This is a genomic window from Pseudanabaena biceps PCC 7429, assembly GCF_000332215.1.
Classification (GTDB): domain Bacteria; phylum Cyanobacteriota; class Cyanobacteriia; order Pseudanabaenales; family Pseudanabaenaceae; genus Pseudanabaena; species Pseudanabaena biceps.
The window spans coordinates 1-45,376 of sequence record NZ_ALWB01000010.1 but is presented as its reverse complement, the minus strand read 5'-3'; the positions used below and the strand labels follow the sequence as shown (position 1 = coordinate 45,376).

Annotated in this window: 42 protein-coding genes; 18 read left to right on the top strand and 24 right to left on the bottom strand. The window is 42.9% G+C overall.

The features are described 5' to 3' along the window. Nucleotides 1-193: 193 nt before the first annotated feature. From lpxA to PSE7429_RS02295, 12 genes are all read right to left on the bottom strand, one after another. Entirely contained in the window at nucleotides 194-1,012 is an 819-nt protein-coding gene (gene lpxA, locus PSE7429_RS02350) for an acyl-ACP--UDP-N-acetylglucosamine O-acyltransferase (RefSeq protein ID WP_009625442.1), read from the bottom strand. Nucleotides 1,013-1,141: 129 nt separating this feature from the next. Continuing rightward, nucleotides 1,142-1,648, bottom strand: coding sequence for a 3-hydroxyacyl-ACP dehydratase FabZ (gene fabZ, locus PSE7429_RS02345; RefSeq protein WP_009625441.1), 507 nt, complete (start codon nucleotides 1,646-1,648; stop codon nucleotides 1,142-1,144). Nucleotides 1,649-1,709: 61 nt separating this feature from the next. Continuing rightward, the gene (lpxC, locus tag PSE7429_RS02340; protein WP_009625440.1) at nucleotides 1,710-2,549 is read right to left on the bottom strand and encodes a UDP-3-O-acyl-N-acetylglucosamine deacetylase; all 840 of its coding nucleotides are present in this window, start codon (nucleotides 2,547-2,549) and stop codon (nucleotides 1,710-1,712) included. Nucleotides 2,550-2,551: 2 nt separating this feature from the next. Then, a complete protein-coding gene (locus PSE7429_RS02335) occupies nucleotides 2,552-4,633 on the bottom strand; it encodes a BamA/TamA family outer membrane protein (RefSeq protein ID WP_009625439.1) in 2,082 nt (693 codons plus the stop codon). Nucleotides 4,634-5,201: 568 nt separating this feature from the next. Further along, a complete protein-coding gene (locus PSE7429_RS02330) occupies nucleotides 5,202-5,711 on the bottom strand; it encodes a hypothetical protein (RefSeq protein ID WP_407681152.1) in 510 nt (169 codons plus the stop codon). Nucleotides 5,712-6,121: 410 nt separating this feature from the next. After that, nucleotides 6,122-7,381: a competence/damage-inducible protein A gene (locus tag PSE7429_RS02325; RefSeq protein WP_009625437.1), complete on the bottom strand. Its 1,260-nt coding sequence runs from the start codon at nucleotides 7,379-7,381 to the stop codon at nucleotides 6,122-6,124. Nucleotides 7,382-7,446: 65 nt separating this feature from the next. After that, entirely contained in the window at nucleotides 7,447-7,824 is a 378-nt protein-coding gene (locus PSE7429_RS02320) for a KH domain-containing protein (RefSeq protein WP_009625436.1), read from the bottom strand. A gap of 26 nt (nucleotides 7,825-7,850) precedes the next feature. Further along, nucleotides 7,851-8,099 carry a 30S ribosomal protein S16 gene (rpsP, locus tag PSE7429_RS02315; RefSeq protein ID WP_009625435.1) on the bottom strand — a complete coding sequence of 83 codons (249 nt, stop codon included), beginning with the start codon at nucleotides 8,097-8,099 and terminating at the stop codon, nucleotides 7,851-7,853. 165 nt (nucleotides 8,100-8,264) lie between these two features. Continuing rightward, a complete protein-coding gene (locus tag PSE7429_RS23245) occupies nucleotides 8,265-8,948 on the bottom strand; it encodes a hypothetical protein (protein WP_009625433.1) in 684 nt (227 codons plus the stop codon). 405 nt (nucleotides 8,949-9,353) lie between these two features. Beyond that, nucleotides 9,354-9,704 carry a DUF1257 domain-containing protein gene (locus tag PSE7429_RS02305; RefSeq protein ID WP_009625432.1) on the bottom strand — a complete coding sequence of 117 codons (351 nt, stop codon included), beginning with the start codon at nucleotides 9,702-9,704 and terminating at the stop codon, nucleotides 9,354-9,356. Nucleotides 9,705-9,878: 174 nt separating this feature from the next. Continuing rightward, complete coding sequence (gene ycf46, locus PSE7429_RS02300) at nucleotides 9,879-11,402, bottom strand: stress-responsive protein Ycf46 (RefSeq protein ID WP_009625431.1); 1,524 nt, start codon at nucleotides 11,400-11,402, stop codon at nucleotides 9,879-9,881. 122 nt (nucleotides 11,403-11,524) lie between these two features. Continuing rightward, nucleotides 11,525-11,854, bottom strand: coding sequence for a hypothetical protein (locus PSE7429_RS02295; protein WP_009625430.1), 330 nt, complete (start codon nucleotides 11,852-11,854; stop codon nucleotides 11,525-11,527). Nucleotides 11,855-12,226: 372 nt separating this feature from the next. Between PSE7429_RS02295 and PSE7429_RS02290 the strand changes: the two genes are divergently transcribed. Beyond that, on the top strand, nucleotides 12,227-12,721 hold the full coding sequence (locus PSE7429_RS02290; RefSeq protein ID WP_009625428.1) for a hypothetical protein: 495 nt from the start codon (nucleotides 12,227-12,229) through the stop codon (nucleotides 12,719-12,721). Continuing rightward, the gene (locus tag PSE7429_RS02285) at nucleotides 12,718-13,170 is read left to right on the top strand and encodes a hypothetical protein (protein ID WP_009625427.1); all 453 of its coding nucleotides are present in this window, start codon (nucleotides 12,718-12,720) and stop codon (nucleotides 13,168-13,170) included. Before PSE7429_RS02290 ends, PSE7429_RS02285 begins: the two co-directional genes overlap by 4 nt. Before the next feature lie 217 nt (nucleotides 13,171-13,387). Here the strand turns inward: PSE7429_RS02285 and PSE7429_RS02280 are convergent, their stop codons facing one another. The 3 genes from PSE7429_RS02280 to PSE7429_RS02270 form a co-directional block, all read right to left on the bottom strand. Continuing rightward, nucleotides 13,388-15,043: an ABC transporter substrate-binding protein gene (locus PSE7429_RS02280; protein ID WP_009625426.1), complete on the bottom strand. Its 1,656-nt coding sequence runs from the start codon at nucleotides 15,041-15,043 to the stop codon at nucleotides 13,388-13,390. A 425-nt stretch (nucleotides 15,044-15,468) separates the two neighbouring features. Next, entirely contained in the window at nucleotides 15,469-20,310 is a 4,842-nt protein-coding gene (locus tag PSE7429_RS02275; RefSeq protein ID WP_009625425.1) for a pentapeptide repeat-containing protein, read from the bottom strand. 335 nt (nucleotides 20,311-20,645) lie between these two features. Beyond that, entirely contained in the window at nucleotides 20,646-21,821 is a 1,176-nt protein-coding gene (locus tag PSE7429_RS02270) for an LL-diaminopimelate aminotransferase (protein ID WP_009625424.1), read from the bottom strand. Between the two features lie 300 nt (nucleotides 21,822-22,121). On the opposite strand from PSE7429_RS02270, the gene PSE7429_RS02265 reads away from it, so the two are divergent. Together PSE7429_RS02265 and PSE7429_RS02260 are read left to right on the top strand one after the other, a co-directional pair. Then, nucleotides 22,122-22,334, top strand: coding sequence for a hypothetical protein (locus PSE7429_RS02265; protein ID WP_009625423.1), 213 nt, complete (start codon nucleotides 22,122-22,124; stop codon nucleotides 22,332-22,334). A gap of 39 nt (nucleotides 22,335-22,373) precedes the next feature. Further along, the gene (locus PSE7429_RS02260) at nucleotides 22,374-22,727 is read left to right on the top strand and encodes a HesB/IscA family protein (RefSeq protein WP_009625422.1); all 354 of its coding nucleotides are present in this window, start codon (nucleotides 22,374-22,376) and stop codon (nucleotides 22,725-22,727) included. A gap of 53 nt (nucleotides 22,728-22,780) precedes the next feature. On the opposite strand, the gene PSE7429_RS02255 is transcribed toward PSE7429_RS02260, so the two are convergent. Then, entirely contained in the window at nucleotides 22,781-23,167 is a 387-nt protein-coding gene (locus PSE7429_RS02255; protein WP_009625421.1) for a GFA family protein, read from the bottom strand. Between the two features lie 8 nt (nucleotides 23,168-23,175). Here PSE7429_RS02255 and PSE7429_RS02250 point away from each other — a divergent pair, with 8 nt between their 5' ends. The 5 genes from PSE7429_RS02250 to PSE7429_RS02230 all read left to right on the top strand — a co-directional run bounded on the left by PSE7429_RS02250 (nucleotide 23,176) and on the right by PSE7429_RS02230 (nucleotide 27,192). Beyond that, the gene (locus PSE7429_RS02250) at nucleotides 23,176-23,598 is read left to right on the top strand and encodes a thiol-disulfide oxidoreductase DCC family protein (RefSeq protein WP_009625420.1); all 423 of its coding nucleotides are present in this window, start codon (nucleotides 23,176-23,178) and stop codon (nucleotides 23,596-23,598) included. A 48-nt stretch (nucleotides 23,599-23,646) separates the two neighbouring features. Further along, nucleotides 23,647-24,516, top strand: a complete 870-nt coding sequence (locus PSE7429_RS02245; protein ID WP_009625419.1) for an aldose epimerase family protein — start codon at nucleotides 23,647-23,649, stop codon at nucleotides 24,514-24,516. A gap of 307 nt (nucleotides 24,517-24,823) precedes the next feature. Continuing rightward, nucleotides 24,824-25,576 carry a DUF561 domain-containing protein gene (locus PSE7429_RS02240; RefSeq protein WP_009625418.1) on the top strand — a complete coding sequence of 251 codons (753 nt, stop codon included), beginning with the start codon at nucleotides 24,824-24,826 and terminating at the stop codon, nucleotides 25,574-25,576. A 176-nt stretch (nucleotides 25,577-25,752) separates the two neighbouring features. Beyond that, nucleotides 25,753-26,772: an OST-HTH/LOTUS domain-containing protein gene (locus tag PSE7429_RS25880; protein ID WP_009625417.1), complete on the top strand. Its 1,020-nt coding sequence runs from the start codon at nucleotides 25,753-25,755 to the stop codon at nucleotides 26,770-26,772. A gap of 162 nt (nucleotides 26,773-26,934) precedes the next feature. Then, nucleotides 26,935-27,192 carry a hypothetical protein gene (locus PSE7429_RS02230; protein WP_009625416.1) on the top strand — a complete coding sequence of 86 codons (258 nt, stop codon included), beginning with the start codon at nucleotides 26,935-26,937 and terminating at the stop codon, nucleotides 27,190-27,192. A 61-nt stretch (nucleotides 27,193-27,253) separates the two neighbouring features. On the opposite strand, the gene PSE7429_RS02225 is transcribed toward PSE7429_RS02230, so the two are convergent. Beyond that, entirely contained in the window at nucleotides 27,254-27,838 is a 585-nt protein-coding gene (locus tag PSE7429_RS02225) for a Uma2 family endonuclease (protein WP_009625415.1), read from the bottom strand. A 132-nt stretch (nucleotides 27,839-27,970) separates the two neighbouring features. On the opposite strand from PSE7429_RS02225, the gene nagA reads away from it, so the two are divergent. After that, nucleotides 27,971-29,044, top strand: coding sequence for an N-acetylglucosamine-6-phosphate deacetylase (nagA, locus tag PSE7429_RS02220; protein ID WP_009625414.1), 1,074 nt, complete (start codon nucleotides 27,971-27,973; stop codon nucleotides 29,042-29,044). 5 nt (nucleotides 29,045-29,049) lie between these two features. Here nagA and accD read toward each other — a convergent pair whose 3' ends face one another. The 4 genes from accD to PSE7429_RS26165 form a co-directional block, all read right to left on the bottom strand. Beyond that, on the bottom strand, nucleotides 29,050-30,024 hold the full coding sequence (gene accD, locus PSE7429_RS02215; protein WP_009625413.1) for an acetyl-CoA carboxylase, carboxyltransferase subunit beta: 975 nt from the start codon (nucleotides 30,022-30,024) through the stop codon (nucleotides 29,050-29,052). A 143-nt stretch (nucleotides 30,025-30,167) separates the two neighbouring features. Continuing rightward, entirely contained in the window at nucleotides 30,168-32,033 is a 1,866-nt protein-coding gene (gene dnaK, locus PSE7429_RS02210) for a molecular chaperone DnaK (protein WP_009625412.1), read from the bottom strand. 116 nt (nucleotides 32,034-32,149) lie between these two features. After that, entirely contained in the window at nucleotides 32,150-32,908 is a 759-nt protein-coding gene (gene grpE / locus PSE7429_RS02205) for a nucleotide exchange factor GrpE (RefSeq protein ID WP_009625411.1), read from the bottom strand. Between the two features lie 231 nt (nucleotides 32,909-33,139). Further along, the gene (locus PSE7429_RS26165; RefSeq protein WP_158467603.1) at nucleotides 33,140-33,364 is read right to left on the bottom strand and encodes a hypothetical protein; all 225 of its coding nucleotides are present in this window, start codon (nucleotides 33,362-33,364) and stop codon (nucleotides 33,140-33,142) included. 313 nt (nucleotides 33,365-33,677) lie between these two features. Here PSE7429_RS26165 and PSE7429_RS02200 point away from each other — a divergent pair, with 313 nt between their 5' ends. The 3 genes from PSE7429_RS02200 to PSE7429_RS02190 all read left to right on the top strand — a co-directional run bounded on the left by PSE7429_RS02200 (nucleotide 33,678) and on the right by PSE7429_RS02190 (nucleotide 37,614). Next, nucleotides 33,678-34,901, top strand: coding sequence for a peptidoglycan-binding domain-containing protein (locus PSE7429_RS02200; RefSeq protein ID WP_009625409.1), 1,224 nt, complete (start codon nucleotides 33,678-33,680; stop codon nucleotides 34,899-34,901). A gap of 95 nt (nucleotides 34,902-34,996) precedes the next feature. Then, nucleotides 34,997-36,817, top strand: a complete 1,821-nt coding sequence (locus tag PSE7429_RS27020) for a peptidoglycan-binding protein (RefSeq protein WP_009625408.1) — start codon at nucleotides 34,997-34,999, stop codon at nucleotides 36,815-36,817. Between the two features lie 5 nt (nucleotides 36,818-36,822). Beyond that, nucleotides 36,823-37,614 carry a hypothetical protein gene (locus PSE7429_RS02190; RefSeq protein ID WP_009625407.1) on the top strand — a complete coding sequence of 264 codons (792 nt, stop codon included), beginning with the start codon at nucleotides 36,823-36,825 and terminating at the stop codon, nucleotides 37,612-37,614. A gap of 375 nt (nucleotides 37,615-37,989) precedes the next feature. Here the strand turns inward: PSE7429_RS02190 and PSE7429_RS02185 are convergent, their stop codons facing one another. The 3 genes from PSE7429_RS02185 to PSE7429_RS02175 form a co-directional block, all read right to left on the bottom strand. Beyond that, a complete protein-coding gene (locus PSE7429_RS02185; RefSeq protein ID WP_009625406.1) occupies nucleotides 37,990-38,397 on the bottom strand; it encodes a DUF2996 domain-containing protein in 408 nt (135 codons plus the stop codon). Between the two features lie 63 nt (nucleotides 38,398-38,460). Further along, nucleotides 38,461-38,811: an NAD(P)H-quinone oxidoreductase subunit M gene (locus tag PSE7429_RS02180; protein ID WP_009625405.1), complete on the bottom strand. Its 351-nt coding sequence runs from the start codon at nucleotides 38,809-38,811 to the stop codon at nucleotides 38,461-38,463. A 135-nt stretch (nucleotides 38,812-38,946) separates the two neighbouring features. Continuing rightward, nucleotides 38,947-39,957 carry an RNA polymerase sigma factor, RpoD/SigA family gene (locus tag PSE7429_RS02175; protein ID WP_009625404.1) on the bottom strand — a complete coding sequence of 337 codons (1,011 nt, stop codon included), beginning with the start codon at nucleotides 39,955-39,957 and terminating at the stop codon, nucleotides 38,947-38,949. A gap of 1,652 nt (nucleotides 39,958-41,609) precedes the next feature. Between PSE7429_RS02175 and PSE7429_RS02170 the strand changes: the two genes are divergently transcribed. The 5 genes from PSE7429_RS02170 to PSE7429_RS02150 all read left to right on the top strand — a co-directional run bounded on the left by PSE7429_RS02170 (nucleotide 41,610) and on the right by PSE7429_RS02150 (nucleotide 45,160). Continuing rightward, a complete protein-coding gene (locus PSE7429_RS02170; RefSeq protein WP_009625403.1) occupies nucleotides 41,610-42,419 on the top strand; it encodes a DUF928 domain-containing protein in 810 nt (269 codons plus the stop codon). A gap of 434 nt (nucleotides 42,420-42,853) precedes the next feature. Further along, entirely contained in the window at nucleotides 42,854-43,171 is a 318-nt protein-coding gene (locus PSE7429_RS02165; RefSeq protein WP_009625402.1) for a hypothetical protein, read from the top strand. A 114-nt stretch (nucleotides 43,172-43,285) separates the two neighbouring features. Continuing rightward, on the top strand, nucleotides 43,286-43,561 hold the full coding sequence (locus PSE7429_RS02160; protein ID WP_009625401.1) for a YggT family protein: 276 nt from the start codon (nucleotides 43,286-43,288) through the stop codon (nucleotides 43,559-43,561). 61 nt (nucleotides 43,562-43,622) lie between these two features. After that, nucleotides 43,623-44,399: an enoyl-ACP reductase FabI gene (gene fabI, locus PSE7429_RS02155; protein ID WP_040687041.1), complete on the top strand. Its 777-nt coding sequence runs from the start codon at nucleotides 43,623-43,625 to the stop codon at nucleotides 44,397-44,399. A 77-nt stretch (nucleotides 44,400-44,476) separates the two neighbouring features. After that, nucleotides 44,477-45,160, top strand: coding sequence for a Crp/Fnr family transcriptional regulator (locus tag PSE7429_RS02150; protein WP_009625399.1), 684 nt, complete (start codon nucleotides 44,477-44,479; stop codon nucleotides 45,158-45,160). The last annotated feature ends 216 nt before the right edge of the window (nucleotides 45,161-45,376 follow it).

The window sequence follows — 45,376 nt, the reverse complement described above, 5'->3', positions numbered from 1 at the left end:
GGCGCTTCGCGCCGCCACTTGTATTTTGGGCTTTATATTTTGTTGCTATAGAAAAAACAAATAAATCTTTGAAAAGCTTGATTTAATAGCCTTTCAAAGATTTTGAAGCTGGATGAGATAGACGACTATCACCCCAAAAGAATCGCCCCAAAAGAATTGCCCCAAAAGATAAGAGGTATTTCTTGTTAGCGGATTAGGCGCGGCTGGGAATTGGTCCACGCCGATGAGAAACAGTGATCGAATCTTGTAAAAATTGGCGCAAATGCTGAACATGAGCATTATCAGCGAAGGTAACTAGTTTTTCGAGGGCTTCCACTAGAGTGAGATCTTGATGGTAAAGCAAACGAAATGCCGACTTCAGGGCTTGTTGAGTTTCCCCATCAAGTCCCGCGCGATCGATGCCGACTCGATTTAGAGTACGTACGCGGGAGGGATTGCCTTCAACTAAGGTATAGGGAGGGACATCCCGCTCAATCCGACTCATGCCACCTACCATGGATAGACGACCAATACGCACAAACTGGTGCACCCCCAGAACGCCACTGATTCTGGCATGGGACTCGATGTAGACATGACCCGCCAAGGCGACTCCGTTGGCTATAATCACTCGATCTTCAATTTCACAGTTATGCCCTACATGAACATAGGCCATCAGCAAATTTCCGTTGCCAATATAGGTAACTTCATCGGCTTCATTGGCTCGATTAATCGTCACATATTCACGAATGCGGTTATCATTACCGATTCGGACAAGACTATTAGCACCCGCATATTTCAAATCTTGTGAATCTAACCCGATCGCCGCTCCTGGATAAATTTGGTTGCGATCGCCAATTTCGGTTCGTCCTTCGACAATAGCATGATGTCCAATGACAGTATGAGCGCCAATTTTCACCTGCTCACCGATGACAGCATAAGCTCCAACTTTGACAGTCGGATGTAGTTGGGCATCAGGATGCACTATGGCTGTCGGGTGAATAAATTCAGACACAGGCGCATGAGACACAGGCATAAAAAGTTTGGCTCGCTTGATACTAAGATAGATCGCTTTGTTTGCGATCGCTTGGATCGCCAGATGACGAATAAAGTAATGCTTTACAAGATTTTTTCTAGAGTTAAGAAGGACTCTAAAAAATATTTTCTAAAGATTAACTAAGGAAAACATCAATTCACCTTCGCAGACTAATTGACCATCAACTTCTGCGCGCCCATGCATCTTACCAAAGCGCTTGCGCGATACAAGCAATTTGGTGGTGATCGTTAAGCGATCTCCAGGGACGACAGGGCGACGAAATCGAACTTTATCGATTCCCGCAAATAGTGAAAGTTGATCTTCCATGCCAGGTAAATGTCTTAGTACAATACCGCCTACTTGCGCCATCGCTTCAACAATTAATACCCCTGGCATGATCGGACGCTCAGGAAAATGCCCCTGAAAAAATGGCTCATTAAAGGTTACATTCTTAATCCCTGTCGCAGATTTGTTTGGCACAAAATCAATGATGCGATCTACCAACAAAAATGGATAGCGGTGAGGTAAAAGTTTCTGAATATCTTCGATCATTAAGACTGGACTAGGAGGGGTGTTTTCCAGTTCAGTCTTAATTTCGGTACTATTTATGGTGTTTTCTTCGGTCAAAGTTGACATATTAAGTATTAAGTTTGCGGTGTTTTAGAGCTAGGTCGGACGATGCAACGCATTGACCTTGCTAACTTCTAGAGACTTGCTTGGTCGCTAAGGCGATCGCAAATTCGGCATGAAGGTTATGACTAGCTTTGTAGGCAAGAATATGCGCTCTCGGTAAAAATCCTAGCAAGCTTAGGTCACCAATGAGATCTAAAAGTTTATGACGACATGGCTCATTCTCAAAACGCAGGGGTGGATTGATCCAACGGTCGGCATCGCAGACGATCGCATTTTCTAAACTGCCACCTTTGATCAGCCCTGCGGCTCTCGCTTGGTCGATATAGGCGGCGAGGGTAAAAGTTCGCGCAGGGGCGATTTCGGTGGCAAATTTTTGGGGGAATTCGGCAATTGGGGGCGACCAACTAAACCACTGCTCGCCGATCGCCTTCGTGGGAAAAGCAATGCCATAGGTAAACCGTAAGGTATCGGCAGGAATTGCCGTGACAAATCCATCTCCTTTAAAAACTGTGACAGGTTCGGCTAGGGATACCAAGCAGTCGCCTTCAACCTGCGTTTCGACCCCGACTTGGGCGATCGCCTCTACCCAAGGCATCGCCGAACCATCAAGGATTGGTAGTTCGGGGCGATCAAGCTCAATACAGGCATTATGTATGCCCATTCCAAACAATGCCGATAACAGGTGCTCAACCGTACGCACACCAGTGCCATTGTGCCGTAATTCCGTGGATAGCTGCGAGGCAGAAACTACATTAGTATCCGCAGATATTTTTGTACCGTTATAAATAAAGTAGCGACCTGAGTCGATAGGGGCAGGACTGACGGTCACAGAAACTTGCTCGCCACTATGCAATCCAATCCCCGATAAAGAAAAAGGAGAGGCGATCGTCTGTTGGTAGAGCATGACTAGAATTTCTCTCCTAGACCAAAGCTAAACTGGTTACCACCATTGGAGGATAGACCGTAATCCACTCTGATCGAACCGAGCGGTGATTGTACCCGTACCCCAATGCCATAACCAGCGCCATTGCCTGGTTTGTTTCTCACACCCGCAGGGTTGCCTGGTACGGCTGAGGCCGAACCTAAATCGGTACCATAATCGAAGAACAAGACCCCACCAACAATGTTAAATACGGGGAAACGATATTCTGCGGAGAAGATGCCAAAGCTGCGACCGCTACCAATTTTACCTTCATCCCAACCGCGTACTGAGTTGCTGCCGCCGAGTTGGAATGCTTCATAGGGTGGTAATGTGCCGATGACAGTTCCTGCCTGAATGTTAAAGGCGAGGGCTTGTGTTCCTTCTGAAAAATTCAGGAAATTAACTGGCATATAAAAACTATAACTGGCGCGAACCCGATTTAAGAAAATCGAACCTAATCCAATGGGGATAGACTGTTCGGTAGCAATCCGAAATACAGAGCCTGAAGAGGGTTTAATCGGATTATCTCTCTGATCGCTAGCATAGGCAAGTTGCAGTAATAGTAAATCATCCTGTCCAGTGCCACTAGTACTGAGCTGATTGCCTAACGAGTCAGTGGCGGCGATCGCATTGTTTGTATTGTTCAGAACACTAACGCGCTGATAGCGGAAACCAAGGGATGCTGTATCACGAGAACTCAATGGGCGCGAAAAACTAAACCCAAGTCCCAGACGATTTATAACTGGCTGATCGTTATTGCTCCCGATGCCCACACTGCCATCGAAGATATAGCTATAGGCCCGTTGATTGAAAATATTTGCCGAAAATGAAGTGTGATAGGGGTCGCCAGCCAACCAAGGATCGGTAAAGTTGAGGTCAAATAACAACGAAGTTGTACCAACCTGAACATCTAATCCGAGCTTTTGGTTGTTGCCTCCAAGGTTTTGCTGTTGGAAACTGACAGTACCGAATAAACCTGTAGAGGAGCTTATCCCAGCACCTGCGGAGATGGAGCCTGTATTTCTTTCTTTGACATTAACTGTCACGACTACTTTACGGGGATCGGTACCTGGGGCAAGCCCAATATTGAGATCGTCAAATAGCCCTAAACCATAGACCTTTTGGAGATCGCTTTGAACAGTATTTTTATTAAAGATCTCCCCTTCTTTAATTGTCAATTCGCGGGTGATGATGAAATCACGGGTAGTACCAGTCACAGGCTTGCCGTCTTTATCGACAGTTTTACCATCTTCGTTAATAAAAGCAACTTTGATCGCCTCGATCGCCCCCTCGGAAACCACCAGATTAATATTTCCTTCAGGCGTAGCCTTGATATCGACTACTTGGGCTAAAACATAGCCCTTATCTTGATAATACTTCTCAAGTTCCTTTACCCCAGCTTGGATGTCTTTGAGGTTAGTAACTTTACCGATCTGCGAACCAAAAATTCGATTAATTACGCCATCTTCGAGAACTTTAGTACCATCGGCATTAACTGATTTGAGGACGGGATTGGGGAGTACAAAGAATGTTACACGTACGCCAATATCGGTGTCTTCTGGCTCAGCTTGGACATTGGAGAAGAAGCCCGTCGCAAATACTGCGTTGATGTCGGATTGGAGCTGCGTGCGCGTTACCGTGCGTCCAGGCTTGGTTGAGATTGCGTCATAAATTCTTTGTTCTAGCTCAGGAGGTAGGGGAGGCTGACCTTCTGGAGTCTTGATCGCGACTTCTCCTACTAATACTTGAATTTCATTGGTAGTTGCTGGTGCAGGAGCAGTGGAAGGGAGGTTAAAAGTGGGGTTGGTATTTTGTGGTGTAGGAGTATTGGGGGGGACGGAGGGACTAGACTGAGGGGGCTGAGTGGGAGTTGTAGTAGGTTGAGGGGTTTGAGCGATCGTACTCGACTGGGGAGCAGTTTGGGCTGAGGCAGGAGGGGTTGTTGACTGTGGGGTCGGGGCTTGAGCAATCTCTTGCTTTGCAGGACTCGCCTTTGCCAGCAAAGGATTTGTCAGTAACGTGCTGGATGCGGCAATGGCTGTGAATACGAGCAAGTTTATACGCATAAAGTCTTCCAAACACCTACAGAATATTTAAACAGAATACTTAACAGGAAACTATTGACGAACAGAGATAAACAGAAAGTTTCTGAGAATAGTAATAAATTACTATAACTTTCAACACCGACATATAGCTAGCAGTAATTTGCTAAAAGTGAATTTTATTGTTTTTTTATTGTTTTATGTTGTCTAAGATTGCCAGAAACAAAAAATTCATGCAGGGCTCCTGCATAAATCCTGCATAAATCCTGCATGAATCCTGTAGAGCCGAACGTGGATGGATCTTCATGATTCATGGTTATTCATGGTCTTAGGCGATCGTTGCTAAGTAACGTCAGTTCAGGTTAAGTTGGCAAATTTTTAAAAGCCCAAATTAAAAGCCCAAAAGTAAAAGCCTTGCTACGCAAGGCTTTTACTTTTGGGCTTTGAGAAAGAGTTTGCTACGCAAACCCTTTCTCAAAGCCAGTTTCAAATTATCTCGAACTCACGTTTTCTTAACTTGGTATAAAACCCAAGAAGTGATTGGCGGTGCTCAGCGCCGCCAATCACTTCTTGGGTTTTAGCTATAAATGGACTACCAAAATACGCGGATGGGTAATTCAGGACAAAAGTCTAATTGGTTACCTTGTAACTCTCCATCAAAACCAATCTCCATACAATAATCTTTGCCTTCTCTTATGGTGAGAATATTGCTATTAATCACCGCTTGAAATTCTGGTGAAATATTATTTGCCGTAGGACTAACCATTTCTAACCGAGTTATTTCACGCAAACCATTGCGGTGCTCTAGGGGTTGGGCTTTTTCGAGAGGATATTGATCTGGGCGTTTCCCAAATGGAGTCTGGAAAAGCAAGGGCTCATTTAATAAGTTACTGTTTGTGCCTACAGCAATACTCATAGTCTCAGGCAAATAGGGTGGACGATATGCCCAATGAGAAAATGGTACGGTTCTATTGTTTGCTGTTACTGACCGCAAGCAAATTCCAAAAGGACAGGCAGAGTGACGATTTGCCCATCTTTCTCCAAGCCCAGTGCGTCGAATTGATTCAGATTCAGCCTCCTTTAAATTATGCACCCACAGCATTTCTATCATCGCATTGCGAAAAAAAAACGACGGTTGGCTGTGCCTTGTCCTGAATGTATGCTAGCCGACCCTTCTGTGAATCCAAAGGATACTAAACGATCTGCTTCCCAAGCATTTATATCAGTACAGATAAAAAAATGGTCAAGTTCAAACGCCATATGACTAAATGCAACGAGCGATCTCTACATATTCCCCCAGCAAAATATAAGACCCGCATTGCGAGTCTTATGACCTTAACGGCGATGGTTGCGTCTTGAGTTACTTCTTACGGGTATAGGAATCAACTCTGGTTGGGGTTGATTTTGACCCAATAGGGCTTCCAGAACGCGATTTAGAATTTCGCCGATCTCTTTCAGTGCTTTCTTGATCGCTTTCACTATACTTGGCTCCCTATCATCGTCTAGGTTTATTTACCCAATCATAACAAATCTTTTCCTAAACAAATCTAAAGCTGACATTACAGTTGCTTTTCTAATCCAATTTCTACCTCTAGAGGGACTAAAACGCAACTCGATCGCCTCGACTTTGCCATCGGGGTGGGCGATCCCCACATAAACTAAGCCTACAGGTTTAGCGTCTGTCCCCCCACTTGGTCCCGCGATCCCCGTGATACTAATTCCCCAATCAGAATGCAGTTTGGTTTTAACACCGATCGCCATTTGCTGGGCAACGATCTCACTTACCGCCCCATATTGATCGAGTGCTTGACGCTCGACATTGAGTAAATCAACTTTGACATCATTGCTATAACTGATTACACCGCCAAGGAAGTAACTTGAACTGCCTGAGACTTCGGTTAAAGTTTCCCCAAGCCATCCACCCGTGCAGGACTCAGCTACCGCTAAAGTCTGACCAGATGTTTGCAAAAGTCTACCAGCAACCGTCGCTAGCGTATCTTCATCAGCACCATAGCAAAACTCACCTGTCAGTCTGAGAATTTCAGCTTCAACGGGAGCAATTAAAGCGATCGCTTCCTCCTGAGAATTTGCCCTTGCCGTAATTCTTAGTCTTGCCTGTCCGTAATTGGCATAGGGAGCAACGGTAGGATTTTGAAGCGCGAATAAGTGATTAACTTTCGTAGCAAGCGCTGACTCAGCAATTCCCCAATACAACAACACTTTGGAATGAAACGTGCCATTTCCGTAGTTACGTGCTTTTAACAGTGGAGAAGCGGTTTGCTGCCACATGGGATAAAGCTCGCTGGGAACCCCTGGAAAAGTCAAAATCAACAAATTTGGTCGAGCTTCCCAGACCATGCCGGGAGCTGTGCCCACAGGATTCGGTAAAATATCTGCTCCCTTAGGTAGCAAGGCTTGTTTGCGATTGTTGGCGGTAAGCGTTCGACCCGTTTGGGCTGCCATTTCTTGAATACGTTCCCAGATCTCAGGACGTTCTTCTAGGGGAGCATCAAAAAAATTCGCGATCGCTTCCGTAGTGAGATCGTCAGGCGTAGGTCCCAGCCCACCCGTAGTAATAATTAAATTAGAGCGACTAGCGGCGATCGCTAAAGCCTGATGAATGCGATCGGGATTATCCCCGACCACTGTTTGATAAAAATGAGGGACTCCCAGTAAAGCTAGTTGCTGTGCTAAGTACTGAGCATTACTATTGAGTATTTCTCCGAGCAGTAGCTCGGTACCAATACAAAGAACTTCTGCACCGACATTCATAGGTTCGCTCCCAATCATAAATTGCACAAATTAAAATAAAGGGGGCGCTTAGCGCCCCCTTTATTTTAATTATTTATCTCGCGCCGCTTTGGCTTTTCCACGTCGATCCGAGGACGCTCAACCTTTTCCTTGGGTTCGCTTTGCCCATCACGATCAGTTTGGCGATCTTGATAGCCGTCAGAATTTACATTGGGGGTAGGATCGAAAACTTCAAATCTGGCATTATGCCCAGCTTCTTCGGCAGCAGTCATAACCACCGTCCGAATTGCTTGGATCGTTCGTCCCCCTTTACCAAAAATTCGCCCCCGATCTTCTGGATCGAAAGCAACTCTAATCCAGACGCGATCGCTTTTGCTATTTGACTCAAAATCTACCCGCAAGGCATCTGGACGAGCTAGTAATGGCTTCAGCAAAAAACTAATTAAGGCATTGTAGTCTGGCACAAGTTTAAATTGGCAGATATTTAGAATTAGGCAGTAACGAGATCGAATACCTTAGCTTTTTCAAGGATGCGACGTACTGTATCCGTAGGCTGAGCGCCTTGCTTAATGCGAGTAACGATCTCAGGTACATCGAGTTGGGTTTCTTTGGTGCGTGGGTTATAGAAACCAAGCTCAGCAAGGGGGCGACCATCACGGCGGCTGGTGCTGTTTACGGCGACGATACGATAGCTGGCTTCAAATTTTTTGCCAAATCGCTTTAGTCTCAACTTCATCATGGGTTTATGGCTCTAGTTTTAGGGGTGATCCAGTTCAATATTTTAGCAGGCTTATTAATATAACATTATTTAGATAACCTTGTCTCGTTTGGTTAAGAGCTTTTTACGAAGAACTTTTTTCAAGGTTCTTTTTTCAAGGTTCTAAACAAGGTACTAAACAAGGTACTAATTTTCAATCGGGACTTTTACTTCATTACTATCGGGAAGGTTTTCAGCAATGTTTAGAAATGTGCGATCGCCACACATAGATCGCAATTTATCAACAAACAGTGAAGTCTCAGCTAGCAAAGTCATATTTTCGTAAGCTGATCGATAAACCTCAGAATACTCAGATTCCGCAATTACAGGATAGACCTTGGCGGGTTCAGAAGTCCCTGAAGGAGAGCTTAAACGACTAGGGTATCTTAGAGGATTAGGTTCTGCGATCGGGGCAGATTGAGTTGTGGGTTGGATTTTAACTGCTCCCAGCATTGACCGACGTGGAAAGGGCATAGGCTCGGCAGATGCTTCGGTTGTTTTAAATGGGGGGATTTCTGAAATTGCAGCTTCACGATTTGCCGTTCTTGGAGGCGTATAAAAAATCCGATCTTCGTAAATTACAGCTACATCACCACAAACCAAGCGCTCGAACTCGCGATTGTAGCGACAATTTGGTTCCCCTTTACGCTCCCAAAGATGCAGAATTTGATTAACAGAGACAGCCTTATATCTTCCTTGGAATAGAGATTCAATTACCGCCTGACGAACCCATTCAGGTCGAAAATTCCCCCAAGCACGAGTCAAATCATTGATGGTATACCCACCCAAATCGAAACTATAATGCTGCAAAAGGGCGATCGCTATTTCCATTAGGGCGACAATATTTCAAGTTATGTATCATTATCCTACATTTAAAAGCAAGAAATGTGAAGATCCGCAATCCCAGCCCAGTGATGATTTACTGTATACCCGCCGCCAACTGTATCAGGACATAAAGCCCAAAAGAGGGTTGCCGCGCGGATCGCGGCAACCCTCTTTTGGGTTTTAAGAAAGGGTTTTCTACACAAACCCTTTCTTAAAACCCGTTTCAAATTATCTCCAACTCACGTTAAATTATGCAGGGCAAAATCAAAACCCAATAAGAGAATGGTGGCGCTTTGCGTCACCATTCTCTTATTGGGTTTTGAAGCGTAGATATTATAGCTAATGAAAAAACGGACTAGTCTATGTGACTAGCCCGTTAATTTGCATAATTAAATAGCAAGATTATGCCTCTTACTGCAAGACGAGTTTAACGTTGGCATTGCTTAGCCCAGGACGCTTTACTTCAGTCAAAGCCTTGTTCACAGCATACTTTTGATTGATCGAATTGATCAACTCGGTCTGGTTGTGCTTTTTGGCAACGCCCCAGAGATCGGCGATCAGATCGAAAGAGCCATCAGTATTACGAGACCAGCCCAAATCATAGTCACCTTCTAAAGTAGCCACAATGTCGGCACGGATGCGTTGGCTGTTATAACCACGAACATCAGCTTCAGTCTTGACAGTGATACCCAGATCGCGCAAAGACGACTTGAGGACTTCGGCATCAGTAATTTTTGTGCGAAGAGTGCTGAAATGAGACATAATAGTTTTGCTCCTGTAAATAAATGTGAACTCAACTGTTAACTCAGGCGAGAGACATAAGAGTTTTGGTGGTTCTTACTCCTATGTTAGCTGCTAGATCGATTGCCTTTCAATAAGACATTCTTTAGAATCTAGCCTTAACCCTGCTGCCGACAAAACAGCAGGATAAGCTTTTTAAAACTCCATACGCTGATATTCAGCGACTGAAGTAGCTGCGGGTCTTGCCCGCATTCTTGCCCAGTCACGCAGAGCAGCAACCTGCTCAGTCATCGTGCGTGAGAGAGGAGTTGTCGATTTTACAGCCGAAATGATATCTAGCTGTGTAAACTCCCGATCTTGGGCAAAAGCTTCATACATAGCGGCAATTACCGCCTGTTCAATTTCCGCCCCCGAAAAACCATCGCTTACCTTTGATAGCTGTTCAAAATCAAACCTTTCTAACTTTTCAACATCAGGACGACGCTTACAAAGGTGAATTTTAAAGATATCTCTGCGTTCCTCACCATTGGGTAAGTCCACAAAGAACAGCTCGTCAAAACGACCTTTGCGTAAGAATTCTCCTGGCAGCTTTTCGATCCGATTTGCCGTAGCCATAACGAATACAGGCGATTTTTTCTCTTGCATCCATGTAAGGAAAGTGCCAAATATTCGTGATGATGTGCCACCATCTGAATCCGCCGAACCCGCCCCACCAGCAAAAGCTTTGTCAAGTTCGTCAATAAATAGGATCATTGGCGAGATTGATTCTGCAACCTTTAAAGCATTGCGCAGATTTGCTTCTGACTTGCCAACGGTGGAACCATCATAAACCCGTCCCATATCGAGACGAATCAAGGGTAATGACCAAAGTCTGGCTGTCGTCTTCGCAATTAGTGACTTTCCACATCCAGGGACACCGAGAATCAACATCCCTTTAGGTTGGGGTAGTCCATAGTTGCGCGCTCTCTGACTAAAAGCATTAGAACGTTGTTGCAACCAATGTTTTAGTTCTTCAAGTCCCCCTACTGCTTCTAGGTCTTCTTCATCTTCGATATATTCGAGGATTCCATTTCGACGAATCAATTGTTTCTTTTCAGAAAGGACGATATCGACTTCTTCTTCAGTTAATTTACCATTGGTAACCTGAGCTTTGCGATAGACCTTTTCAGCTTCATCTTGGGTTAAGCCTAAGGTGGCTCTAACCAACTTTTCGCGAGTTTCAGCCGATACTTTTTTAGTACGAACCTGTCCGAGCTGTTGATCGAGAACCTCTTCGATCGCTTTAATATCTGGCAGAGGAAAGTCGAGAACAACGATCTCTTTCTCTAATTCAACAGGGATAACTTGGATTGGCGACATCAAAATAATAGTTTTTTGAGTGCCTTTAAAGTTAGCTACTGCATCACGCAAGCAACGAACAATCACTGGATGGTCGAAAAAAGGATGTGCATCCTTAAAAACATAGATGGCTGGATCCTTTTGATCGGCTCTTGTGATCCACTTGAGGGCCGCTTCGGCTGACTCAGTGTTGTGCTGGGCAGTGCCTGTTGTTTGTCCGTACTCGACTATGCCATGGGTAACTGTCCACGTAAACATACGACGTACGGGTTTTATCTGAGAAATAGTAGCGATCGCCCTTTCTGCTCTTTCTTCCTCTGGCGTATTGAGGTAGATCAAGGGATATTGGGCTTGAATTAAAATGCTAAGTTGCTCTTGCATATAGTAATACTGAGGTCTATGCCTCTGTCCTCACCTTGTCTACAGAAAAATGTCTAGGAATAGTCTGGGAATATAAGTGGCTAATTCAAGGCTGATTTAGCAAGCTGATCTGACAAGCTGATTTAACCAATAGAAACCAGTTCCTCATCTTGACTATCAGCTTTACTGACGGTGACTGGTGAAGGTTGATTTCGACTGCCCCCGATCGCTAGTAATTCACCATTACGGATCACAACTGTTTGGGAACAGCTAGGACAACTGTAGGTTTGATGGGTATGTCCGACACCAGAAGAATCGACGATATCAGCATGGGCAAGATAAAAACTAATTGCTTTTTCTGCCAAGTCTGACATCGAATCCCCATCAATCGCAGAACGAATTTTAAGCTGCTGGTGTAGTCGTTCGGGGAGATAGAACGTAACTTTTTGCGTTACCTTTTGCTTATCTTGCATAGTGGTTAAGAACTGTGAATACCCGGGTATGTATCTAAGGTACAGGTGAAATATTCTGCTGTCAAGACATCATACCGCTATGCCAGTAATATCTTAATAGTTCGTTACATTGCTGCTAAAGAAATAGCGGTGCGGGGCTTTGCCCCGCACTGCTATTTCTTGACTGGGAAAGGAGTATATGCTTCTGGTTTATTGTTTGCCTAAATTTTAGGAATTGCCGAAAATCTCTTTACCCAGATTCAAGAATCGCTATAAACTTATCCTTAGGAACAAGATTGGCAGTAATTTGGTCATGATCCTTAGCAACATGAATCTCAAACAATACACTTGAAATGCATCTGCGTTGCTAATGCATTCTACATGGAGTGAGTTATGAACGTTTCTAAAATTGGTCATTCCAACATCTTTAATTTAGGTTGGGGAGCCTTAGCAGGTATTGCAATAACTTTGACGAACGTTACACCTAGTTTTGCTCAAAGTACACTCAATCTTGGGCGTAACTTTCGCCCTGATCCTGCCACTTTAGACGGAAATGCTGGGGGAAAGGTCAGTATTGCCAGCATTGCGGGGATTGCTGATAATTGTCGCGGCTTTGCCAATGCTAAACCCAATCACACGATTACTTTGACCGAAACTTTTCCTTTAATGGATTTTTTAATTTATACAGGCAATATTAATGATGAGCCCACGATGTTGGTTAAGGGACCAAACGGTATTGTCATTTGTGCTAACGGTGAGGCTGGTGGACGCAATCCTCAAGCTAGTCGCCGTTTACCTAAGGGGATTTATCAGGTTTGGGTTGGTTCTAAAAATATTAACCACTCCTTTGATTACACATTGTCTTTAAGTGAAATACGTCAAAAATGAAATTATTGAAATTACCGATCGCTGTATTGGGATACTCCCTAATAGCAATTTTTCTATCCGCGACCCCTGCGATGAGTCAGGAAGTCTTAAGACCGATCTCACCGAAATTCACTCCCGATCCTCAGGTTTATTCTGGGAATGCAAGTGGAGGTTTACCATTGCAGTCAGTGGCTAACCGCAAAGCTAACGGACAATGTCAAGGTTTAACACAGCAGTCTGCCAATCATTCTTTGACATTACAAAAAAACTTTGGTTTTTTAGCATTGAAGTTAATTAGCGATCGCAATCTCTCTCTGCTCGTCCAAGGACCCGATGGAGTTTACTGTCGTAGTGGCAAAAATCCCGAATTATCAGGTGCTTGGATGGCAGGAAAATATGAGATCTGGGTTGGTACTATGAATGGAGAATCTAGCTCTTACCAACTGACGATCAGCGAAACGAATCAATGAACGAATCGATGAACGAATCAATGAATGAATCAATGAACGAATCGATCGCATTCTGAGCTTGTCGATTTCAACGAGGGGGCTAATTTCTAGTTTTACATCAGAAGCCATAAAATGCTATGACCAATCCCAGTCAAGAAATAGAGGTGCGGGGCTTTGCCCCGCACCTCTATTTCTTGGTTTTATATTTAATGCCCACTTGCTTAGCAAGTCCCTTAGATTATTGCTTAGAAATATTCCAATAGGGAAGTTGCTGGTTTGGTTCGATCTTTACTCCATCCACTCCTTTTTGGGCAAAAGCATATTCTTTGTTTTGCCATAGCGGAATGAATGGAACATCCTGAGCCAAAATCTCTTGGATTTTTTGGAGTAGTTGCGATCGCTTAACGCTATCTCGCTCTTTTCTCTCCTTGGCGATCAGATCGTTTATTAGGGGATTATTGTAAAACGAGCCTTGAAACTGGCTACCACCTTTTTTGCAACGATCTCCTTCAGCTTCTTCACATTCTAAAAAGGGTTTGATGTAGTTATCGGGATCGAGAATATCAGGTACCCAATCGAGTAAATATGCTGGGTAAACTCCCTTGTCTAGGAAAGCGTAGCCCACGGTATTTTCGACCCGTTCGGTTTTAATTTGGATGATTTTGCCAACATTTTTTTGAATTGAAGCACGTAAAGTGCTGGCAATGAGATCGCCATTGCCTCCATATTTTGGGGAATACCAAATTGTAATTTGTGCAGGTTTTTCATTGGAATATCCTGCGGTTTCCAGTAATTGTCGAGCCAGTTTCCCATTATTATCACCATATTTTTGCTCGAATACGGGCTTAGATTCGCCAAAAGCACTGGGAATCAGACTGTACAATGGCGATCGCTGATTGAAAAATATGCGTGATTCTAATAGGGGGCGATCGATCGCTGCGGCTAGGGCTTGACGCACCCGTACATCATTGAGTGGAGATTGCTGGGTATTTAGCACCATGTAAAGAATAGTGGCTCCTTGACCAGAAGCGATCGTCCAGCCATTGGCTTTTGCATTGGCTTCAATATTCTTAACCTGAGTTGGTGTGAGTGTTTGAAAAGCGATGTCAACCGCACCCGTCTTAAAAGCATTGAGTAAGTTGGCATTTGAAGAGAAAAATTGAATGTCAATGCCTCTATTTACGGGTTTCTTGCCCCAGTAATCGGGAAATGCATCTAAGCGTAAGTAACTCCCTTCAACAAATTGTGTTACTTGATAGGGACCAGTTCCGACCAATTTATCGGGTAAGAACAAGAGTTTGCCCGTTTTCTCATCCTTGATATGTTTGTAAACCTGTGGTGAGATTGCGGCAGCACCAGTGAAGGCTAAGAATTTTGGGAAAAACTGGAGAGGTTCCTTGAGCTTGAAAATCAATTCTGTTTCGTTCGGAGCTGAGATAGCCTCGATGATATCTCCCAAGATATATGCTGGCGTTCCTTTGGAGTTCATGAAACGTTCCAAAGCAAATTTCATCGTATAGGCATTAAAATTAGTGCGATCGTGGAATTTGATCCCCGTCTTTACTGGCACAGTATAAATTAAGCCATCATCGCTAACTTTTGGCATATCTGCCGCTAGTTGGGGCACGATCTCGTTAGAGCCTTCTTTGTAGGTGTAAAGGCGTTCTAGGGTATTGTAGAAGATATTACTAATAAAAAACTCGTTGGCATCGGCAGGATCGAGGGTACGGATTTTGCTAGTCGTGCCGATAACGATACGTTCGTCAGTGCGATCGCTTATTCCTAATCTGTTGCGGTTATTGATGATTTTGCCATTGGTACAGGCAAATAGGGATGTTACTGTAATCAGAGCGATCGCAACCCAAGTAAACAAGCGACGCAGCAAATATCTCATTGATCTGTTTAGCCGAAAACATAACTGTATTTCTAACTGCTAAATCTTCTCACAATGTCGGTTCGATTTTGTAGTTATAAGTAGTTCGGCATAATTAAAAACCAAAACCAGAGAGCATACCGCCCGCGTAGCGGGCGGTATGCTCTTCTAGGTTTTAAGTTTACTTATGCCTAGCTACTTACCAAGTTAAGAAATGGCGTAGCCATTTCTTAACTTGGTATAACTACAAATTTCCAAAATGGCGTTGCCATTTTGGAAATCTCAAAACCTTACTGGATTTAGTTTTTAATTCACAAAAGTGAGCCAACACTTTAGTGAATTGGTATAAGAGAAAATCTAGAGACTTGATCGCTTGCATTGCAAGTGATCAAGCCTCTAGATTTTTAAGTTTATTTGCGGCAAAACTTCACCTATCAAGACTTCCCTTAAAAGCTACAGGGACCTTTCTTTCCATTAGGACAAACTGTCTCTTCATCGGTTTTTGGAAGTTTTGCCTTGTCAAAAGTAACACCTGTTAAATTAATTCCATTCAGCTTCGCACCACTCCAGTTGGCTCCATTTACTTGACCACTAGTGAGATTAGCTCCGCTCAGATCGGTATTAGTCATGTCTGTGTAGTTGAGCTTAACGTTAGAAAGATTAGCTCGCTTAAGACTTGTAAAGCTCAAATTCAACCCCGACAGATCTTGCTCTGCCAGATTTCGACCTTCGCGAGGATCGTTAACGATTTGCCAAGCTAAAAGAACTGTCGGGCTAAATCTTGTCGCTTTTTCCGTGCCTTGAGGGCCAATTTTAGAATTCTTGAGGTTCGCACCCTCCATTTTAGCGCCAATAAAATTAGAACGAGTTAAATCGGAACCTCCCAAATCCACAAGAACCATTTGAGCATTTTTGAATTCTGACCAAATTACGCTGGATTGGATTAATCTGGCTCTATTTAAGTTGGCATTGGTGAAATTCACGCCATCGAGGTTTGCCTCTTGAAAATTTGCGCCGACAAGACTTGCATCTTGCATTTTTGCCCCTGTGAGAGTCGCTTTACTGAAATCGACATTATCCAGTTTGGCTCCCTTAAAGTCCGCATTAGTGAAGTCTTTGCCTTTGGCATCTTTGAATAGCCCCCACCGTAAACCTAAGTCGAAGATGGGTCTATTGACTAAACCATAGATTAAAAACACTACAGCGATCGCGCCTAATCCAATTGTCGGTATTTTAAGATAATCTTGCCATAACGATTCCAAGCTAACACTCGGCATCGACATTTTAGTTTTAATCGGAGCAGGCTTATGGGCTGGAGGCGGTGCTGGTGGCTCATAACCATAGGCTCCGTAATTCTCCTCAGTAAATCGGTTGAAATCAATTTGATCGGGAGGCGTACCCATACGCGCCTGCGTCGAATCACCGAAATTTGCGGTTGGTTTACGGCGATCGCGGGGGATTTCTCGCGTCTCACTTATACCTGTTGCATCGGTGCGAGGAGAAGATATAGGCAGGTTTCGGCTACGAGAAGGCATTTGCGTACCCTGAGGTCCGATCGTTGTGATGTTATCTGACAGATCGCCGCTATCCAGTAACCCAGACCAATCAGTATTGTCATCATGGATTTCTAGCCCAAGGTCGTTAAAATCGGGCAAGCTAGTATCTTTACGCTTAGATGGATGAGCCGAGTTTCTATCTCTACCATAGGAAGGGTTCCCCATCGAGTTTCCTCCACTCGAAGACATCTTACCGCTAGTATCTGAGTAAGAAGAGCCAGTCGTCGGTCTGCCGCCAGATAGAACTGTATCAGCATCCAATAACTCTGACCAACTTTCATCAATGGAATTGATTGGTTTGCGACTTTGCGGATTTGGCTGAGCATGAAAGCGATCGAAGTCATCTTCTTCCTTTTTCTTAGCCATTCGACTAGGATTAGTAGGAGGTAGGGGAAGACTGGTATTGGCTGCTGAGGGAGGCTTAGGATTAACACCTTGATGGGGATTTCTTTTTGGCGGTAAGGGGGGTAAAAAAGGCGGTGGTGGTGGATTATTGAGAGATGGAGAAGTGGGTTCTTGCTTTGCCAGAGGGGGAAGATTTGGAGGCATTGGTGTAGGCATTGGCGCAACTGACTTTGGCGGCGCAGGCATTGGTGGCGTTAGCCCCGTAGATATTGACGAAGTACGAAAACTAGAATCAAAGTCGCCACCCGTAGGATCGATACTATCTAAGTCGAAATCGTCTAAAAAGTCACTATCACCTGCACCTAGATTAAAATTTGAGGATGCTCCAAAATTTGTAGGTGGCGAAGGAACCCTTGCTGGAGTCGAGGTAGCCTCCTCAAATACCCCTGATGGCGAAGTAAACCCATTGAGTAAATCGTTAGCCATAGCCTCTTCATGCAAATCTACTTCATAACTACCACTGATTAAATCGCTGTCCAAAATACTTTCACTTAATAAAGCATCTTCAAAGGGATCTGGAGGAAGCATACTGACAGAACTGAGGGAAGGAGGAGGGGGGAATGCCGATGAGTTAGTAAAGGAATCTTCTGAGTATGGCGAGTTGGCGCGATTGGGGGTGAGTGTTGTGGGAACAGTACCAAGACCAAATTCAGCTATAGGGATTTCTGGCAAACTATCCTCATCAAAGGAAGCTAAATCAAAATTTTCATCCAGCATAATCTCTAAATCATTAGCTCTTTCGGCTATTAGTGATTCAGAAATCTTTTCATTGCTATTCTCACTTCTTAAGTCATAATGCTCGACCTGTCCTGATGGTATTGCGGCAGAAAAACTATCGACATTATCAACATAGTTAGCAAAGTCGTCATCTGCATAATAGGAATCAGTAATTTGTTCGTTGTTAGGTGGATTGTTATTTTCCCAATCTGACAAGGGCGGGGGAGAAGGTTCGGAGAGGCTTAAAGCATTATTTGCAAATTCAGCACTGATATTTTCATCAATTTGATCGAACTGATCGAACCGATCAGCAAATTCATTAAAATCAGTAAATTGGCGATCGAAGTTTTGATCAGAATTATCTAGCTCTATTGCTCCTAATGGAGCGGCAAACTGATCGTAGGCAACCGATGGAACTTCTAAATTAACAGCCTCTGCCATGCTGTCGCTTTGGACTAGGGTATAGGGATTATTGGCAATCGTCCATTCATTATCATTAGCGTTATCATCGCTAAGTTCGCCACTAAAGTCAAAGTTGTCCTCGTCAAGTAACTTCTCTGAGAAGCTACTTGAGAAGTTATCAGAGAAGTTATTTGTATCCAGTGACTTCTCCGAGAAACCGCTATCAACAGTACCTAACAATGAATCGTTAAAAATCTCTGAGGTTTCTTCGATGGGTGGCAAATAGTCATCAACTAGATCCTCTTGCCAAGCATCATTGCCAGCATCGATCTCGGCTTCAAGAGTGGCACTCCAGTCAGCATCATTTTCAATACTATCAATAAGTTGATTTTCAGGATCTGCTAATGCACTTTCTAATGGAGTATTCCAATCTGACTCATTACCAATTGCGTCATTGGCAAATTCTACATTCCAGTTTGTCTCGTTTTCAATTGCAGATTCTAAATAATCATTACTCAGATCGCTCTGTTCAAGTAGATTGCTCTGTTCAAAAGATTCTTCAAATTGAAATTCGGGGGCTGATTCAAATCCTAAATTCGACGCAGGAGCAAATTCATTGTCAATATCGGCAAGGTTGGGAGCGGGAGTGTTCAAATCAAATCCAGCATTCTCTTCCAAGTCAATTGAGGTTGATGATTGCAAGTTCTGCCAATCGTCAAATGTGCCAAAAGCGTTGTTTATAGATGTGTCCGAAATTGCGGCGGCAGCTACATTAGGAGCGCTATCCCAAACCGCATCATTGTCGATTTCTGGTGCTATTCCCTGTCCCCAATCACTGGTAAAAGCATTGTCAAAAGCATTGTCAAAAGCATTGTCAATTGCTGTGGACTCATAGATAGCCATTGGATCTGATGGATTGCTCGACCAGATCTCGTCTTCAGTCATGCTAGCATCTAGAGCTTCTAAGGATTGCACTGAGCCGAATCCATTGTCTAGATTGCTAGCCATATCTGGAGATAGATTGCTAATTTCTTCTCCCAGAGACAGGTTTTGTGGATCTTGATCTATAGATTGGTTTGATGGAAATTCGTCTTGAAAATCGTTACTCATTGATAGATCTTCAATGAGCAGATCTTCTTGAAATTGGGCAGATAGATCCTCAGGAATTTCTAAATTATCAGGTAATAAATCATCTTGAAATTCATCAGAGAGATTTAAATCATCAGGTAATAAATCATCTTGAAATTCATCAGAGAGGTTTAAATCATCAGGTAATAAATCATCTTGAAATTCATCACTATAATCATTGTAGGGATGATTAGATGGTAAATCAGGATTTAAATTTAACTCACTGTTTACATAGTAATCTTCAGTATTGTTGCCATCAGCCTCGAAAATGTTGAGGTCTTGGTCATCCGTTACTGCATATTCACTGGCAACATTAAGGCTAGGTTGACTAGGGATATCCTCGGAATTCTCTTCTAATAAATCTGAGATACTATCCCAATCAGGATCATTTCCCTCAGCACTTAAATTAAAACTTGAGTCATCATTATCTTCTAATAACTCCGCTAATCCAGAGATTTTACCTTCCTCGTCACCAATACTTTGGAGGGAATCTAGGCTAAAGGAATCTGAAGCGTCAAGTCCTAGAGAATCTAGCTCGGCAAGATCTGCATTTCCCAAAAAGTCTAATCCATCTAATCCGAAATCGTCATCAAGACCAATATTTATATCCTGTAAGGGCTGGAGTGTCGTTTTTACTGGATCTATGCTTGGATTTGCAGAATCAGCTTGGGGCTTATGCTCAGGCTCATCCATTCTGGTCTTGAGATCGGTCACAATTAACCAATCGATATTCCCAAGATCGCTATCAGACTCTTTTGCCTGAGGTTTGTTAGCGTGACTATTTGAGGATGTATTTCTTTGGGAGGACGATCGCTCAATTGGCTCATCCAAACCAAGCGATCGCAGCCACTCAAGATCCTCGAGATCGTTCTCAGTCGTTTGGGCGCTTGATGGTTGTGAGGATGGGGGTGGGGTGGTTTGCTTTGCTTCTACCTTTTGCTGAGGAACTCCGCCAATTCGCGTACTGAGATCCGATATAATCATCCAATCGACATCAGCAGCATCAGATTGGAGCGATTGCTTTTTATCTGGTTCGTTAACACCTTGACCTTTGATTGGGTTGTTTTTGTTGGAAGCCATGAATCAATCCTCAAATCCTCAGCATTATGTTCTGACTTGCACCACTTGGCGCTTGCTACCTTAAGATCGTAGTTTATCTACCATATCAATCGCTGCAAATTATAGCTTTACAACAATACAAATGGGATTGTAAATGTGACTTTAACAATAGCGACTTTCATCGACAAATTTCAATCGGCTAGTGGTATTAAGCGATTTATTTTAGTCTTTGGCAAGCTGTAGTGATTTCAATGTATACAAGGTTTAAGCTAATCTTAACAAATAAAGCCTACAAAAGTGGAAGTAATACTGCATCTGTCGCTATTCGCATTACACTGAATGTTTTCATTCCAATTTTATTTTTGCAGTTGTAAGAATGTACCGATTTTTTTGGCTGCTTCTCGCAAAATCTCTGGTGGATGGACTAAGGCAAATCTGACATAACCCTCACCATGCTGACCAAAACCCTTGCCAGGAGATAGGGCTATGCCAGTTGAGCTAATTAGATCTAGACAAAATTTAACTGAATCATGGGCATGGCGATCGGGTAATTTTGCCCAAAGATACATGGTGGCTTTAGGTGTGGGAATTGCCCAGCCGATCGCCTTGAGCGAATCAATCATCGCATCGCGCCGCTCTTGAAATGCGCTAACTACACGATCAATCGATGCGCGATCGCTTGCCAAAGCCTCGATCGCACCACGCATGATACCTTGATATTGATTGAAATCTACCGCAGCTTTAACTTGGCGCAAAGCTTGAATTAGTTCACGATTACCGACGGCAAAGCCTACCCGAAACCCGCCCATATTGTAGGATTTGGACATGGTAAAAAATTCGATGCTAACGCCGCGATCGCGATCGGCTTGCAAGATCGAGGGTGGAGTTGAACCATCAAAAATCAGATCGAGATAAGGGAAGTCATGCACTAATACGAGATTATGCTCTTGACAAAACTGAACTGCTGATTTTAAGAATTCCAGCGTGGCGGTAGCGGTGGTGGGATTGTGGGGATAGCTTAACACCATCATTTTGGCTTGACTGAGGACTGCGGCGGGGATATCGGCAAATACTGGTAAAAAGTTGTTTCCCGCTAATAGGGGCATTCCATAAACGCGCCCACCTGCTAGATGAATTCCGCCATAATGGGATGGATAGCCAGGATCTTGCAGAAGTGCAAAATCGTTAGGATTGAGGATCGCAAGGGGTAAATGAGCTGTACCTTCCTGTGAGCCAATGAGAGGTAATACTTCTGTTTCTGGATCGATTGTGAGGCTAAAGCGCTGTTTTATCCATGCGGCTACTGCTTCCCTAAAGTCTAAGGTACTTCCAAATAGAGAATAGCCATGGGTATGGGGATCGTTTAAAGATTTGGCGATCGCCTCTAAAATAAATGGCTCTGTCGGTAGATCGGAGGAACCAAGGGATAGATCGATGACGGTCATACCTGTGGCTCTGACCTCACTTTTAGCCCGATCCATATCGGCAAAGACATTAAATTGTAGAGGCTTGAGGCGATCGGCAAATTGCATAACTTAACAGATAAAAGGTCAATGAAGATACAGATAATTTTACGCTAACTACCCAATAACCATCTTTGAAGGAAATCGTAATTAAAAAAATTAGTTGCATTTTTATAGCAACGTAAGAGATCGCTAGGACAAATCAAAACCCCAAAGATTGAGTAGCGGCGCGAAGCGCCGCCACTCATCCTTAGTTTATGTCCTAAGTAAACCTTACGTTGCTATAGCAAGTCCCTAACTACGTCTCCCACACTTTTTGGTACTTGCGATAACATAGAGATAGCCGTCAAAATTATTTGGAAAAAAACCATGGTTTGCTGCAAAGCTAAATCTAAGCTTGCTAAAGCGATAAAGTTACATCGCAATTTTCACTTTAAGTCTGGACTATTGCTAGATCAAGGTGTGCGATTGCTGGGTGTACATAAATTTCCGCTTACTAAGCCCCTTTACAAAGCAGTCAAGGTAGCTGGCTATACAAATGTCTCCCTCGCTAGTATTGCGCTTGTCCTATTAGAAGACTAAGATTGCCATTAGCACGATTCGTATATAGGAAAATTTCGCATGATTACATTGACTGACGCAGCGATCGCTCGCGTAAGAAACCTCCAAAGCCAACGCGCTACCACTGCACCTCTGCGTTTAGGCATTAAGCAAGGTGGTTGCTCAGGCTTATCTTATTTGATGGATTTTGCCGATCAACTTGAAGCGGATGACAATCAATACGAATGCAATGGTGTAAAAATTGTGATTAACAATAGCAATTTGCCCCAGTTGCAAGGACTAGAACTCGACTACACCGAAGATTTGCTAGGAGGAGGATTCCGTTTCCGCAATCCTAACGCGAGCAAGTCTTGCAGTTGTGGTACTTCCTTTGCTACACCCAAAGAATTGGGCGCACCTGTCGCTTGTAGCTAACTTGAGCGAGAATAAAAAATGGGAAGTGCTGGGCACTTCCCATTTTTTATTATTTAACTAACTGATGCTCGAATCTGCGAAACATTATCTTCCCAATGTTTTCCATCAAAATATTGAATGGTAAACTTCTCCATGGAATCACCATCTAAGCAGCGAATATTAATGTCGTAATCCTCAGGATGCGATCGCGGACGGTAAAAGGGATGAATGCCGCAAGTTTTACAAAAATTATGCTTCGCAATACCTGTATTAAAACTATAGGTCTCTAGATTATCCTCACCCTGTAGTAACTCAAAATCTTCAGGTGGTACGATCAAATGCAGGATTCCTTTCTTTTGGCAGATCGAACAATTACAATCGATCGCCTCATATTTACGTATCGCCACGCGAAATCTCACTGCTCCACAGTGGCAACCACCAAGAGCCAAAGTAATAGTCATATATGTCTATGTCCTACGCCGTAATCTATGATGGTAATTGTAATCTTTGTGTTAGCTTTGTTAGACTTTTATCGAAGTTTGATCGTGGTAGATTGTTCGGCTATGTGCCGATGCAAGATGAGGAAAACTTACAACAGTTAAATGTCACCCCTGCGGATTGTGAAATGGGAATGATCCTCATTGATCTAATGGAACCAACCCACAGATGGCAAGGCAGTGATGCGGCTGAAGAAATTGTACGACTGTTACCCATGGGGAAGGCTTTAGTTGGGGCATATCGCGCGATGTCACCCCTAAAAAATCTGGGGGATTCAGCCTATATCCAAGTTCGCGATACTCGATATGAATTGTTTGGCAAACGCGATCGCACCTATTACACAGCTTATCCGTTTGGATGTGCGGTCAAAAAACAAGATAGGAACGAACCATAATTCTCCTTTGCTATATAATTATTTCTGAAATGTTACAAGGCAAATTTTGTGTATACAGTTTCTATCGAGCAAAAGCAATACAAAACCTATGTCTTGTCTGATGAGAGCGCAGGTTCTCAAATAGAAGTTGTGCCAGAGCGCGGTGGCATTGTGACAAGCTGGCGGATCAATGGACAAGAGGTTTTCTATCTTGACACTGAGCGATTTACCCATCCTGACTTGAGTGTTAGAGGCGGAAATCCGATCTTATTCCCTCTCTGTGGTAATTTGCCCAATGATACCTATGATATTGACGGAATAGACTACAAGATCAAACAGCATGGATTTGCCCGTGAATCTTCTTGGAGCGCTGTCGGGCAGCAGACAGATGACGCAGCAAGTGTAATGATTGAGCTAGTTAGTAACGAAAAAACTAAGGCTGTCTATCCATTTGACTTCCATTTAGCCTTTACCTATGTGCTAAAGGGAAATACCTTAGAGATTCATCAGGAGTACAAAAATCTCTCTTCTACGCCGATGCCTTTCTCTTCTGGGTTCCATCCCTACTTTCTCTGTGGCGACAAAAATCAAATCGAAGCTAATATTCCTTCGGTTAGCTATGAGGATAATCGCACCAAAGAGAACTTTGCCTTTGATGGTAAGTTTGACTTTGATCAAGATGAGATTGATTCCGTATTTGGTAATCTCTCTAGCCGCTCAACCTCAATTATCGATCGCGATCGCAATCTCAAAATTGCGATCGATTACGATGATTTCTATACCTATCTTGTCTTTTGGACAGTTAAGGGCAAGGACTTCTATTGCCTAGAGCCTTGGAGTGCAACTCGTAATGCTCTTAATACCAAAGAATATTTAACTGTTCTAGAACCTAATGCTAGTTGTAAAGCTGTTGTGAGTATCACCGCAGAGTTCTTTTAAATATTGATTTTGGCACTGTATTTTGGCATTCTGCATTTTGGCATTCTGCATTTTGGCATTCTGCATTTTGGCATTCTATAGCTGCCGTCAACTGTATCAGCACATAAAAGCCAAAAGATGAGTGGTGGCGCGAAGCGCCGCCACTCATCTTTTGGCTTTTATGGTTGCTATGTTTTTTTAACGATGCCGAACTACTTAGAAGCCCAAAGAGTAGGATATGCAGACCTGCACTCTTTGGGTTTTACCCAAAATCGCGTTAAAGTAGTCGTACATCTAAATATTTAGTCTATCTAGGATGACACAGATTATGTCACGTTTACCTATTACCTTGGCAAATGCTTTCAGCCGTCGTAGCGCTCTAAAAATCATTAGTGGCTTGCAAAACTTCGATCGCGACTCCGTGAAAATGGTCGTGCAAGCAGCCGATCGCGGTGGCGCAACATTCGTTGACATTGCTGCTGATGCTGAACTCATTGCGATCGCTAAGGCTAATTGCTCTTTACCTATTTGTGTTTCCGCAGTTGAATCTAGCAAGTTAGTAGAAGCCGTTGCTAATGGCGTAGATATCGTAGAAATTGGTAACTACGACAGCTTCTACGCTCAAGGTCGTGTATTCACCACCGATGAAATTATTGCTCTTACCCAAGAAACCAGAGCATTGTTGCCTCATACTGCAATTTCCGTCACGGTTCCTCACACTTTGCCCCTAGACGAGCAAGTTACCCTCGCGGAGAGACTAGAGGCAATTGGCGCTGACATCATCCAAACTGAAGGTGGTACGAGTTCCGCTCCAACCCATGCAGGTGTACTCGGTGCGATCGAAAAAGCATCGCCTACTCTCGCTGCTGCCCATGCGATTAGCCGTGCCGTTTCTATTCCCGTAATGTGCGCTTCTGGGTTGAGCAATATCACTGCACCAATGGCGATCGCTGCGGGTGCGTCGGGTGTTGGTGTTGGTTCCGCAGTTAATCAATTGAATGATGTGGTTTCCATGATTGCGACTGTTCGCGCTCTCAGAGAAGCAATCAATAGCAATGTTGCAAACCAAGCAATTGTCTAACCAATATTTGCTTGATTTCACGTTAGCAAATTAGCAAAATCTATAAACTAAAAGGCGATCGCTTTGAACTTTTAGAAAATTCAAAGCGATCGCCTTTCTCATAAAATCAGCTAGCCAAAAGCGCGATCGCCTAATCTTGCAGCTAAAATATGATGAGTATCTTTCATATTTTGCTTATGAATACTCTAACTCCAACGCGACAGCAGATTATTGAGTTAATTGATAACTTGCCAGAGGATGCTTTCTCTGAGCTTATCAATTTTATTGGCTACCTTCGCTACAAGACTGTTGACATAAAAACAGATACCCCTTACAACAGTTTTTTACTGTCAATAGTAGGTTTGGGTGCTTCCACTGAAAAAGATGTTTCAGATAGAGTCCAGAAAGCAGGAATAGATTTAGAACAATTTAAGAGTAATGTATATTGCAAAATTGGTAGAAACATTATGCTCTTACAAAAGATAGAGATACAATTAAAATACTTGTTATCTCGTAGATATATTTCAGGATATAGCAATGAACTAAAGATACTTGCAGACAAAAAATTAGAGTATTACGGCAATAAAAATATGGGTCAGTTAATTGAAGATTTTTTCAAAGAAAGCACTTCATCTGATCAAGATAAAACACCAGAAAGTCTCACAGGAATTTGGGTTTCTATTGATGTTAGGTTTGAAAAAAATAGCAATCTAAAAAAGAAGAGTCAAGAATCTTTTGATTTGCTGAGGATAAATAGAAACTTACTTGTACATAATTCCTTGCCAAATTGGGATTATTTAAATTCAATTGAAGGGTGTGAGTTGGCGTGTAAAGAACTTGATTATCAATATGACAATCAGATAAAGCCGACATTTCAATGTTTGAAAGCATATACCGAAATGCTACAAGAAAGCCTTCAAGAATATACACAAGAATTAGTTGACAAATTAAAACATGATTTTCTAGTAAATAGCTCGCTTATCTACTTGCTTTCTGATATTGCTAGACAACAACTGCGTCCCAATGGATGGATTTCCCTAGATGTAGCAATTAGTAAGATCAAAAAGCAATCTCCAGAAGAGTTGAATTCTCTAAAGCAAAAATTTGGATTTAAGAAATTAAAAGATTTAATGATAGCAAGCAATTTGTTTGAGTTTTCGGATGAGTCTACAGAAAAAGGAGGTCGAAGGATTCTATATAGGAATATTAGTTCATAGAAATAATGGAAAAAATGTTTTATGGATATATAGATTTCCTAGTTTTGAGAGAGCATTCCTTTTATTGTCAAACTTACTCAAAACAGATCAATTTTTACTTTAGTAAAGAGTAGAGTTGATTCATTTTTTGTGTGACCTTTAATGTCGCTAGGATTGCGAGAAATGAACCCTAATCCCAATAATGGCTTTTCTGGATTGGCAGACATCTTGCACTTCTTAGCCGAACTTCCATCCCCTCAAGAAGTCTTGAATTTACTCCTTGCACCAGACGCACAGCAAGAAATTGATAATCTATTAGAAAAAAATCGTGCTCAAAGCTTTAATGAAAGCGATCGCCTACTATGGGAGCATTATGAATTTATCGAGCATTTAGTACGCCTTGCCAAAACCCAAGCCCTGATTAAGCTACAGCAGTCTTAATGAGTAAGAGATATGTCTTCTCTAAACTTAGAAAATTAGTCAGCGAGATTCTCACTAGAATTTAAAACAATTCATTCCAATTGAAAGTCACATTAGGAAAAGCAAGAATTGATAGAGTATCATTCTCATCGTAGCGTCTGATTAACTTATATCCATTTGCCGATGGTTGCGAATATCCCTCGATCTCTTTTTTATTTACATCAAACAACCACATTTCAGGAATCCCCGCCGCCGCATATAGAGGTGCTTTTACTTCGCGATCATAGTCAATGGAACTATCAGCAACTTCGATAATTAACAAAATATCTTCTGGGGTTGGTAATCCCTCTTCATAAAAATCATCACGAAATTTTAAGATGGCAATATCTGGCTGTGGCTCAGAGTTATCATTTAGACGAATTGAGTTTTGCGGCCAGATGATAGCCTTGCCAAAAAGACGAGTAGTAAATATTGCATTCAGTCGAGCAACACAAGTAGCGTGTTTTCTGCCAATTGGTGACATGGTTGTAATTTCTCCGTTAATTAGTTCGAGGCGATCGCCCTCTTGGAAAACACCAACTTCGTGCATGAGATGATATTGCTGGGTCGTCAATAGGAACTTATTCGCCAACTTATTCTGGTTTTGCGTAAGCAATTGAACTGTCATAAGCTTAGAATTAGGTAGGTTGGAGTGATATCTACGATCATCATAGCTCAGCCTATAGCAATTCTAAAGAGTGCGCCCCTTTGGGACGCACTCTCTTAGTTCGATGAAAATAATTAGCGATCGCCAGAAATCATGACAGGTTTACGTGAAATTATCTGTTCTACCCAAGGAGCAATTGATCTTCAAATTAATGGAGCATTAGGAATTCCTTTTAACGATTTAAATCGCGATCGCGCCGCTAAGTTACCAGAAATTTGTCGATTTTTATATCAACAGGGACTAGATGGATTTTTGCCTACGCTCGTTACTGCCTCTATTGAGCAGTTTCATCGATCGCTATTTTTCCTAGCCGAAGCGATCGCCTATCAAAATCAACATCCCGATCCCCATGAAGCCAAAATTTTAGGAGTCCATCTCGAAGGACCGTTTCTACATCCCGATAAGCGGGGCGCACATCCGCAACAACATCTATTACCGCTTAATTTCGATACATTACGGCAGGTATTAGGTGATTACACCGACATTATTAAATTAGTTACTCTTGCGCCCGAACTCGATCCTTCAGGAGAAACGATTCAATATTTACGCGATCATCAAATCATCGTTAGTCTAGGTCACTCTACGGCTAATGCAGAACAAACAAGAACAGCGATCGCTCAAGGGGCAACGATGGTCACCCATGCCTTTAATGCCATGCCGAGTTTGCATCATCGCGATGTGGGGCTATTGGGCGCAGCAATATTAAGCGATCGGGTTTGGTGCGGACTAATCGCTGATGGCGTTCATGTTTCGCCCGAAATGATCAAGCTGCTCTATCGGATGAAAAAACAAATTTTTCTGGTCAGTGATGCCCTTGCGCCTCTAGGTTTACCCGATGGCACTTATCCTTGGGACGATCGCCAGATTACGATTCAAAATGGCACAGCAAGATTACCCGATGGCACGCTATCAGGTACGACATTGCCCTTAATCAACGCAGTTAATAATCTGATCGAGTGGGGAGTTTGTGAGCCAGAAAATGCTCCAGAAAATGCTATTAAATTAGCGATCGAAGCTCCACGACTTGCCATGAATCTAGCGATCGATCAAAATGCACCTCAGAGGCTCACTTGGTGCAGCTACTCGTTCTCTTATAATAGGTCTGCCGAATTTGCTCCACCCAATTTTAAATCCGTCCATACTTCTTGGGCTTGTGAAGTTAATTGATAGAGTTAAACCTCAGAAGCTAAGTTTACCTCGGACAAAATATCAATTCCAGACTTAACAGCACCGTTAAGATGGCGATCGCTATCAATATCTGTTTGTGGTTGATGCATTTTTAAAATCATCGACAAACTTTGCTTGAGCTTAGTTCTTGGTACAACCGCATCCACAAACCCATGATCAAGTAAATACTCAGAAGACTGGAAGCCTTCAGGAATTTTTTGCTTCAGAGTCTGCTCAATGACCCGTCGTCCCGTAAAACCGATCAAAGCTTTAGGTTCGGCTAAGATCAGATCTCCAAGCATCGCAAAACTTGCGGTTACACCGCCAGTTGTCGGATTAGTCAAAATGGGGATATACAGCAAATTTGCCTGACGGTGACGCTCAAGAGCCGCCGAAGTCTTTGCCATTTGCATTAAGCTCAAAATCCCTTCCTGCATCCGCGCCCCACCAGAAGCACAAAATATCAAAGCAGGATAACGCTTTGCTGTCGCAGTTTCCAACATACGGGTAATCTTTTCGCCAACGACCGATCCCATACTGCCACCCATAAAGCGGAAATCCATTACCGCAAGGGCTGCGTCACAACCATCGATCTTGCCAGTGCCAGTGATCACCCCATCACTTAAGCCTGTTTTTTGTCGATATTCTTTGATGCGATCGATATAGGGCTTACGATCTTTAAATCCTAGAGGATCGCAGGAAGTTAAATCTGCATCCATCTCTTGCCATGTCCCCGCATCGATCAATTGAGCTATGCGTTCGTAGGCATTAACTTGATTGTGATGACCGCATTCGGGACAAACCATCAAATTGGTTTTTAAATCCTTAACGTAGGTCAAAGCACCACAACTAGAACATTTGTGCCACAACCCATCAGGAATTTCACGTTCTTGAGAGTCTTGATTGAGATTAGGACTTTTGCGGCGATATGCTTCACTTGCGCGCGAACGCGTTTCGGCAAACCAATCAAACAGTGACATAGCGGCTCACGGTTTACAGAACAAGCTTACAGTCATTAATAGTAATAATAACTGTAGCTAAAAATACGAGGATAACTCTGTCATCATACAGTGCTTTGCGCTCTCAGTAAAACAGAGGGGATGCCGAACATCTCCCTTCTGCTTTATTCTAAGGTGTCACTATTGCTGGGCTTTTGCTTAACCCGCTCGACTTGAGAGTATTTTTCAACGGCTTGAGTTAATTCAAACAATGATTGCTGTAAGGGTTTAATGGCAATTTGAAGATCCTCGTAGGTAGCATCTTCAGATTCGTAGAGATTTTTGAGGGTTTCCACATTTTTGAGTGGAGTCTCACGCATACTTTGACTGATTACGGTAGGACCATTGTCTCTAAGGATTTCTTCGACAGTACGAATGAGGTTAGAAGATTGGTTGCGCATATTGGCAAGCTCGCGACGAGCCTCATCTTCTTCGGAATATACTTCAGCTTCCATCCGCATTCTCTCAATTTCACTAGGGCTTAGGCCGCCAGTATTAGTGATGCTGATACTCTGCTCGACCCCAGTATCAATATCGCGGGCAGATACCTTAAGAATGCCATTAGCATCGATATCAAAGGAAACTTCAATCTGAGGAATTCCCCTTGGTGCAGGGCGAATACCTTCTAACTCAAATTTACCAAGGCTTTTATTGTCTTTTGCCATGGCGCGTTCGCCCTGAAGGACGTGGATTTCTACCGCTGATTGGTTGTCAACAGCTGTAGAGAAAATCTGCGACTTACTTGTAGGGATGGTGGTATTGCGTTCTAGGTTCTTGGTAAATACGCCGCCTTGAGTTTCCAACCCGATCGACAGGGGAATTACATCTAATAACAATAAATCCTTGACTTCACCACCGAGAATGCCAGCTTGAACAGCGGCTCCGATCGCTACGGCTTCATCGGGATTAACGGATTGGTCTGGCTTTTTACCATCGAAAAATTTCGATATGGCTTCCTGTACTGAAGGAATGCGGGTCGAACCACCAACCAAAATAATGCGATTGATTTCCTTAGGCAATAGCCCTGCATCTTTCAAAGCTTGGGCAGTAGGTTCGAGGGTTGCTTTGACAAGAGGTGCGGTAATTTCATCAAACTTAGAGCGGGTGAAGTCTAGCTCGATTGTCTTGGGACCGTTAGCATCAGCGGCAATAAATGGCAAACTGATTAAGGTGGAAGGGGCGCTAGAAAGTTCAATCTTTGCTTTTTCGGCGGCTTCCTTGAGCCGCTGTAAGGCTGTCTTATCGGCAGCTAAATCAATGCCTTCTTTTTGTTTGAAATCAGCCAATAGCCAATCAACGATCGCTGCGTCAAAGTCATCACCTCCAAGGTGATTATTGCCAGAAGTTGCTTTGACTTCAAAAATACCATCGCCTAGTTGCAGTACGGACACATCAAACGTACCGCCACCAAGGTCAAATACTAAAACAATTTGATCTTGATCTTGTTTATCTAACCCATAGGCAAGGGCTGCGGCGGTAGGCTCATTGACAATCCGCAATACTTCCATCCCCGAAATTGCTCCAGCATCTTTTGTTGCTTGACGCTGAGTATCGGTGAAGTATGCAGGAACCGTAATGACCGCCTGAGTCACTTCTTCGCCCAGATAGTTTTCGGCATCCTGCTTTAACTTTTGCAGGATCATTGCCGAAATTTCTTGAGGGGTATAGGTCTTTTCGCCAATTTGGACATCGACAGTTTCATCTTTACCTTTGACTGCCTTATAGGGAACTCGCCGACGCTCCTCTTCGGTCTCGCCCCAGCCACGCCCAATGAAACGCTTAATACTATAGACCGTATTTACGGAGTTGGTAACAGATTGTCGCTTCGCTACCTGTCCTACAATGCGCTCGTTGCTATCTTTGACAAATGCAACAATACTCGGTGTGGTGCGTCCACCCTCAGCGCTGGAGATGACAACGGGTTTACCACCCTCTAAAACCGAAACACAACTGTTTGTCGTACCAAGGTCGATCCCAATTACTTTCGACATAATCGTCAGTTCCGTTACAAAGCTTTTTTAAAAGTCTAGCTTAATGAATTTCTGAATAATGTACCCTAAGAATGCCTTTCAAGATGCAATGGCGATCGCATCTTGAAATATTTAATCTAGCTGGCTTCACTAGATGCATTTTCGGGAGCATTATCTGCGGATGCTGGATTGCCATCACCGCCAATTTTGCCCGAAGAAACTTTGACGAGAGCATGACGCAAAACGCGATCGTCGCTGACTAAATATCCAGGACGTAACTCTTCAGTAATTAATCCCTCTTCGTAGTCAGGGGATGGCTCCTGCATGATAGCTTCGTGGAAATTGGGATCGAAATCTTGTCCGATACATTCCATTCTTGCCACACCAGTTTCCTTGAGGCACTTAAGCAATTGCTTATATACCGACTGGTAACTTTTATGAATTGAGGCTTCACCGTCAGTCTTAGGTGAAATCTGCAACTGTGCGCGCTCGAAATCATCGACTACAGGCAAGATTTTCTTGAGAATTTTACCTGTAATCGTGCCTTCTTGCTCTTCTTTATCGCGCTCTGTGCGCTTACGAAAATTCTCGAAGTCAGCGTATAGCCGCAAGTACTGTTGCTTGCGATCGTCTAGTTGCTCTCTTAGAGATGTTGATTCGGCAATTAGGTTATTAATTTTTTCTAGCGTGGCTGCTGCCGCCGCATTTGCTTTGCTTGCTTCAGACTTTGTTTCGCTAGCTGCCGCAGAAGCAGGACTAACTTCTGTTTGAGATACTTCGGGACTTGAGTTTTGATTTAACTCTTCGGTTGCCAGTTGTTGCAGCCGTGACTCAAGAACCTCATCATCTTCATCAATGAGGTCATCAGAATTTAGTTGGTTTTCTTCTTCGATCATTACGGTGATACTCTTTTAGCGCTTTTTAGACTAGCAGTAAATTGCTAAGAGTTAAAATTTAAGTGTCAATTCTGACGTTTTTTGTCAGTCATTTCGATTTTACTCTTTATCTGAGTCCACGTATAGACCTTAATAATTTTCTCAGCCTAACGTGTTACTTAAGATATTGTTTTTATTTTAGATTTCTAAACTCGTCGGGATGCGATCGCAGTTGAGGCGATTGCCATGCGGTTAATGTATGTAGCCCGTACTGTAAAGCAGCTTTTCCAAAGAAGCAAAAAATTCTTCGCGATCGCTTTCTTGGTAAATTTTTTCAACCTGCTCCCAACCTTCATTAACTTCACCCAACATATACTTATCCGCCAAATAAGCAGATAGTGGGCACTGGTCATCTAAAACGTGATCGACATATTTGCACCTTTTTTGTTGGCATGAAATGGGCATTTCAGAATCCATCCCCCATTAACTGACCAGTGCCAAATGGCGTAGCCATTTTGTGATTTTAAAACCCTTATTGGGTTTGGTTTTCAATTCCCAAAAGTGTAGCTACACTTTTGGGAATTGGTATTAAAAACTAAACCTAAGTAACTGGGCATAAATAACTGGGCATAATTAAAACGCAAAAACCTGTAATGCACGCTGCGCTTGCATTACAGGTTTTTGCGTTTTATATTTATTTGCGCCTAGCTACTTATATACATTTTTTGACATAAGAAGCCAGAAAAAATCGTTTAAAATAAGGTATACCTCAATTATTTTGGTAGCACCTATGGAACTTGCAGCATATATATATGATGCATGGGCGTACGAACAAACCAATCAGGGGGCATCTGATCGCCAACTGCTCATTTCCGTTGAGTTTACCGATGGCGATCGCAATGGGCTTGATTGGAGCTTTGCTGCGATTAGATGGCAAGCCTATGTGCTATCGGCGATCGCCCTTACCAGTCTTGGTGGGTGGGGTTATAACTCTGCGCCTGCATCGGCTTTCATCCTAGAGCCTTCGGTTAATGTAGCCCCTTGGTGCACCAACCTATATCTTTGCGATACAAGTTATATGTTGGAGGTACAGACTTTATTAGCTCAGCGTGGCTTTGCAGTGGGCGATATTGATGGGGTCTATGGCGGTGCTACCAAACAAGCTGTGATTGATTTTCAAAAGACACAACCCAATCTAATTGCCGACGGTATTCCTGGGGAGAAAACCTTGGTCATGCTAAGAAATTCATCACCAACCAACACTGTCCCCCAGAAACAAGTCACACCGACAGAGAAAAATAGTAACACCTCCCAAAATCAGGGTTCGAGCCAAAGTCCCAATCAGACAATTACGATCGTGCGATCGGATACTCCTCAAACGCCTAATTCTCAAACGCCTAATTCCCAGATACCTAATTCTCAAACACCTAATTCCCAGCGTTCAGCGTTAAGCGAGATTGGCAATTTACAGTTATTGCTAAAGCAAAGGGGCTTTTATCAAGGTGAAATTGATGGGCAAATAGGTCAATCCACGACTGAGGCAATCATGAAAGCCCAGCGAGCCTACGCCTTAACCCCAGATGGGTTTGTGGGACCCTTGACGACGCGTTCCTTACTAGCGGGTGGAAATAATGTGCCTCTATCCCAGCCAGCTTTACCGCGATCGCCAACTCCCCAAGAAGTGGTAGATGCTCAATTATTCCTCAAAGAGCGTGGTTTTTATGGGGCTGAACTTAACGGTCAATACGATCTTCGTACCAAGGACAGTATTTTAAAAGCGCAACTTGCCTACGGGCAACCCGCAACTGGCGAATTGAGCCCTGAATTGCTTACAGCGCTAAAGTCTCAAAATAGCTCTCAAAATCAAAATGTTGCCCAATCTGCTCCCAATAGCCCCCAAAGTAATCCAAATGCTCAGTCTAGTGGCAATGTGCCCTTAAAAAATACACAGCAAGCACCTAGCTCCAGTCAAAATGCTCCTGTCCCCGCCGCCAAAAGTTCTAACTCTACCTAATTAACAAATATTCCAAATCTTCCAAATCTTATTTCTAGCTCGACATATTTCTCAGTTTTAAGACTCTCAATCCACAATCTCCAAAAGGTCTAATTATGGAACTTCTAGCTTATATCCAAGAAGAATTTACTTATACCGACGATGCAATCACTAGCGAGATCCCCGAATCTTTTGCTGCATGGTCTAAAAAATTAACGACTAAATCAGCCAAGCTGAGTTTTAGTGTGCTTTTAACGGGTAGTGCTCTACTAGTTGGTTTAGGTTCGACCCTCAATGCTCTAGCTGCCGAAGCACCTTCCTCGGATGTGAAGTACATCCAGTCCCTCCTATCTAAAAATGGCTTCGATCCAGGAGCGATCGATGGAGTTGCTGGATCAACAACTAAAAATGCTATCCTTCGCGCTCAAAAGGCTTACGGGCTTACCCCCGACGGCATTGTGGGTAGTCAAACCATTGCGGCCCTTGAGAATGGAAAAGAAGCAATCGCCCCCAAAGCTGATGTTGCCGATACCACCGTTGCCATTGGCGAAACGAATAGCCGTGGCTCATCAGCGGTGATGAATCTTCAGAAATTGCTTGCTGACCGTGGTTTTTATAATGGTGCTGTCGATGGCATTATGGGATCTCAGACTCGCACTGCGATCGTAGCAGCCCAAAAGGCTTATAATCTCACGCCCGATGGTGTGGCTGGTCCTCAAACCCTAGCTGCTTTAGAAACCGATGGTGGGAGTAAATCTGCCGTAACTCCCATTAGCAGTACTACGACAAAAAGTGATGAAGTCTCTAACGTACAAGCATTGCTAAGTAAGCGTGGTTTTTATAATGGTGCTGTCGATGGCATTATGGGACCACAAACGCGTTTAGCGATCGTGGCTGCTCAGAAAAACTATGGTTTAGCTGCTGATGGCATCGCAGGTTCGCAAACTATTGCTGCTTTAGAATCTGGTAGTAGCACCGTCAATATTGCTAGCAAGAATCCTGAAACTAAATCCGCAGCTACCAATGATAAAGGTAATGATAAAGATGTAGCCGCATTACAAGAGCTATTAGCTAAGCGTGGTTTTTACAATGGCGCGATCGATGGAGTCAAAGGAGCGCAAACTAACGCCGCGATCGCTGCTGCGCAAAAAGCCTATGGCTTGACAACCGATGGTATTGCTGGTGCTCAGACCATTGCCGCATTGCAAAAAGATGCAAGACCTACTGCTCCTAAGGTCAATCCATCGACAAGCAATAATCAAGCAACTAAAACCACACCAGATATCAATGATGGTGGAGTGGCTAACTTACAAAACTTACTGACCGATCGGGGATTTTATAATGGTCCAATTACAGGTTTTCTAGGTTCTCGTACAAAAGAAGCAATTGTTGCCGCTCAAAAAGCCTATGGTTTAACCCCAGATGGTATTGCTGGAGCGAGGACGATCGCAGCTTTAGAATCTGGTGCGCCGAAGAAGCAAGTCTCGGTAAATACCGCTCCGACACCCAGCGTTCGTGTAGAACCTAAGCCCCAAGCTACTCCTCAACCCCAGTTGCAACCACAAATTCGCGTTCAGCCGCAGGCAGCAGCTACCCCTTCGGCTCAAGCAACTCCTCAGCCAACCACCCAAGCTACTCCTGCCCCCACAGCTAATCCTCAAGTAACCCCTCAAGTCCAACCCACAACACCTGCCGCAACTACCGCGCCAACACCCGCCGCTAGCAATACAGGTAATCCTCAAATTACGGAACTACAACGCTTATTAACCCAGAGGGGCTTCTATAATGGGAAGGCTGATGGCGTATTGTCTGCTGAAACTCGTAATGCGATCGTCAGAGCGCAAAACTTTTATACAATTACGCCCGCTGACGGTTCGCCAAGTAATAAACTGATTGATAGTCTGAGTAAAGATACATTTATTTCCGAAGGCAAGTAAGTCAGATGCGGTTTCGTAACCTTGCGATTAATTTGGGTGCGATCGCCCTTTTTGGAGCGATCGCCCTCAGTTTTCAAATCCCCAAATTAAATCAAAGATTGGGCGGACAAACCCTAGAAGAAACTCGTAAAGCAGTTAGAGAAGAAGAAGCAAGGCTGAAATTGATTCGGCAGTTGCCCCCAAGAGGACTGGGGTTTAATAATATGATTGCCAATTTTACATTTTTGCAATTTTTGCAGTACTTTGGCGATGATATTGCGAGAAACAATTTTCAAACTGGATATAGCCTAAGCCCACACTACTTTGAAAATATTATCGAACGCGACCCGCGATTTCTGAGTAGCTATATATATTTGTCAGCTAGCGTATCGATGTTTGCAGGGGTTCCTAGGGAAGCCAACGAAATATACGCGAAGGGACTGCGATCGCTAGATCCCGAACAACAACCCAATGCCTATATAGTTTGGCGATACCGAGCAACCGATCAACTTTTGTTTTTAGGTGATGCTAAAGGAGCAAGAGAATCCTACCTCAAAGCGGCGGAATGGGCAGACAAGGCAAGTTTATCTGGCAAAAAAACGCTCGAAGATCCCAAACTAGCTGCGGAATTTTCCCGCCAATCAGCGCAATGGCTCGAGGAAAAACGCGATCTGACTAAGGCCCAGATTGGCGCTTGGTCACTTGTTTTGCAAAACGCTATGGACAAAAAAACTGTCCAAATCGTTGCCCAAGAACTCGATAAGCTGGGCATGAAAATCGAGATTGTAAATGGCGCACAAACCATAGTCCGTAAATAACGTGAGTTCGGGTTAAGCTGGTAAATTTTAAAAGCCCAAAAGTAAAAGCCGCAAGGCTTTTACTTTTGGGCTTTGAGAAAGGGTTTGTGTAGCAAACCCTCTCTCAAAGCCAGTTTCAAATCATCCCGAACTCACGTTAATTACTGGGCATAATTAATAACAATTCACTGAAGTGAGCCAACGCTTCAGTGAATTAAAAAACAAACCCAGTAAGGTTTTGAGATTCCCAAAATGGCAACGCCATTTTGGGGATTGGTATTATAGCTGTCGCCAAGTGTAATAGGACATAAACCCCAAGAATTGAATGGCGGCGCGAAGCACCGCCATTCAATTCTTGGGGTTAAGTCAAGTGACTGTAGCTATAACTGAGGGAATTTAATTTGGTTGTAGCCATTTCTGAGCGGTTAGACGCTGAATTACACCAAATACCAATAAATCTAAAGGAGCCTTACGCTCATCGATCAAAAACGGCTCGATTGTACTAGGTGATCGCCCAGCATCAGCACAGGAAAAAGCCTTCTGAGCATTAAGATCTGCTTTAGAAAAATAAACTGTAAACTGGCGTAAGCCTTGCGCCCAAGTTCCACGCACTTGAAAATTAGCAAACTCCAACTGCAAATCCGTGACTCCATTTTTACCAAAGGCTTTGGTTAAAGCTGGCAGGTAGTGAATATTGATAAATTCTTCAAAGGGTAACTCCTCGATCGCAGGGGGCTTTTCAGCTTTAGGCTTAGCGGCAGGTTTTACCTTGGGCTCTTCAGAGGTTGGTACGGTTTCAGACATAGTTTTGAAAATATTGCATTGCAAAATAATTGGGAGAGATGAGAGTCAGCAATACCATGCCCACTATTGGGCTTCGGTATTAATAATCTGAGGTAAGCCCATGCTGTAGTTAAGCGATCGGTGATTGAGATTATAGGTAACTTCACCCTCCTGCAATAGCGATCGCACAAAATGCTCTAGATCAGAACCAATCCGTCGCAAATTGTAATCAGTCAGGTCAGCCCCTTTATAGTCAGCCACTAACAGATCGAACTTGCGATACACCTTTTGGAGAGCCGCCTCTGTCCAGTTCAGCTCATTATCAGGATCGACATCTAATGTAAGCATATTCTCGCTGTCGATCAGTTCATCATTCTGCTCTTCAATGATGGCAGCATAAATCTGAATATGACGGGTTGTAGATTTGAGCGGCATAGAGGTTTGTAAATTTGGTGAGTGGGTATCGAAGAACTAACAATAGATTATTGCAAATTTTTAGAGATCCCAAACCAAACAATTTCTCTATACATATGGAAAGAGGAGACGCAATGCATCTCCTCTGTTGGTTTTTTAGCTAGCTAAATATTCCTGCATACGGGCTTTCCGTTTACGGAGATAATCCATCGCTTGGCGTTCTAATTGCCTTACCTGCTCACGACTGAGATCCATGCGCTTACTAATACTAGCGAGGGACATCTCTTGACCATCTTCTAAGCCATAGCGTAACACCATGACTTGGCGCTGCTTTTCAGGCAATTCCTTGAGTAAGCTTTGAATATCGGTGCGTAGAGACTCTCGCTCGACATAGTTATCAGGAGAACGTCCAGTATCTTCTAAAAGCTCAGCAAGCTCAGTATCTTGGTTATCACCAATGCGCAGGTCAAGGGAAATGGGCTGCCGCGATAACGATAAACATTCACGAACTTGATCGGTTTTTATCTTCAACTCATGGGCGATTTCCGCTACAGTGGCAACTCGTCCTAGATCCTGTGACAGTTGACGTTGGGCTTTTTTGATCTTGTTAAGCTTTTCGGTAATATGCACTGGTAAGCGAATTGTTCGCGCTTGCTGAGCGATCGCGCGGGTAATCGCTTGACGAATCCACCAATAGGCATAGGTAGAGAATTTAAAGCCTTTAGTTGGGTCGAATTTATCTACAGCACGTTCTAATCCAAGAGTTCCTTCCTGTACTAAGTCCAGAAGTTCTAAGTTCCGCTTTTGATATTTCTTCGCAACGGAGACAACTAGGCGGAGATTCGCCTCAATCATTTTGCGTTTAGCTCTTGTCCCAATCCGAATATTGCTATGCAAAATCTCTGGCTCAAGACCAACCGCTTCCGCCCACTCTTGCTCAGTTGGTAAGCGATCGCTGTTATGGGCAATTTTTTCTTGCACCTCAAACAGTAACATCATCTGCTGCACTTGCTTACCGTACACAATCTCCTCCTCATTGCTGAGTAGAGGGATTTTGCCAATTTCATGCAAATACGTGCGAACCATGTCAGCAGACAGACCGACCTGCTTGTTAGCTTGCCTATCCACTGTCTTTGGTGTGGGTTGGGTCAATGGTTCTTCAGACATATCGCTCCTCAAATTTTTAAACTAAGCGTTTTCAAGAGTGCTTCTCCAAGACTAGAAGTCTGAAACAAAGAAGACCTCATAACTTTAAAATTTAAACCTAATAGCTTAATAGCTAAAAATCATAATCTTTAAGTTTTATAAATTCGGTCTATAAATGCGTCAAATGCTCCAAGGTTGATTTGTATAATACAGGGTTAACCTTTTAATCTCTTGCGTCTGGAGTTACATATTATTACAAATTAACTAAAAAAGTCAAAGGGTGGATATTACTATCTATCTCAAGATTTAGTTGGGTTTTGACTTGAATTTTGGTGCGAATTTTGACTTGAATTTTGACTAAGTATTTACACCTATTAAATTGATCTTTTAAATTGCCTATTAAATTGCTCTTTTAAATTATCAAGTTGCTCACCTAATTGTTATTGATATGACTACAAAGCCTTACCGATAGAAGCCATTCCTAAAATCTAGACATCCTCAAAAGAATCAATCGATAATAAAATTACGTATGTAAGCCCTAGTTTGGATTTAGAAAGTTTCCAAGACTACTATTCTTTAGAGGGATTATTTTTAGAGAGGTTATTTAGATGTCAATTTGGCAGAAAAATGAGAAAGGAAAACTGAATCTCGGATCGCTAAACTTGAATTGTGATGGTTAAGTCACATCCAAAATCAGAACAGTCTTAGCTGATAGAGATGAATGCCATACTTGATTAGACTGACTGCTAGAATGCAAAAGACGAATGTTAGAAACCAGAGGTTCCCTATAATTACTTCTTTAGAATTAACTATAAACTTTTGCTTACGTGTGAATTTCTCAACACCAACACCAAAGTAATTATTCCCTGTGTGGGCTTTTTTTTATCTTTAATTTTGTTTAAGAAAGTTAATTAAGCCGATCCTTACGAGTAATAAATTCTATGGGTGAAGACTAGGATTAATTGTCGCAAAAACTGCATTTGTGCGATCGCATAGACTACTAATCTTTATTGTGAGAGGAAAGTCGCAAAATGCAATCACTCATTTGGATGAAGTCAAACATTAAAACGAACGAGCCCCATCTAGTTACCTTGATGCCATGAAAGTAATCTATCGAGATTTGATTGTGAACTATTTTATAGAGATCAAAATTAGTAGTAGCTACGCAAAATTCTGTAACTACTAACCATAAAATATATAGAAATTCAAGAACTAAGAATAATTAATAACGCTGAAGTCAAAAAGGCATCGTTAACCCACTGGGTAGCAAAGCATCTATAGCTGTCGCCAAGAGCTGTCCCCAAGTGTCCTAAGTAGCTAGGCGCAATTAAATATCAAACCCCAAAACCTGTAGCGCACACGCAGCTTGCGCTACAGGTTTTGATTCTGGGTTTTAATTATGCCCAGCTAATTAACATGAGTTCGGGATAATTTACTTTTGGGATTTTTAAATTTGCTAGCTTAACCCAAACTGAGGTTAATTTAGATTCAAAGATATGAAATGTTTCTAAAATATTAAAGTTTGACTAGTTTGGGAACTTCTGAGGACAATTATTCGATCTGAAAATTAGAATCAGTTAATTAGAATCAGTTTTTAATAGGGTGGGTACTCTATACAAAACTGGGAAAACTGAGAAAAGTAACTAGGATCATTCAACTAGGATTATTCAACAATGATTTTATCTGGGATCAAAAAGATTGCGCTTGGTACAATTACGGTAGCTGCTCTTGCAGGCTCAACGATCTTTGTGCCTTCAGCCTTTGCCCAGTATGGCTTAGGCTTGTCAAAATCCGCAGGTACTGGTGGGGCAACTAGGGGTAATTTACCACAAATAACAATGCTCGTTCCTGAAGATGGGGCAAGGACTGTGGCGGCTCGTCCGACATTTTACTGGTATATTGCACCTCCGACGATCGCCTCCGACAATTCTTCATCTGAATCAGCTATCGTTCCTAATGTTGCGGCTAAAATTCCGTTCAAAATAACTGTATTTTTGCGTGATGGCAATGAAATATCCTCAAAATCAATTTTCACAGCCTTGGGAAAGGGTGAAGATTCAGGGCTATATAAATTAACATTGCCTGAGAATGCTCCCGAACTTGTCAAAGGAAAAATCTATCGATTACAGATTCGTCTAGAATCGCCAAACAATCTAATTAATGTCAGTACCACGATTCGTCGCGATGACGATACAGTGCGGTTAAAAGAAATTGCCTCAGCCCAAAACGATCTGGAAAAGGCAAGGATCTATGTAAAAAATGCATATTGGTATGATGCGATTGATACCTATACCAATTGGTTATCTCAAAATCCTCAAGATGAAGTGGCGCGTGCCGAACGCAATGATTTATTAAAAGTGGGAATGAAGGATAACACTGCTTTTAGCAAAGAAAGACAGAGCAGTTTAACGACGTTGATACATACGCTGGAAGAGACCCAAAAGGCGATCGCTATTGTCTTGTATCCTAAAATTCTGCAATAAGTGAATAAGTAGTTGGGCATAATTAAAACCCAGCCCCAAAAGCCATAACGCACGCGCAGCGTACGCTACGGCTTTTGTTCTTTTATATTTGATTGCACCTAGATACTTAGTACTAATTCACAAAAGTGTTGTCACACTTTTGTGAATTAAAAACTAAACCTAGTAAGGGTTTTCAAGTTAAGAAATGGCTAGCCATTTCTTAACTTGAAATTAGATCATTTAGATGTTAAGTCGCTAGGCGCAATTAAATATAAAACCTAGAATCAAAACCTGTAGCGCACGCGCCGCGTGCGCTACAGGTTTTGATTCTAGGTTTTAATTATGCCCATCGCTATAACGCCAGTCAAAATGATATGATGTGCCAAAAGTCCTACTGTTTAAGCATTGTTTAAACAATATTCAAGGTTGTTGAGATCGTTAAGGCAGGCAAAGCTATGGCAGATAATTCAGGTAATTTTTGGGGAGGCTTTCTCTTCGGGGCTGCCATAGGCGGCGTAGTTGGAGCATTGGTGGCAATTAAACTCAGTGAGCCAGAAGATGAGATGCTGAATCGCCAATCCGATGGCGAGAGAATCCTAGACAAGCCTCAGACTTCTAGCGAATTTGCCCGTCGCAACCTCGAAAAGAAAATTGCCCAATTGAATGCAGCGATCGACTCAGTTAGCCAAGAATTGGCTACGGCTGAAGGGAAAAATGGTCGCAAGCAAACATCGCTTGAATCATTGCGAGATATAAATGGCGATGATAAGTAACGATCGTAATCCTGATTTCTGCTCTATTCAGTAGAATAATGGTAGCTATTTTTATATTCATTACTAATTCATTCTCATTGTTCTACATCCCCACCTACAACCTCACCACATCCTATGGCAGTTATTATTAGTTCAGTCAGCACTTTTATCTCGATCTACCTAGGCTTACTGTTTATTCGGGTGTTGCTAACTTGGTTTCCCAATATTGATTGGTACAACCAGCCCTTTGCCGCCCTTAGTCAGATTACCGATCCCTACCTCAATATATTTCGCTCGATTATCCCGCCACTTGGGGGCATGGATTTTTCGCCAATGTTGGCTTTTCTGGCACTCAGTTTTCTTCAAAGAGCCCTTGCGCCTTTAGCAACAAGCGCGAGTATGGGCTTTTAATGTAAGCTTTAAATAAAGCTTGTTTATGCTGGGTTCACGTTAGGAAATATACATGACGGGTTTGTTAGATTTGAGTGGGAAAACCGCTCTTGTGACTGGGATTGCCAACAATCGTTCGATCGCTTGGGGTATTGCCCAGAAGTTACATCAGGCTGGTGCTAAGCTCGGTATCACCTATTTACCAGACGATCGTGATCGCAATAAAGGTAAAGTTGCCGAGTTGACCGAGCCCTTAGCACCAGACTTCTTGTTACCTTGCAATGTTCAGGATGATGCTCAGGTTGACGATCTTTTTACCGCCGTTGCCGAAAAATGGGAAAAAATTGATATTCTGGTGCATTGTCTGGCATTTGCAAATAAAGAAGATTTATCTGGAAGTTTTACCGATATATCCCGTGCGGGATTTCAGTTAGCTTTGGATGTAAGCGCTTATTCCTTAATCCACCTATGCCGCGCCGCCAGACCTTTAATGAAAAATGGTGGTAGCGTAATCACCCTCACCTACATTGGCGGTGTCAAGGTTATTCCTAATTATAATGTGATGGGAATAGCCAAAGCAGCTCTGGAAATGAATGTGCGTTATTTAGCTTCAGATATGGGACCTGACAATATTCGGGTCAACGGCATCTCTTCGGGCACAATTCGCACGCTTGCTTCTTCGGCGATCGGTGATATTCACAAAATGTTACATCATTATGAAGAAAGTTCCCCTTTACGTCGCCTCGTTACAACGGAAGATGTGGGCAATGCCGCAGCTTTTTTGGGTAGCGATTTATCCAGTGCCATAACTGGGCAAATTATCTATGTAGATTCTGGCTATGAGGTTATGGGTGTTTAATTCCCCGTAACTTTAGTAGCTAACAATGGCGATCGCTCATCTCTTGCTTACAAGATTCAGTCTTTTAAAAAATTCCCATGCAAACGGATATCTTCAAAGAGCTTTTTCCATTATTTGACGCTGCTAGCGCTGAAACTTTGGAATGGCTCCTCGCTGAAGCAGTAGAACGCGACTATCCTTCAGGAAGGGCTGTGCTAATGGAGGATGCTTGGGGCAATGCTGTATATTTCATTCTTTCAGGCTGGTTAAAGGTTAGATTCTTAAGAAGTCAGGATGCGACAACACTAGCGATACTTGGCAACGGCGACTTTTTTGGAGAAATGGCGATTTTAGATGAATCACCTCGCTCTACGGATGTAGTCGCTTTTACGCCCGTGCGCGTTCTGAGTATTCCCGCCCAGAAGTTTATTCAGTTTCTGTTCAAAGATCCACAATTGCATCATCGGATGTTGCAATTAATGGTACGCCGACTACGCAAAACTAATCAGCGTACCCAATTGCGCCAGCAAGTGCCTGCGGTCAGAATTGCTACGGTTTTGACTGGATTAGCTGATGCTTATGGGAATAAGAATGAGTCGGGAATTGATATTTTCAATATTCCTGTGCAAGATATTGCTGATTTATCTGAAGTTAGCCCTGAAGATACGACTAAAGTATTGGATAAACTCAAGGAAAAGGGTTGGATCGTAGTCGATCCTAAGCGACAGGTAATGAGTATCGCCAATGAAAAACAAATGTCGCAGTTAGCTACTTTTCGTTAAAATCTACAGATTGCCTTGCGATCGCTTTTTTCTTTTTAAAGCCGCAAACCCTTTATCAAAGTTAAAAAGTAAAAGCCTTGCGTAGCAAGGCTTTTACTTTTTAACTTTTAAAATTTGCCAGCTTAACCCGAACTGACGTTCATTTACTGGAGTTTAGACTAAAAAAGGAAAAAAAGGCAGAGTAAAAGAGATACAAACTGCCTAAAGTAGATGAAA

Bases quoted from the DNA above. Each gene is read 5' to 3' on its own strand.
- PSE7429_RS02275 (WP_009625425.1), bottom strand. From the start codon at position 20,310: ATGGCTTCCAACAAAAACAACCCAATCAAAGGTCAAGGTGTTAACGAA.
- PSE7429_RS02170 (WP_009625403.1), top strand. From the start codon at position 41,610: ATGATTTTATCTGGGATCAAAAAGATTGCGCTTGGTACAATTACGGTA.
- PSE7429_RS02230 (WP_009625416.1), top strand. From the start codon at position 26,935: ATGAACCCTAATCCCAATAATGGCTTTTCTGGATTGGCAGACATCTTG.
- PSE7429_RS02335 (WP_009625439.1), bottom strand. From the start codon at position 4,633: ATGCGTATAAACTTGCTCGTATTCACAGCCATTGCCGCATCCAGCACG.
- PSE7429_RS02295 (WP_009625430.1), bottom strand. From the start codon at position 11,854: ATGCAAGATAAGCAAAAGGTAACGCAAAAAGTTACGTTCTATCTCCCC.
- PSE7429_RS02200 (WP_009625409.1), top strand. From the start codon at position 33,678: ATGGAACTTGCAGCATATATATATGATGCATGGGCGTACGAACAAACC.
- PSE7429_RS02325 (WP_009625437.1), bottom strand. From the start codon at position 7,381: ATGAATGTCGGTGCAGAAGTTCTTTGTATTGGTACCGAGCTACTGCTC.
- PSE7429_RS27020 (WP_009625408.1), top strand. From the start codon at position 34,997: ATGGAACTTCTAGCTTATATCCAAGAAGAATTTACTTATACCGACGAT.
- PSE7429_RS02175 (WP_009625404.1), bottom strand. From the start codon at position 39,957: ATGTCTGAAGAACCATTGACCCAACCCACACCAAAGACAGTGGATAGG.
- PSE7429_RS02260 (WP_009625422.1), top strand. From the start codon at position 22,374: ATGATTACATTGACTGACGCAGCGATCGCTCGCGTAAGAAACCTCCAA.
- PSE7429_RS02160 (WP_009625401.1), top strand. From the start codon at position 43,286: ATGGCAGTTATTATTAGTTCAGTCAGCACTTTTATCTCGATCTACCTA.
- lpxC (WP_009625440.1), bottom strand. From the start codon at position 2,549: ATGCTCTACCAACAGACGATCGCCTCTCCTTTTTCTTTATCGGGGATT.
- PSE7429_RS02330 (WP_407681152.1), bottom strand. From the start codon at position 5,711: ATGCTGTGGGTGCATAATTTAAAGGAGGCTGAATCTGAATCAATTCGA.
- PSE7429_RS02150 (WP_009625399.1), top strand. From the start codon at position 44,477: ATGCAAACGGATATCTTCAAAGAGCTTTTTCCATTATTTGACGCTGCT.
- lpxA (WP_009625442.1), bottom strand. From the start codon at position 1,012: ATGCCTGTGTCTCATGCGCCTGTGTCTGAATTTATTCACCCGACAGCC.
- PSE7429_RS02305 (WP_009625432.1), bottom strand. From the start codon at position 9,704: ATGTCTCATTTCAGCACTCTTCGCACAAAAATTACTGATGCCGAAGTC.
- PSE7429_RS02225 (WP_009625415.1), bottom strand. From the start codon at position 27,838: ATGACAGTTCAATTGCTTACGCAAAACCAGAATAAGTTGGCGAATAAG.
- PSE7429_RS02185 (WP_009625406.1), bottom strand. From the start codon at position 38,397: ATGTCTGAAACCGTACCAACCTCTGAAGAGCCCAAGGTAAAACCTGCC.
- PSE7429_RS23245 (WP_009625433.1), bottom strand. From the start codon at position 8,948: ATGGAAATAGCGATCGCCCTTTTGCAGCATTATAGTTTCGATTTGGGT.
- accD (WP_009625413.1), bottom strand. From the start codon at position 30,024: ATGTCACTGTTTGATTGGTTTGCCGAAACGCGTTCGCGCGCAAGTGAA.
- rpsP (WP_009625435.1), bottom strand. From the start codon at position 8,099: ATGATGAAGTTGAGACTAAAGCGATTTGGCAAAAAATTTGAAGCCAGC.
- nagA (WP_009625414.1), top strand. From the start codon at position 27,971: ATGACAGGTTTACGTGAAATTATCTGTTCTACCCAAGGAGCAATTGAT.
- fabZ (WP_009625441.1), bottom strand. From the start codon at position 1,648: ATGTCAACTTTGACCGAAGAAAACACCATAAATAGTACCGAAATTAAG.
- PSE7429_RS25880 (WP_009625417.1), top strand. From the start codon at position 25,753: ATGAATACTCTAACTCCAACGCGACAGCAGATTATTGAGTTAATTGAT.
- PSE7429_RS02165 (WP_009625402.1), top strand. From the start codon at position 42,854: ATGGCAGATAATTCAGGTAATTTTTGGGGAGGCTTTCTCTTCGGGGCT.
- ycf46 (WP_009625431.1), bottom strand. From the start codon at position 11,402: ATGCAAGAGCAACTTAGCATTTTAATTCAAGCCCAATATCCCTTGATC.
- PSE7429_RS02250 (WP_009625420.1), top strand. From the start codon at position 23,176: ATGTCCTACGCCGTAATCTATGATGGTAATTGTAATCTTTGTGTTAGC.
- PSE7429_RS26165 (WP_158467603.1), bottom strand. From the start codon at position 33,364: ATGGATTCTGAAATGCCCATTTCATGCCAACAAAAAAGGTGCAAATAT.
- PSE7429_RS02270 (WP_009625424.1), bottom strand. From the start codon at position 21,821: ATGCAATTTGCCGATCGCCTCAAGCCTCTACAATTTAATGTCTTTGCC.
- PSE7429_RS02255 (WP_009625421.1), bottom strand. From the start codon at position 23,167: ATGACTATTACTTTGGCTCTTGGTGGTTGCCACTGTGGAGCAGTGAGA.
- PSE7429_RS02190 (WP_009625407.1), top strand. From the start codon at position 36,823: ATGCGGTTTCGTAACCTTGCGATTAATTTGGGTGCGATCGCCCTTTTT.
- PSE7429_RS02290 (WP_009625428.1), top strand. From the start codon at position 12,227: ATGAACGTTTCTAAAATTGGTCATTCCAACATCTTTAATTTAGGTTGG.
- grpE (WP_009625411.1), bottom strand. From the start codon at position 32,908: ATGATCGAAGAAGAAAACCAACTAAATTCTGATGACCTCATTGATGAA.
- PSE7429_RS02280 (WP_009625426.1), bottom strand. From the start codon at position 15,043: ATGAGATATTTGCTGCGTCGCTTGTTTACTTGGGTTGCGATCGCTCTG.
- PSE7429_RS02180 (WP_009625405.1), bottom strand. From the start codon at position 38,811: ATGCCGCTCAAATCTACAACCCGTCATATTCAGATTTATGCTGCCATC.
- PSE7429_RS02285 (WP_009625427.1), top strand. From the start codon at position 12,718: ATGAAATTATTGAAATTACCGATCGCTGTATTGGGATACTCCCTAATA.
- dnaK (WP_009625412.1), bottom strand. From the start codon at position 32,033: ATGTCGAAAGTAATTGGGATCGACCTTGGTACGACAAACAGTTGTGTT.
- PSE7429_RS02265 (WP_009625423.1), top strand. From the start codon at position 22,122: ATGGTTTGCTGCAAAGCTAAATCTAAGCTTGCTAAAGCGATAAAGTTA.
- PSE7429_RS02240 (WP_009625418.1), top strand. From the start codon at position 24,824: ATGTCACGTTTACCTATTACCTTGGCAAATGCTTTCAGCCGTCGTAGC.